The organism is Sphingobium sp. MP9-4 (assembly GCF_005281675.1).
GTDB classification, from domain to species: domain Bacteria; phylum Pseudomonadota; class Alphaproteobacteria; order Sphingomonadales; family Sphingomonadaceae; genus Sphingobium; species Sphingobium yanoikuyae.
The window spans coordinates 113,148-166,761 of the sequence record NZ_LUFI01000027.1 but is presented as its reverse complement, the minus strand read 5'-3'; the positions used below and the strand labels follow the sequence as shown (position 1 = coordinate 166,761).

Here is a 53,614-nt window from a genome sequence, read left to right as displayed (position 1 = left end):
CGCTGGGCGACGACGCATCGGGACGGTTATTGCTCTTTGCTGCACCGCTGAGCGCCGACAATGGCAAGAGCGAGGATATCGACATCAATGGCCCCGACGACGCCCGCATCTTCGTGGCGGGCCGCGATATCACCAGTTTCGGGTCCGATCGCACGATCAGCATCGATGCCGGGGAAAGCGCCTTCCCCGAGGGGCTCGCGGCCCTGGCGCCCGGAGACTATCGGGTGCAGGACGTGCTCGATCGCGACGGCGACTATAATTATGGCGGGCGGGGGCCGGGCGACCTGGTCTCGAAGGTGGTGACGTTGCGTCTGCCGCTAGGCGCCAGGCCATCGATTGCGCTCGATCACAAATTGCCGCCGGCGCCCGCGCAGTTCGACGTCACCGGCCTGCCGCCGCGCGCCGCCGAGCAGATCACCGCGTCGCGCCCGCATCTGCACGACGAACAGGTCGTATCGAAAGTGCTGACCCGCTTTCGCGGCACGCCGCAGAGTGTCGCCGCCTGGGTGCTGACCCCGCCGGGCTATGATCCCCATGGCGGCGTCACCTATCCCACGGTCTATACGGCCGGTGCGTTCGGCACCAATCACCGGGTGGACGGGCAGCAATTGTCGCGCATCTGGCACCTGATGGAGACAAAGGCCATTCCGCCGATGATCTGGGTGACGCTGGACTTCGCCTCGCCCACCGGCACGACCGAATTTGCCGACAGCGTCAATAATGGTCCTTGGGGCGAAGCGCTGACGCGCGAGATCATCCCGGCGCTCGAAAGCCGCTATCGGATGGACGCCAGGCCCTCGGGCCGGTTCCTGACCGGCCATAGTTCGGGCGGCTGGTTCGCGCTCTGGGCGATGGTGCGCTATCCCGCCATCTTCGGTGGAAGCTGGGCCTCGTCACCCGATCCATTGGATTTCCGGCATTTCATCGGCGTCGACCTCTATCAGCCTGGCGCGAACATGTATCGCGATGCCCAGGGCACGGCCCGTCCGCTGGAGCGCGCCCATGGCGGGGTGAAGACGACGATCGCGCAGGCGGTGGGGATCGAGACGGTGCTGGGCCGGGACGGCGGCCAGTTGCGATCCTTCGACTGGACCTTCTCGCCGCGCCGTGCGGACGGGACGCCGGCGCCGCTCTTCGATCGGGTGACGGGCGCAGTCGATGCGCAGGTCGCGGCCTATTGGCGGGAAAATTATGATATCGGCCACCGGATCGAGACCCAATGGCCACGCCTGCGCCATGACCTGGAGGGCAAGGTCCATGTCGTGGTCGGGACCGCCGATTCCTATTATCTCGACGGCGCCGTCCATGATCTGGAGGCCGCGTTCCGCAAGGTGGGTGGACGGGCAGAGTTCATCTATGTCCCCGGCGCGTCGCACAGCATCAACGAAGTCTATGCACGGGACGGCGATCGCAACGCCTATTACCGGGAAATGGCGCAGGCCATGTATGCGGTGGCGCGGCCATCAGGGGCCACAGGCGGGCGCTGAAGCGAAATCCGCCGGCGGGCGGGAGGAGGAGGCGCGGTCCGGTTTGACGCCCGGACGAGGCGCGGCTACCGCGCGGGGCATGATCGTTCTGCTCTCTCCCGCCAAGACGCTCGACTTCGAGCGCGCGCTGCCGCCCCTTGCCGTCACCACGCCGCATTTCGCCGAGGAAGCGCGCGGGCTCGCCAAGTCGGCCGCCAATCTTTCGCAGAAGCGGCTGGCAGAACTGATGCATATCTCGCCGCGCCTGGCCAAGCTCAATGCCGACCGGTTCCGGGACTTTTCCGAGCTACCCGAGCGGCAGGCGCTCTATGCCTTTGCTGGCGACGTCTATTCCGGTTTCGAGGTGGACACGCTGGACGATGCGGCGGTGGCCTTTGCGCAGGATCATGTGCGGATGCTGTCGGGCCTTTACGGGCTGCTGCGCCCGCTGGATGCGATCCGCCCCTATCGAATGGAAATGGGCACGCGCTGGGCGCCGCGGCACAAGAAGCTGACCGACTGGTGGGGCGATCGCATCGCCGCGCTGCTGCGCGCACATGCCGCTGAAGAGGGATCCGGCGTCGTCCTCAATCTGGCCAGCCAGGAATATTTCGCGGCGGTGGAGAACAGGCTGGACGGCCTGCGCGTGATCCATGTCGATTTTCGCGAGCCGGGGCCGAATGGCCCGCGCTTCGTGAGCTTCAACGCGAAGCGGGCACGCGGCATGATGGCGCGCTGGATGTGCGAACATCATGTCGCCGATGTCGAGGCCATGCATGGCTTTGACACTGACGGATATCGCCTCGATCCGGCCGAGAGCGACGCCGACCATTGGCGCTTCATGCGCGCCTGACCGGCGCAGGGCATCTGCCGCGAGGCGGCGCGCATGATGCCGCTTGCATTCCCGACAAGGCCAAGGCACCCCGCCCGGATGCACATGGATACAGATCTGGAAACCGCTCTGCTGGGCCCTGTCATCCCTGACCGGTCCTGCGGCGATTGCACCATGTGCTGCACCATTCTGACCGTCGACACGCCCGACTTCAAGAAAGCGGCGGGCGCGCCCTGCGCGCATCTGGGCAAGCAGGGATGCAGCATCCATGCCGTGCGCCCGCATATCTGCCGGACATGGTTTTGCGCATGGCGCCGGGTCCAGGCCATGCCCGATGAAGCCCGTCCGGACCGGTCCGGCATCCTGGCGTCGATCGATTTCGTCCGCGAACCGCGCAACTGCTTCGAAGGCGTATCGATCATGGTTCGCATGCTGCCCGGCAGCGCTGCGATCGAGAATGGCATGGCCGGCGCGATCCTCGACAGTCTTTGCGATCAGCTGGTGCCCGTCTGGTTCAGCGACGGATCGCGGAAGATGTTGATGCATCCCGACAATGAGGTCGCGGCCCTCGTCCTGTCGGGGGATGCCGCCCCCGCCCACCTGCGCGCCGAAGTCGCCGCCTGGCGCGCGCGTTACATGAGCTTTTCATCCAGGGCGTGACACCGGCCCCGGCAAGCGCCGCTCGCCCGGCCGGTCATGTGGGGCGCGGATGGCCCCTACCGCCGGCACATCGCTTGTGCCATTGATCGATCCATGACGACGCTGCGCCTCTCCGCCGAACCACGTCCGCTCGGCAAGAGCGGCATTTCCGTCTTTCCGATCGCCTGGGGCATGTGGCGCCTGGCCGGCGAGGATATCGCCCAGGCCCGCGCCAGGGTGGAGGCGGCACTGGACGCCGGCATCACCCTGCTCGACACGGCGGACATCTATGGCTGCGACACACCCGCCGGTTTCGGATCGGCCGAAACGCTGTTCGGCCAGATATTGGCGGATGCCCCTGAACTGCGGCAGCGCATGATCATCGCCACCAAGGGCGGCATCCGGCCGGGCATCCCCTATAATAGCGGCGCAGCCTATCTGGCCGAGGCCATCGATGCGTCCTTGACTCGAATGGGCATCGACCGGGTCGATCTCTACCAGATCCATCGCCGCGATTTCCTGACCCATCCGCAGGAAGTCGCCGCCAGCCTGACCCGCATGGTTGAAGCCGGCAAGGTGCGCGCGATCGGCGTATCCAACTATGCGATTCATGAACTCGACGCGCTCCAGACCTTTCTCGACCTGCCGATCGTCAGCACCCAGCCCGAATTTTCCGCGCTGCGCACGGCGCCGCTCCATGACGGTACGCTCGATCAGGCGATGGCGCGCGACATGGCGGTTCTGGCCTGGTCGCCGCTGGGTGGTGGTCGCCTCGCCAAGGCGCTGCACCCGGCTGCTGTGATGCTTGCAGATCAGGGCGAGCGCTATGGCGTCGATATCACCGCCGCCGCCCTGTCCTGGATCATGGCGCATCCCGCGCGCCCGATTCCCATTGTCGGCAGCCAGTCCGCTGCCCGCATTGCCCGCAGCATCGATGCCTTCAAGGTCGAATGGACCCGCGCCGAATGGTATGCGGTACTCGAAGCGTCGATGGGAGAAAGGCTGCCCTGATCCGCCGGTGCAGGATCGCGATCTTGCCAAGCTGTCCGATGATCATGGGGTGCGCCGGCCAGTGGCGTCCGGTCCGCGCCGCCAATGCCACACGGCACAGGTTATTCATTTCGAAGGGAAATGGTGGAGCCTAGGGGGATCGAACCCCTGACCTCGTCATTGCGAACGACGCGCTCTCCCAGCTGAGCTAAGGCCCCAAAGGTGGGCTGCCTATAGGCGAGGGATTTTCGCCTTGCAACGGTCTTTTGCGCAAAAAATCACGGCCTTTCCTGATCTCGATCAAGAGCCCCGGAAATCGGCCCTTTCCGCCTTCGGCAGGGCGGTTGAAAGGCGCGACGTTACCCGCCCGTAACGCCCGGAACGATGGGCCGCGCCACCCATTGATGGCCTGTCGGTGCAACAAGCACGCACCACCGGAGGGCGCGATCCTCCGACAAGCACAAGGAGACGGACCATGGGTTATCAAGGCGGACGCCGCTATGGCGGCGATGATCGCTATTCGACCGACTGGGATCGCGGCAACGACCGTTACAATGATCGGTACAGGGCGCCACGCGACGAGCGCGCCTATCGATACGGCATGCGCGGCCAGTTCAGCGGGCCGGGTGCCCGCCCCTACCCCCAGGGCTATGACCCCGACGAGCGCGGCTTCTTCGACCGGGCCGGCGACGAGATTCGCAGCTGGTTCGGCGATGACGAGGCGGAGCGCCGCCGCGAATATGACGAATATTATAACCGCCCCTATGGCGACCCGCGCGACCAGTCGAGCCGGCTTGGCTATGCCTCGGCCGCACGCAGCGACTATCTGCCCGGCCGTGGCTTTGCCCCCTATACCGGCGAACGCAGCGGCTATGGCAGCGAGGACCATGGCTATCGCAACCGCGCCTTTGGGCCGCAGCAGGACTATGGCGCGCATCATGACAGCAACTATTATAGCTGGCGCCAGCAGCGGATCGACGAACTGGACCGCGACTATGCCGAATATCAGCGCGAACATCGCGATCGCTTCAACAGCGAGTTCGGTACATGGCGCACCCGTCGCGGCGAGCAGCGCCAGGCGGTGACGCAGGTGCGCGAGCATATGGAAGTGGTCGGCAGCGATGGCGAACATGTCGGCACCGTCGACAAGCTGCGCGGCGACCGCATCATCCTGACCAAGAGCGACAGCGATGCGGGTGGGGTCCACCATTCCATCCCGTCCTCCTGGATCAAGTCGGTCGATGCGACCAAGGTGACGCTGGAGAAGAGCGCGGATGAGGCCCAGCACGCCTGGCGCATCGAGCGTGAGCAGCAGGCGCTGTTCGGCGATCGCGACGATACCCGTGGCACCTATGGCGCCGGATCGTCGACCAATTATGAAAAGAGCCGTTACCGCTAAAGCGGGACGGTGAAATGAGAGGCCCGGCCGCGATGCCGGGCCTTTTTCATATGGCGGCCAGCACCCGCTGCGCCTGCACCAGATGCGGGCGATCGATCATCTTGCCGTCCAGCTTCAGCACCCCGGCACCCGGATTGGCGGCAAAGGCATCGACCACGGCGCGAGCATGATCGACCTCCGCCGGGGTCGGAGTAAAGCCGGCATTGATCGCCGCGACCTGGACCGGATGGATCGCCATCATGCCGGTAAAGCCGTCGCGCCGCGCCCGGCCGACATAGGCGGCCAGATCATCCATCGCGTCGATCCGCGGGAAGACCGTGTCGATCGCCGCGACACCGGCGGCATGGGCCGCGAACAGGGTCAGGCTGCGCGCCATCTCGATCGGCGCGGTATAACGGCCATCGGCCTCCCGCGCGCTGGTAGCGCCGATCGAGGCGGGCAGATCCTCCGCCCCCCAGGTGAGGCCGGCCAGCCGATCACGCACGCCGCGATAGCTGCCAAGCTCGAACAGGGCGGCGGGCGTTTCCGTGGCGATGGGCAGGATCGGCGGCAGCCGCCCTGCCCCGGCCAGTTCCTCCAGCGCCAGGATGCTGGCCGCCCCTTCCGCCTTGGGCAGCATGATGCCGTCGGGCGCCGCCGGCAGGATGATGGCCAGATCGTCGGCGGTCTGCCCGCCCTCCAGCGGATTGACCCGGACGAAGGCGGTGCAATTGCGCGCCTCCCCCAGCCATGCAGCGATCGCATCACGGGCATAGCCCTTGCGCTCGGGCGCGACCGAATCCTCCAGGTCGAGGATAATCGCATCCGCGCCGCTCGCCGCCGCCTTGTCGAACCGTTCGGGACGATCGCCCGGTACAAAGAGCAGCGAGCGGAGTTTCATGTAGACCTCTTCTTGAGCAACGCCATGCGCAGGCACTGGCAGACAATCTCGTCCCGCTGGTTGAGCAGGCGATGGGTGAAGGTGACGATGCCGGCCTCGGGGCGCGAGCGGCTTTCCTTGAGCTCTGTGACCTCGGTCTCGCAACGCAGCGTATCGCCGATGAACACCGGCTTGGGCATGACGAGCTTGTCATAGCCCAGGTTCGCGACCAGCGTGCCCATGGTGGTATCCCCCACCGACAGGCCGATCATCAGCGCGAAGCTGAAGGTGCCGTTGACCAGGATCTGGCCGAATTCCGAAGCCTTCGCCGCTTCGGCATCCAGATGCAGCGGCTGGGGATTATGGGTCATGGTGGTGAACAGCAGATTGTCGGTCTCGGTCACCGTGCGGCGCAATTCATGCACGATCCGGTCGCCCACCTGCCATTCGTCAAAATGCCTGCCCGCCATAGTTCGCCCTCTATATAAATATGCACTATAGTGCAATTATCATTCCATGCAGCCGGATCGGCTCAACCTTCGCCATGATCGATCTGGGCCAGCAATACGCCCTCGCTCACCTGCCCGCCCTCGGCCGCGTTCAGGTCTGCGACCACGCCGTCGAACGGCGCGACCAGGCTATGCTCCATCTTCATCGCTTCGAGCGTCAGCAGCTTCTGCCCCTTGGTCACCGCCTGCCCCGCCGTCACCGCCACGGCAATGATGCGGCCGGGCATGGGCGACAGGATCGCGCCGTCGGATGCGGCACCGCCCGCGCCACCGGCAACGCGCCAGGGTGTCATTTCCCAGACCTGCCCGCCCTCGGCAATCAGCACATCCTCCAGCGGCCGGGCGTCGCCCAGACGCGGATCATAGCGCACGGCATGGGGATGACCGTTCAGCAGGAAATTCGCCTCCGCCCGGACCGGCGCATTGAGGCGGAAGCCCGCCAGCGCCCCGCCAGGCGTCAGCGCCGCTGCCGCGTCGGCCAGTGCCGCGTCGGACGGATCAGCCGGCGGCAACAGCGCGTCGCCCTCCCGCGCGATCAGGCCGGTGTCGAGCCGGGCCGCCGCGAAATCCGCATTCTCCAGCGCCTTGACCAGAAAGCCCGCATTGGTGCGCAGCGGCCAAATCACCGTCTCGTCGAGCGCCCCCGCCAGCCGCAGCCGCGCCGCGTCGCGCGTGTCGCCATGGGCGATGACCTTGGCGATCATCGGATCATAATAGGGCGAAATGGTCGCGCCTTCCTCGACGCCGGTGTCGATGCGCGCACCGCCACCCAGCTCGAACGTGTCGAGCGTGCCGATCGAGGGCAGGAAGCCCTTGGCCGGATCCTCGGCATAGAGGCGCGCCTCCATCGCCCAGCCATTGATCGACAGTTGCTCCTGCGTCCGCGGCAACGGCTCGCCCGATGCGACCCGCAACTGCCATTCGACCAGATCCTGGCCGGTAATCTCCTCGGTCACGGGATGTTCGACCTGAAGCCGGGTGTTCATTTCCATGAACCAGATGCGGTCCGCGCGCAGGCCGTCAGACCCGTCGGCGATAAACTCGATCGTGCCGGCACCGACATAGTCGACCGCCTTGGCCGCATTGACCGCCGCCTGGCACACGGCCGCACGGGTCGCTTCATCCATGCCCGGTGCCGGCGCTTCCTCGATCACCTTCTGATGGCGACGCTGGAGCGAGCAGTCGCGCTCGAACAGATGGACGACATTGCCTTGGCTATCGCCGAACACCTGCACCTCGATATGGCGCGGATTGGTGATCCATTTTTCCAGCAGCACCTGATCGTTGCCGAAGCTGGACGCCGCCTCGCGCCGGCAGGACAATAGGGCATCGGCGAAGTCGGCCGCGGCATCGACCTTGCGCATGCCCTTGCCACCGCCACCGGCGACCGCCTTGATGAGGACAGGATAGCCGACCGCGTAGGCCTCCGCCGCCAGCCGCTCGGGTGACTGGTCTTCGCCCAGATAGCCCGGCGTGGTGGGCACGCCGGCATCCTGCATCAGCTTTTTGGCCGCGTCTTTCAGGCCCATGGCGGTGATGGAGGACGGGTTGGGGCCGACCCAGATCAGCCCCGCATCGATCACCGCCTGCGCAAATTCGGCATTTTCCGACAGGAAGCCATAGCCAGGGTGGATCGCCTGCGCCCCTGTCGCTTTCGCTGTCGCGATGATGCGGTCGCCGACCAGATAGGATTCGCGCACCGGCGACGGGCCGATATGCACCGCCTCGTCCGCCTCGCGCACATGCAGCGCGTCGGCGTCGGCATCGGAATAGACCGCGATCGTGCGGATACCCAGCCGCCGCGCGGTGCGGATGATGCGACAGGCAATCTCGCCCCGATTGGCGATGAGGAGGGATTGGATCATAGTGCATTCCTCCCCGGCACGGGGAGGGGGACCGTGCGAAGCACGGTGGAGGGGCAGGCGCCATGTTGACCGGACCAGGCCGAACGGTGAAGTGCGCGCGTGAATTGCGCCGCCAGATGACCCTGCCGGAAGGGCTGTTGTGGCAGGCGCTGCGCCAGCGCCCGAACGGCTTCAAATTCCGTCGCCAGCATCCAGCCGGCATCTATATCCTGGATTTCTACTGCGCGGTCGTTCGACTGGCCATCGAAGTGGACGGCAGCAGCCATGACGGGCCTGATGCCCTGCGCCATGATGCGGCCCGAACCCATTGGTTGACGGCGCAAGGCGTTACGGTGCTGCGCATAGCCGCCGCCGATATTCTGCGAGATTTGCCTGCTGTGGTCGATCATATCATCTCTCACTCTCAAAGGCTCCTGCCCCTCCACCACTCGCCTCCGGCGAGCGGTCCCCCTCCCCGTTCCGGGGAGGAATGATCACATCCGGAACACGCCAAATTGCGCGCGATCGTCCACCGGCGCGTTCAAGGCGGCGGCGAAGGCCAACCCCAGCACATCCCGTGTCTGGGCCGGGTCGATCACGCCATCGTCCCACAGGCGCGAGGTCGCGAAATAGGGATTGCCTTCATCCTCATATTTCTGGCGCACCGGCGCCTTGAAGGCTTCGGCCTCTTCCGGCGTCCATTTGGCGGCGTCGCGGTGAACGGTCGCCAGCACGCTCGCCGCCTGTTCGCCGCCCATCACGCTGATGCGGCTATTGGGCCAGGTGAAGAGGAAGCGCGGCTGATAGGCGCGGCCGCACATGCCATAATTGCCCGCGCCGAAGCTGCCGCCGATCAGCACGGTGACCTTAGGCACCTGTGCCGTGGCCACCGCCGTCACCAGCTTGGCGCCATGTTTGGCGATCCCTTCCGCCTCATATTTGCCGCCAACCATGAAGCCGGAGATATTCTGGAGGAACAGCAGCGGAATGCGGCGCTGGCAGGCCAGTTCGATGAAATGGGCGCCCTTCTGCGCGCTTTCGCTGAACAGCACGCCATTGTTCGCCAGGATCGCCACCGGCATGCCCCAGATATGGGCGAAGCCGCAGACGAGCGTGGTGCCGTAGAGCGGCTTGAACTCGTGAAATTCGCTGCCGTCGACGATCCGCGCGATCACTTCGCGCACATCATAGGGGGCGCGCACATCCTGGGGGATGATGCCATAGAGATCGGCCGGATCGAATTTCGGCGGACGCGGGTCGCGCAGGTTGAGGTCGCTCTGGCGGTCGGGCTGCAGGGTCGAGACGATGTCGCGCACGATGGACAGCGCATGTTCGTCATTGTCCGCGACATGATCGACCACGCCCGACTTGCGGCCATGCAGGTCGCCGCCGCCCAGATCCTCGGCACTGATGACCTCGCCCGTCGCCGCCTGCACCAGCGGCGGGCCGGCGAGGAAGATGGTGCCCTGGTTGCGGACGATCACCGTCTCGTCCGACATCGCCGGGACATAGGCGCCACCGGCAGTGCAACTGCCCATGACGCAGGCGATCTGCGGGATGCCGCGCGCCGACAGGTTCGCCTGATTGTAGAAGATGCGGCCGAAATGGTCGCGGTCGGGAAAGACCTCCGCCTGGTTGGGCAGGTTCGCGCCGCCGCTGTCGACCAGATAGACGCAGGGCAGCCGGTTTTCGAGCGCGATTTCCTGCGCGCGCAGATGCTTCTTCACCGTGACGGGATAGTAAGTGCCGCCCTTCACCGTGGCGTCGTTGCAGGCGATCATCACCTGGCGCCCCGACACCCGGCCGATGCCGGCAATCATGCCGGCGCCCGGCACCTCGTCGCCATATTGGCCATTGGCGGCGAGCTGGCCGATCTCAAGGAAAGGCGAGCCGGGATCGAGCAGCCGTTCGACGCGATCACGCGGCAGCAGCTTGCCGCGCCCGGTATGCTTGTCGCGCGCGGCCGGCGATCCGCCCAGCGCCGCGTCGGCAACCCTGGTGCGCAATTCTTCCGCCAGCGCGCGATTATGCGCAGCATTGGCGCGGAAGCCCTCGCCATCGGGCGACAGCTTGCTGTCCAGAACCGGTGCGCTCATGCCCTCGCCTTCCCGGCGTCCGCGTGCCACAGAGCAGATATGCCCACCATCATTCTCCTCATCCTCTCCAACCTGTTCATGACCACCGCCTGGTACTGGCACCTCAGGGGCGGCATGAACAAACCGCTGATGCTGGTCATCCTGATCAGCTGGGCGATTGCCTTCGTCGAATATTGCCTGGCGGTGCCCGCCAACCGCATCGGCTTTGCCCATGGCTGGTCCGCCGGACAACTCAAGATCGCGCAGGAAGCCATCGCCCTCGTGATCTTCGGCATCTTCATGGTGACGGTGCTGGGCGAACCGCTCCACTGGCGCCACGCGGCCGCCTTTGCCTGCATCATGGCGGCGGTCGGCTTCCTGTTCGTGGGGCGGACTTGATTTAAGGAAAAACGGTGCCGGCCCTTCAGACGAGGCACGGGACTCGTCTGAACCCCACCCGACCACCCAACCAGGATACTGTCGTGGGTGGCCGGGTGGGGGTGCGGGCCGGTGCGGCCAAATGCGCACTTCCGCGCATTTGCAGACAGACTCCTCACGCGCCGATCAGTTCGCGGCCGATCAGCATCCGGCGGATCTCGTTGGTGCCGGCACCAATATCGAGCAGCTTGGCGTCGCGCATATAGCGTTCGACCGGCCAGTCCTTCGTATAGCCCGCGCCGCCCAGCGCCTGCACCGCCTCCAGCGCGACCTTCATCGCATTCTCGCTGGCGAGCAGGATGGCGCCGGCCGCGTCGAAGCGGGTGGTCTTGCCCGCGTCACAGGCTTTGGCGACCGCATAGACATAGGCGCGCGCGCTGTTGAGCGCGACATACATGTCGGCGACCTTCGCCTGCATCAGCTGGAACGCGCCGATCGGCCTGCCGAACTGCCTGCGCTCGCGAACATAGGGCAGCACCGTGTCGAGACAGGCCTGCATGATGCCGAGCTGAATGCCGGCAAGCACGGTCCGCTCATAGTCGAGGCCCGACATCAGCACGCCCGCGCCGCCGTTCAGCGGCCCCATGATATTCTCTTCGGGCACTTCGCAATCGTCGAACACCAGTTCGGCGGTCGGGCTGCCGCGCATGCCAACCTTGTCGATCTTCTGGCCGATCGAGAAGCCGGCAAAGCCCTTCTCGATCAGGAAGGTCGTGATGCCCTTGGAGCCCTCGCCGGTCTTGGCATAGACGACCAGCGTGTCCGCCTCGGTCGCATTGGTGATCCAGAACTTCGTGCCGTTGAGGACGTAGCGATCGCCCTTCTTTTCGGCCTTCAGCTTCATCGACACGACATCGGACCCGGCGCCGGCCTCCGACATGGCAAGGCTGCCCACATGCTCGCCGGAAATCAGCTTGGGCAGATAGCGCGCCTTCTGCGCGTCATTGCCCCAGCGGCGGATCTGGTTGACGCAGAGATTGGAGTGCGCGCCATAGCTGAGACCTATGGAGGCGGAGACTCGTGCCACTTCCTCCTGCGCCACCACATGCTCCAGATAGCCCAGGCCCAGGCCGCCATCCGCCTCGTCCACGGTGATGCCGTGCAAGCCGAGCGCGCCCATGGCGGGCCACAGGTCGCGGGGGAACCAGTCCTTGGCGTCGATCTCAGCCGCCAGTGGGGCGATATGATCGGCGGCGAAACGGGCGGTGCTTTCGCGGATCATGTCCGCATGCTCGCCCAGAGCGAAATCGAAGTCGGTCATTGGCATCTCTCCTGCGCCGCACCCTAGTCCTGAACGCGGCAAGGGAAAAATTGAAACCACGGGCAGGAGTATATAGTTTCCATCTATGATCGAACGCTATCTGCTGCGCTATTTCCTGGCGGTCGTGGACCAGGGCAATTTCTCCCGTGCGGCGGCGCATTGCCTGGTGTCGCAACCGACCCTGTCGGTCGGCGTCGCCAAGCTGGAACAGGCGGTCGGCGCGCCACTGTTCCTGCGTAGCAACCAGCGGGTCGAACTGACCGAGGCCGGCAGTCGCCTGCTAAGCCACGCGCGGCGGATCGAGCGCGAGTTCAACCTGGCCGAACAGGCGGGCGCGCAGACGGCCGAAATCCAGACGCTGCGCATCGGCCTGCTGACCAGCATCGCCGGCGCGCCGGTGGCGGCGGCGGTTGCAGCCTGCCCGGCCGAGGCGCGCGGCCGGGTGGAATTCATTCCAGGATCGGAACGCGAACTGCTCGGGCGGCTGGATGCCGAGCGGATCGACGTGGCGCTGACCCTGGTGCGGCCGGGCGCCGAGGATCGCTATGTCGCACAGATATTGGCCGAGGAGGGCTATGGCCTGGCCCTGCCCGCCGACCATCGCCTCGCCGGACGCGAAACGATCGCGGCGGAGGAACTGGCGGGCGAGACGATGATCGTGCGCCGCCATTGCGAGGCGCTGTCGGCGACCAGCCGCTATTTCGTCGATCGCGGCATCCGCCCGCATTTCGCCTATCGGTCGACCCATGACGAGCGGGTGATGCAGATGGTGGCGGCCGGCCTGGGCGTCACGGTGATGCCGCTGGGCTATCAATGGCCCGGCATGGCGCGCGCCAAATTACGCGATTTTGGCGAACGGCGGACGATCGGCCTGCTCCATGGCCCGCGCGCCGCCACCCTGCGCGAGACGCCACCGCCGATGCTGCGCGCGTTGGCAATGGCGTTTGGCAACATCTAAGAGAGTGGTTGAGACATCGCGAAAGCGCGATTTCCGATACGGTGCCAGCCCGCTCCCCCTCCCGGCCACCCAACGGCAGTATTCTATGGGTGGCCGGGTGGGGGAGCGGGCTGGTGCCGGAATGCGCCGGATGGCGCATTCTCAAACAGACTCTAAGGCGCTGGCGCCACGACCGGCTTGCGCCAGATGTCGAAGGTGCCGGGCGGCTGCTGCTTCAGCGTCTCGCGCAGTTCGATCATCGGCCCCTGGCTTTCGACGATATTGCCGCCCGCCGGCCGGTCGATGTCGATGATCAGCATGTAGGACATGGTGAAGAGCAGGAACAATATGCCCGCCAGCATCCGCCCCTGCGTTTCCGACCGGGCATAGCCCAGCATCCCCGCAGTCACCGCGATATAGACCCATAGCGCCAGGAACACCTCGCCCGGCACCCGCACCTTGCGCGCCGCCTTGCGCGCGCTGTCCATGTCGATCACTTCGTTGACGGTCGAATGGAGCGAGGAGGCCAGCGCGGAATTGCCGATCGTGTCGGTCGCCGCCAGCGTGCCGGCCTATAGCTCGACCAGCAGTCGATCGCTGGCGACGATCAAGGGCGCCATCTTGTCGGGGCTGGCCGTGCTGAGTTCGACGCGATTATTGGTGTAGTTGACCAATATCTGCGACATCCGCGTGCGATGCGGTTCGGGCAGGCCCTGGACCCGCAAATAGCTGGTGCCGATGGCGTTGGCTTCCTGCAGCACCAGCGCCCGGCGCGTTTCGAACCGGCCGACCGCCAGCGCAAAGGTGAAGCCCAGCAACAGCGCAACCAGACCGATCACGGCAGAGACGATATAGCCTTCCGCCCCACCTTCTTCCGTGGCGCCCTTGTGCGTCAACAGCCGGCGCACCCGCTGCCGCAGGACATAGCCGGCCGTCGCCGTCAGCGTCATGGTCGCCAGCATCAGCAGCCCGACCAGCAGGATGGGTAGCTTGTCCAGAAATTCCGCCAGATTGGCCATATGACCCCCTCAGTCTATCGGAGGCAGCATGTCCCGTTTCCGGGGCCGGGAGCCATCGGGCGAAACACCGGCATGGCTCAGGGATTACCCCTAGTGGTGACCGGTCGACGCCGGGTTTCCATGACGATAGCCCGACGCGCGAGCAAGGCGCCCCACGCGCAAGGGCGTCGCCCTTTCAACCGCTTGCGCCTGCCCTGCTCCGCAGCCCGACCGGGCATAGTCCCCCGAACATCATGGCGCATCTGGACGGCCGCGCCATCGAGCCGCGCAGGGGCGCCCGCCACGCTTCAGTGTTTGTCCCGATGGTTCCCCCGTCGCCGATGGGGGATGGAGAGAATATGGCCATCCGCCCCGCCCTTTTTGCTGGCCCACGCATGATCCGGCGCCATCGTCTCGGGTGGCTGGCGCTCGTGTCCTTCCCCTGCCTGTCATCGGGCATGGCGACAGCCCAGAGCGAGACCGACGCGAACAGCCTCTCACGCGCCCTGCCCGCCGAAGGCAGGACCGCAGCCTCCCCTACCCGCAAGCCTCAGATCCTCTTCGCGCCCGTGCCGCTGTCCAATCCGGCAACCGGCACAGGCCTCGCCGCAGGTGCCATCGCCTTCTACAATCCCAATGCCGCGCCCCAGCAGTGGATCAGTGCCGGCGGCGTCATCTACACCTCGCGCGGGACCAGGGGCGTCGGCGCCTTTCATTCCATGTCGTTCGACAAGGATCGGCTGCGCTTCAGCGCCAGCCTCTCCTATATCGACGATCGCAACGACTATTATGGGATCGGCGCGGCTGCGGGCGATGACGGTATCCATCGCGAGATCGACAGCAAGCAGTTGAACATCGACCTCCAGGCGTTGATGCGCGTCTTCCCGCGCGGCCATGCCGGCATCCGCTATCGCCTGCGCACCACCGACGCGCGGCTGAAAGAGGCGGAGGCAGAATCCTTGCCGGCGCCGCCGCTCGACGCCATGAACAGCAACCTGTCCGCGATCGGCCCCAGCTTTGCCTATGATACGCGCGACAGCGCGACCCAACCGCATCGCGGCATGATGTTGAGCGCCAATTGGCTGTTCGGTCTGCGCGCCCTGGGCGACAGCTATAGCCATGACAAGTTGCAGATGGCCGCCAACAGCTATCTGCCGATCGGCTCTAGCACGGTGATCGCACTGCGGGGCGCGCTATGTGCCGCCGGGGGCAACGCCCCTTATTATGATCTGTGCCTGTTCGGCGCGAACAACGATCTGCGCGGCTATGTCACCGGTCGCTATCGCGACAAGGCCAGTTGGGCGGCGCAGGCCGAATGGCGCCAGCATGTCAGCGGCCGCTGGGGCGCAACCGCCTTTGTCGGGCTGGGCGGCATCGCGCCATCGGCCGGCACGATCATCGACAAGGGCAAGCTGCTGCCGGCCGGCGGCATAGGCCTGCGCTATCGTCCTTTCCGCAGCAATGACGTGCAGTTGCGCGTCGATCTTGCGGCAGGAAAAGACGATCATGCCGTCTATGTCGGGATTGCGGAGGCCTTCTAGCCGCCAGGTTCAGCCGTCACGGCAGCAGCAGCGAGGAATCCCCATAGCTGTAGAAGCGATAGCGCCACGCGACCAATGTGCGGCTTTCCTCGGCGAAAGGGCGGATCACATCAGCCTCGCTGGCCGCGACACCGCACCCAATCACGAAGCCCGCCTTCACTTATCCATATATTAACCATGGCAAATCACTGTCCTCGCAATTCATCCAAGGATCCGATCTTGCCCGAGACTCCCGCCGCGCGCCGGTTGCCCGCGACACCGATCATCCTGCTGACCGGCAGTTTCTTCCTCCTTGGCGCCCTCTATCTGGTCGGCATGCGTTTAAGCTTGGCGGACACGACCCCATTGTGGCTCGATGAAACCTGGAGCGGGATGATCGCGACGCGGCCGGACTGGTCGTCCTTCTGGCGCGAGGCCTGGCTCGATTGCAATCCGCCACTCTATTATCTGCTGCTGACAGGCTGGGTGACGTTGTTCGGCGACAGCAATCTGATGCTGCGCCTCCCGTCCATCCTGTTCGTCCTCGCCGCCGCCCTGTTGCCGCTGCTCTGGCGCCCGCGCACGCTCGGTCGCACCGGCGCCTGGACATGGGCCGCCCTCCTCTTTCTGTGGCCGCCCAATCTGGGCATCATGGTGGACGCACGCGGCTATGGCCTGATGATGCTGCTGTCGACCGCATCCTGCCTGACCGTCGCGCACCTGCTTGAGCGATTGACGCTACGCTGGGCGATGCTATGGGTCGGGCTTGGAACACTGATGTTCCTCACCCATTATTATGCCGCCGTCCTGATCCTGGGCCAGATACTGGTGCTGCTGTACCGACATCGCCTGAACCTGGCGCGGATGTGGCCCGCGATGATCGTGGCGACACCGGGCCTTGGCTGGTTCGCCTATCATCTGCCCCGGCTGGCAGACTATGCGCGCGACGATGTCGCCTGGTATGATCCCACCAGCCTGTCCCGAGCGATGCTCAACCTCGCCTTCGTCCTGGGCGCGCAGAATATCGGCGCCCTGTTCGCGGTCATCGCGCTTGTCATCGTCGCGACGATCCATATGCGGCGCCAGCAATCCGATATCCTATCGAGCGGCAGCGACCCGTTGCCGCTGACGGCACTGACGGCGGTGATCGGCTTTGCCATTGCGATCCTGGTCAGCCTGTTCCAGCCGTCCCTGACCGACCGTTATCTGGTGCCACTGGTGCCAAGCGCGATGCTGGGCCTGACCCTGTTGATCCAGCGCACGCCGCGCCCCGATCATGCCGCACTGGGCATGGCTTTCGCCTTCATGGCGCCGGTCCTCAACCCCGCGCTGATGCGAACCGAACTGGGCGACCGAACGATCTACGGCTATGAACAGGGCAGCGACTTCATCCGCGCGGAACGGCCCGACCGTGTCCTGTTCCTATGGGATTCCCCCTCGGCAAAGATCATGGACCGCGCATCGCTTGCGGCCATCGGCGGCTATTTCCTGGCACGGCCCGGAATGGACGTGCCCGTGGAACCGCTGGTCGTGGACCGCAAGGCCGACCCGAACGCAATATTGCGCGCCCATGCCATAAGCGGCCGCCCCGCGCTGATCTGGCTATATAATGCCCATTATCGTTCGGCCGCAAAGGACCATCCGCCGACATTGCAGGATGACCCGTCCTGGCACTGCAACCGCGGCACCCGTACCGACATCGTCGGCAGCATCGCCTGCATCAAACGAGTGCAGTAATGACCGATCGCCGTCACGGCAGCAGCAGCGAAGAGTCCCCATAGCTGTAGAAGCGATAACCGGTGGCGATCGCATGGGCGTAGACCTGTTGCATCCGATCGCGGCCCATCAAGGCGCTTACCAGCATGAACAGGGTCGATTTGGGCAGGTGAAAATTGGTCATCAGCCCGTCGATCGCGCGGAAGCGGTAGCCGGGCGTGATGAAGATGCGGGTTTCGTCGGCGAAGGGACGGATCACGCCATCCTCCCCCGTCGCGCTTTCGAGCAGGCGAAGCGAGGTGGTGCCGACCGCGATGATCCGGCCGCCGGCCGCGCGCGCGGCATTCAGGCGATCGGCCGTGTCCTGATCGATCCGCCCCCATTCGGCATGCATGCGATGGTCGTCGGTATCGTCCGCCTTGACCGGCAGGAAGGTGCCCGCGCCGACATGCAGGGTCAGCGTTTCAGTCAGCACGCCGGCCTGCGCCAGTGCAGCGGTGAGGTCGGGCGTGAAGTGCAGCGCGGCGGTGGGGGCGGCGACCGCGCCATCCTCGCGCGCGAACATGGTCTGGTAATCGCTGCGGTCACGCTCGTCGGTGGCGCGTTTGCTGGCGATATAGGGCGGCAGCGGCATGCGCCCGGCCCGTTCCAGCAGGATCTCGACTGGTTCCTCGCCCTCGAAATCGAGGGTGACGCCGCCATCCTCGTCGCGCGGGCCGGCGATCGCAGTGACACCGGCGCCGAAATCGATCCGGTCGCCATCACGCACCCGCTTGGCATTGCGCAGGAAGGCCTGCCACTGGCGCAGGCCGAGCCGCTTGTGCAGGGTCGCGCCGATCCGCGCCTCGCCCCGCATCCCTTCCAGCTGGGCGGGAATGACGCGGGTGTCGTTGAAGACCAGCACATCGCCCGCGCGCAGCAGCGATGGCAGGTCGCGCACGATGCGATCCTCCATCGCGCCGTCACCGGGCACGAGCAAGAGGCGCGCCGAATCGCGCGGGCTGGCCGGACGGAGGGCGATATTCTCCGCCGGCAGATCGAAATCGAACAGGTCTACACGCATGACGATGGCCCTTCCGGGCGCAAACTCACTTCTTCTTGGGGGCCGGCTTCTTGGCCGGGGCAGCCGGCTTCTTCGACGGCAGCGCTGCGGGTTCGGGCGCCGGCGGCGGGGGCGGCGGTGCCAGCACCGGCGGCTTGCCGTCGCTCTCGATCGAGGCCTGCAGGATCACGGTCGGGTCGGCCGGCGGCTCGCCCTCATGGATCGCGTCGACATATTGCATGCCTTCGATCACGCGGCCGAAAACGGTATATTTCTTGTCGAGCTGCATGCGCGGCAGCAGCACGATGAAGAACTGGCTGTTGGCGCTGTCCTCGCTCTGGGCGCGGGCCATGGACAGGGTGCCGCGCAGATGCGGCATCGGGTTGAACTCGGCCTTGAGGTCGGGCAGCGTCGAACCGCCGGTGCCGTCCCCCTTGGGATCGCCGCCCTGGGCCATGAAGCCGGGGATGACGCGGTGGAACTTCAGACCATTGTAGAAGCCCTGGCGGGTCAGTTCCTTGATCCGCTCGACATGATTGGGGGCGATATCCGGGCGCAGCTGAATGCGCACGCGGCCGCCGCTCGACAGGTCGAGATCCCAGATATTCTGCGGGTCGGCCGGAATGGTCGCCGGCGGCAGCTGCGGCGTCAGCTGGGCGCCCAGTGACTTGGCATTCTGCTCCGCCTTCGCAGCGGTCTCCGCCTTCTTCATTTCCTCGGCACCGCCGCCGCCGCCACCGCCGCCCTGGGCGAAGGCCACGCTGGACGCGGTGAGGGCGAAACCGATCGCCACGGTCTTGAGCGCGGAAGTGAAACGCATGCGAATAAGCTTTCCTTAGATCTTGCCCGGGAAGGTCAAGCCGTCCTGATAGCGCCCTGATCGGGATTGGCAACTGAACGCGGGCTGAAACGAGACGGCAACAATGAAGGCAACCCGTTCCTAGCCCTGCCCCTTGAGGCCCAGCGCGGCAACCCGCGCCTCCACCTCCTCGCGCACGGCGGGGCTGACGAACTTGTGGATCGGCCCGCCATAGAGGGCGATTTCCTTGACCAGACGCGACGCGATCGGCTGCAACGAGACGTCGGCCATCAGGAAGACGGTTTCGACCCGGCTGTTGATCTGCTGGTTCATGCCCGCCATCTGATATTCATATTCGAAATCGGCGACGGCGCGCAGGCCCCGGATGATGACGCTGGCCCCCTGCGATTCGGCAAAGTCCATCAACAGCGAATTGAAGCCGGTGACGACGATTTCGGTGTCGATGTCCGCACATTCGCGGCGAACCATGTCCAGCCGTTCCTCATCGGAAAACATCGGCGACTTGCTGATGTTGGTGGTGACGCCGATCACCAGCTTGTCGACCAGCTTCGCGCCGCGGCGGATGATGTCCATATGGCCAAGGGTGATGGGGTCGAAGGTGCCGGGATAGACACCGATACGCGACTTGCTCATGATCTAGCGGTCCCTCTCCACAATATAGTCGGCAATCGCGCGCAGCAGGTCCGCCTCCGCGCCATGGCCGTGCAGGTGCGCCTTGGCCTGTTCAACGAGCAGACGCCCCTGTTCCCGCGCCCGGTCTACCCCCAGGAGCGAGACGAAGGTTTCCTTGCCGGCGGCGGCATCCTTGCCCAGCGCCTTGCCGGCCACGGCCGCGTCGCCCTCCACATCGAGCAGGTCGTCGGCAATCTGGAAGGCGAGGCCGATGTCGCGGGCATAGCCATGCAGGCCGGTGCGCGCATCGACCGGGATGCGCGCCATGATGGCAGCGGCATCGACGCAGAAGCCGATCAGCGCGCCGGTCTTGAGATTTTGCAGCCGGGTGACGGTGGCGAGATCGAAACGGGTCTTTTCCGCCTCCAGGTCCATCATCTGCCCGCCCGCCATCCCGGCCGGGCCGCTGGCGACGGCGAGCGCCTTTACGAGGTCGATGCGCACGAAGGCATCGGGATGGGTCTGTTCGTCGGCGAGGATTTCGAAAGCAAGGTCATGGAGGCAATCGCCGGCCAGGATCGCGGTTGCTTCATCGAACGCCTTGTGGACGGTCGGCTTGCCGCGCCGCATATCGTCATCGTCCATCGCCGGCAGATCGTCATGCACCAGCGAATAGACATGGATGCATTCGATCGCGAGACCGACGCGCAGCGCGGATTCGCGGGAAATGTTGAACAGGTCGCAGGTCGCCTGCACCAGCAGCGGCCGCAGCCGCTTGCCGCCCCCGATCGCGGCATGGCGCATCGCTTCATAGAGGCGATGGCGTGGATCGTCGGGGATCGCCAGCAGCGCGTCGAACGCCCGGTCGATATCGGCCGCGACCGTTGCCGCACGGGCGGCGACCAGCGCTCCTGCCGCGCTCCGTTCCATGCAGTGGGTCAATCCGCGCCGAACGGCTGGGCGCCGGTGATGGCGCCGCCGGCATCGACGGTCAGCTTGCTGATGCGCGCCTCGGCCGCCTGCAACCGCTCGGTGCAGCGCTTGCGCAGTTCTTCACCCTGGGCATAGAGCGAGATCGACTCATCGAGCGGGACATCGCCGCTTTCCAGCCGGCGAACGATCGATTCGAGCGCGCGCAGCGCATCCTCGAACGACAATTGGGACAGATCCTTTTGCGGGGTATTTTCCTCAGCCATGCGCCTGCATTGACCGCCCCTGTCCACGGGGTCAAGCGCGGATGACATGGCAGCAGACCCAAGGCCGCCCAATAGTGGGTCAATAGCGCCGCTGTCACGCAAACGTCATGACGTCGCTGCACAGGCGTGGCGGAATTCGGGCAGTTTTGCGTTGACGCACAATGTTGCAAGCGCACATAAAAGGATCGCTATGAAATATTATCTCCCCCTCATCGCCGTTGCCGGCCTGACCATGCTGTCGGCCTGCAACAAGAGTGACGAACCCGAAGTCGTCGGCGGCCCCGCCGATCCGATGGCTGCCCAGCTTGCCAACGCCGCGCCGGTCGAGCTGCCGCCGTCGGTCAAGGCCAACAAGCAGTTCCGCTGCAAGGACAACAGCCTGTTCTTCGTCGACTATATGAGCGACGACAAGAGCGCGATCCTGCGCACCGAAAAGAATGGCGCACCCACCATGCTGAAGGCTGCCGAAGCCGGCCAGCCCTTCACCGCCGAAGGTGGTTATGAGGTCAAGGGCTCGGGCAATGACGTGACGATCACCGTCCCCGGCAAGTCGGCGCAGGCCTGCCACGTCTGATCGCAGCATTGCCTGAGTCTTTTTTCTGACAGGGGCCGGTTCTTCCCTAGGAACCGGCCCTTTTTTCATGCCCGGCGCTTTTCCTGAACGACAGATAACGTGCCGGTTCAGGATGTTGCCAGCCAGCCGGTGGCAGAACAGCCTCGTACCAGAGATAAACAGGTCGAGGAGATGACCCATGAACTTCAAGAAGAGCCTGATCGCCATGGCCCTGGCGACCGCAACCGTCGCTACCGCCGTTCCGGCGACCTCCTTCGCCCGTGGCCATGACCGTGGCTGGCACCGTGGCGACCGCCATTATGACCATGGTCGCTATTCCGACCGTCGCGGCTATCGCGGTGATTATCGCTGCCGCAAGTCGGGCGGCACCACCGGCCTGCTGCTGGGCGGCGTTGCCGGTGCCCTGCTGGGCCGCGCGGTCGACACCCGCGGCGATCGCACCACCGGCACCGTCGTCGGCGCTGGCGCCGGCGCCCTGGCTGGCCGCGCGATCGACCGCAACAGCAGCTGCTAAGCGACTTAAGGGCGGTGGCCATGACTTGGCCGCCGCCTCCCCATTGTGAATCCCGCGCCACGCGTCTAAAGGCGCGCTCATGTCCAGCAGCGCCCCCCAGATCACCCCGCAGATCGTTGCCGAGCACGGTCTGTCCCCCGAAGAATATGATCGCGTCCTGAAGGCGATCGGCCGCGAGCCGAACCTGACGGAACTCGGGATCTTTTCGGTCATGTGGTCGGAGCACTGCTCTTACAAATCCTCCAAGATCCACCTGATGAAGCTGCCCACCAAGGGCCCGCAGGTGATCTGTGGCCCCGGCGAAAATGCCGGCGTGGTCGACATCGGTGATGGCCAGGCCGCCATCTTCAAGATGGAAAGCCATAACCACCCTAGCTACATCGAACCCTATCAGGGCGCCGCGACCGGCGTCGGCGGCATCCTGCGCGACGTGTTCACCATGGGCGCCCGCCCGGTGGCCAACATGAACGCGCTCCGCTTCGGCCGCCCCGACCACCCCAAGATGAAGCATCTCATCAGCGGCGTGGTCCATGGCATTGGCGGCTACGGCAATTGCGTCGGCGTGCCGACCGTGGGCGGCGAGGTGAACTTCCACCCCGCCTATGACGGCAATATCCTGGTCAATGCGATGACCGTGGGCATCGCCGACACCGACAAGATCTTCTATTCGGCCGCCAGCGGCGTCGGCAACCCGATCGTCTATGTCGGATCCAAGACCGGCCGCGACGGCATCCATGGCGCGACCATGGCGTCGGCCGATTTCGGTGAGGACAGCGAAGAGAAGCGCCCCACCGTCCAGGTCGGCGACCCCTTCACCGAAAAGCTGCTGATCGAGGCGTGCCTGGAACTGATGGCATCGGACGCGATCGTCGCCATTCAGGACATGGGCGCCGCCGGCCTCACCTCCTCGAGCGTCGAAATGGCGTCGAAGGGCGGCGTCGGCCTGCACCTCAAGATGGATGACGTGCCGCAGCGCGAAACCGGCATGACCACCTATGAGATGATGCTGTCGGAAAGCCAGGAGCGCATGCTCATGGTGCTCAAGCCCGGCCGCGAAGCCTTTGCCGAGGCGATCTTCCGGAAGTGGGAACTCGACTTCGCCGTCATCGGCCATGTTACCGACACCGGCCGCATGGTGCTGGAGCATAAGGGCGAGATCGTCTGCGACATTCCGCTCGCGCCGCTGGCCGACGATGCGCCGCTCTATGACCGTCCCTCGATGCCGAAGGATGAGTATAAGATCTGGTCGAAGGTCGAACCGCTGGGCGAGATCGCCGAGAGCGCCGATATCGGCGCGGACCTCGTCACGCTGATGGGCAGCCCCGACATCGCCAGCCGTCGCTGGATCTGGGAGCAATATGATCACATGGTCGGCGCCGACACGGTGCAGCGTCCCGGCGGCGACGCCGCGGTGGTGCGCGTCCATGGCAGCAGCAAGGGCATCGCCATCAGCACCGACTGCACCCCGCGCTATTGCTATGCCGACCCCTATGAAGGCGGCAAGCAGGCGATCGCGGAATGCTATCGCAACCTGAGCGCGGTCGGCTCGACCCCGCTGGCGGTCACCAACTGCCTCAACTTCGCCAATCCGCAGCGCCCCGAGATCATGGCGCAGCTGACCGGCTGCCTGGAGGGCATGGGCGACGCCTGCCGCGCGTTCGACTTCCCGATCGTGTCGGGCAATGTCAGCCTCTACAATGAATCCAAGGCGACCGGCGGTGGCTCGGCGATCCTGCCGACCCCGGCGATCGGCGGCATCGGCCTGCTGGCCGATATCGATGCGATGGCGACCGTGGCGTTCAAGAATGCAGGCGACGCGATCTGGCTGGTCGGTGGCGAAGGCACGCATCTGGGCCAGTCGATCTGGCTGCGCGAGATTGCCGGTCGCGAGGCGGGTGATGCGCCCAAGGTTGACCTGGTGGTCGAGCGCGCCAATGGCGACGCTGTCCGCGCGCTGGTGGTGGCCGGCACGGTCAATGCCGTGCATGATATTTCCGACGGCGGCCTGATCGTCACGATCGCGGAAATGGCGCTGGCCGGCAAGATCGGCGCGACGCTGGACGTGGCGCTGACCACCGCTTCGGCGTTCGGCGAAGACCAGAGCCGCTATGTCGTAACGGCGCCGGCCGGCGTCGAGATTGCTGGCGCGGTCAAGATCGGCACCGTCGGCGGCGACAGCGTGGCGGGCGTGTCGATCGACGCGCTGTGCACCGCGCATGAGGGCTTCTTCCCCGCGCTGATGGACAGCGAACTCTAAATCTTTCCGTCCCGCCGGGTGCAGCGCATCCGGCGGGACAAGTTCATCGCAATCTGTCATGATCCGCCCCGAGAAAATGGGGAGCGCACGATGCGCGAGAGGATCATCCGGGCAACCTTGGTTGCCGGCACACTCGACATATTTTCCGCCTTCGTCTTTGCCGGCATGGCAGGCACGGCGCCGCATGCGGTGCTGCAATTTGTCGCGAGCGGCCCGCTGGGCGATCGTGCGCGGGGCGATCCCGTTTGGCTATGGGCAATCATCGGCCTGGCCGTCCATTTCGCGATCATGGCCTGCATGGCGGGCGCCTATATGCTGATCGCGGAGCGGCGCCCTGCCCTGCGCCGCCATCCGGTCGTCGCCGGCCTGCTCTATGGCCTGCTGCTCTGGGCGATCATGTACTGGATCGTGCGGCCGTGGCGCTGGCCCGCCATGTGGCTGCCCGCCGCCTATGGCGCGCTGCCGATCGGGCGGATCGCCTGGAACATCGGCAACCAGCTTTTCTCCCACTGCATCCTGGTCGGCCTGCCGATCGCCTTCATCGCCGCCGGGCGCCGACGATAGATAGTGACAGCGAAATTGACATATCCAGGCCGGTTTGCATGCACCGTACCGGATTTTTGATAGCGCTATCAATTTCTCTCTCCTATGCTCGGCAAAAATGGGAGGAGAGGATATGCGCAAGACCCGTCGTGCCGCCTTGCTGTTGCTGGCCGCCATTGCCGGCCCGGCCCTGGCAGGCCCCGCCCGCTTCAGCGATTTCCGCTATGACGGCCGCGCCCAGGAACAGGTGACGCCCGGCCCGGACGACTATCGCAACCCGATCCTGTCGGGCTATTATCCCGACCCATCGATCACGCGGGTCGGCGACACCTATTATCTCGTCAACTCCTCCTTCGCCCATTATCCGGGGCTGCCGGTCTTCCGGTCGAGCGACATGGTCCATTGGCGCCAGATCGGCAATGCGATCGACCGGCCCGACCAGTTTGATTTCAGCGGCCTGCGCAGTTCGCGCGGCATGTTCGCGCCCGACATCTCCTTCCATGACGAGCTCTTCTACCTGGTCGGCACCTGCGTCGATTGCGGCGGCAATTTCGTGATGACGGCAAAGGACGCGGCCGGGCCGTGGTCCAAACCGCACTGGCTGCCATTCGAGGGGATCGACCCGTCGATCTACTGGGAAGGCGAGCGCGCCTTCATCGTCAATAATCGCGCGCCGGCCGAGCCGCCCCGCTATGAGGGGCATCGGGCGATCTGGGTGCAGGAATTTGACTGGCGCACGCTCACAATGACCGGCGGGTCCACGCAGATCGTCAATGGCGGCGTCGACATCCGCCAGAAGCCCGCCTGGATCGAGGGACCGCATCTGCTGAAGCGCGAGGGTTTCTATTATCTGATCGCGGCCGAGGGCGGCACCGGCGACCAGCATAGCGAAGTGGTGTTCCGCGCCCGCGACCTGCGCGGCCCCTTCACTCCCTATGCCGGCAATCCGATCCTGAGCCAGCGCAGCCTGGACCCGGCCCGCCCCCATCCGGTGACATCGGCCGGCCATGCCAAGCTGGTGCAGACGCAGGCGGGCGACTGGTGGGCGACCTTCCTCGCCACCCGTCCCTATGGCCCCGATCTCTACAATATCGGGCGCGAAACCTTCCTGCTGCCGGTCGCATGGCGAGATGGCTGGCCGCATATATTGGAGGCCGGCAAGACCATTCCCTATGCGGCGAAACGCCCGCCCCTGCCCGTGTGCGATATCGATGCGCCGCCGACCAGCGGCGATTTTGCCTATCGCGACCGGTTCGACGGACCGCGCCTTAGCATGGACTGGATCGGACTGCGGACGCCCAAGGCGCCGCTTTACCGACTGGAGGCGGGCGCGCTGGTGCTGGACGGCACGACGGAGCTGGGTGACCTCAGCGGCGCCCCGGCCTTTGTCGGGCGGCGCCAACAGCATCATGTCGCGACCATCAGCACCGACCTGACCTATCGGCCGGAGACGGAGGGGGATCGTGCGGGGCTGGCGGCGGTGCAGTCCGACCGATCCTTCCTGTTCTTCGGCGTGACGCGGAAGGACGGGAAACCGCAGCTCGCCCTGATGGTGCGCGAGGACAGCGATCATGACAGGCTGGTCGCGGCCGCGCCGATCGATCCGGCCAAGCCCCTCCGCCTGACCATCGCCCTTGATGGCGGCACGGCGCGCTTCGCTTATGGCGTCGATGGGCGAGAGACAGTGCTGGCGCGCGATGTCGATATCCGCTTCCTCAGCACCCATGAGGCTGGCGGCTTCGTCGGTACGGTGGTCGGCCCCTATGCCTGGTCCGCGCGCGTTACCCGGCCGATCAGCAACTGATAGACGTCGCGGCCGCCTGCCTCGTCATAGGCGGTCATGACCCGGCGCAGCGCAGCAGGGGAGAGCGGCCGGCGCCCTTCGTCCGGCACCACCGCGCCGATGCCCTTGAGATGGCCGATCAGCGCACGGGCGCCCTGCCCTTCGAGCAGGACGGTCTCGTCAAAGGCGAAGGCGTCGCCATAGGCCGCCAGCATTGCGCGCAGCGCGTCGAGCGAGGGGTAAGCGGGGACGCCCGGCATCAGGTCGCAGGCCGCATGGGCAGTGCGCCACTGGGCAAAGCTGCCCTGCCCCATGGTCGAGAAGATGAGGCTGCCACCGGGGCGGAGCAGCGCCACCAGCCGCGCGATCGCGGCGGGCAGGTCGTCAAACCATTGGAAGGCGAGGCTGGAGAGGATGAGGTCGAACCATTCGCCTTCGAACGAGGGCGCCTCCCCATCCATCGCGAGGAAGGTGCCGGCGACCAGCCCGGCCGATGCCGCCCGGTCGAGCATCTTTGGCGAGATGTCCGTGGCGACCAGTTCCGCACCGGGCCAGCGGGCCTGGATATCGCGCGTGAGCAGGCCGGTGCCGCAACCGATTTCCAGGATGCGCGCGACGCCGTCCGGGCTTTGCCGCTGGGCAATGTCGGCGACCAAGGCTGCGGCCGTCCGCTGCGGCCCGGCATGTTCGTCATACCGGTCGGCCGCCGCGCCGAAGGAGTCGCTTATCCGTTGCTTGCGGCCATCATTCATGGCTAGGCGCATGGCAGAGCCATGGCCGCTTGGCCAGCATCTTCAAGGATTGCCCGCATGACCGCCGCATCGACCCGTATCCCCGCCATGGACGTGCTGCGCGGCTGCGCGGTGATGGGCATATTGTGGATGAACATCACCGCCTTCGCGCTGCCGCAGAACGCCTATTTCAATCCGGTCGCGGCCGGGCCGATGTCGGCGGGTGATATCGCCTTCTGGGCGAGCAGCCTGATCCTGGTCGATGGCAAGATGCGGGGCCTGTTCTCGCTGCTGTTCGGCGCCTCGATGCTGCTGCTGATCGACCGGGAGGAAATGGCCGGGCGCGACGGCACACGGGCGCAACTGGTGCGCGGCGGCTGGCTGCTGGCGATCGGCCTGCTGCATCACATATTGCTGTGGTGGGGCGACATATTGGTGACCTATGCTGTGGTCGGCACCATCGCCCTGCTCTTTGCCCAGAAGGAGCCGCTGGCGCTGGTCAAATGGGCGTTCCTTGCCTTCCTCATTCATTTCCTGATCTGTGGCGCCTTCATCGCCAGCCTCTATGGCTGGGCCCATGCCGCCGCCGCGCCCGGCGCCACCGCCGCGACGCGCGAGGGGCTGGACAGCTTCCTCGCTGGCCTGACCGACCCCAGCAGCCCGATCATCCAGCAGGATATTGCCATCTACACCGGCAGCTTTAGCGGGATCGTGCGCCATCATCTCACCGGCTTTGTCGGCGACTGGCTGTGGACCTTCCTTTTCACCGGGCTCGACACGCTGGGCTTCATGCTGCTGGGCATGGCGATGCTGAAGGGCGGCTTCCTGATCGGCCGCTGGCCCGCCGAGCAATATCGGCAGACCGCGCGCCATTGCTTCCTGATCGGACTGGTGCCGATGATCGGCCTGACCATCTGGGTGGAGGCGAGCGGCTTTGCGCCGCTGACCGCCTTTTCCACCGCGCTGCTCTGGTCCTTCCCCTTCCGCATCCCGCTGGCGGTCGGCTGGGCGGCGCTGATCCTGTGGCTGCTGGCGCGGCATCGCGATCACTGGCTGGTCGGTCGGATCGCGGCAGCGGGGCGAGTCGCGCTGAGCAATTATCTCGGCACCAGCCTCATCATGACGGCGATCTTCTATGGCTGGGGCCTGGGGCTGTTCGGGCAGGTGCGCCCAGCGGCCTTTCCCCTCTTCATTCTGGGCGCCTGGGCGGTCATGCTGCTATGGTCCAAGCCCTGGCTCGACCGATTCGCGATGGGCCCGGCCGAATGGCTCTGGCGCAGCCTGCAGCGCGGAAAAGTGCAAAAGATTCGCAAAAGCACACAGTGATCTATTGCGACCTATTAGCATCTAGGCTATCTGAAGGGCTCAGGAGAGCCCGATGGTCGTCTGTGTTTGTAATGCCATTCGTGAAAAAGATCTGCGCGAAGCCGCGCGTGACGGTGCCGATACGCCTTGCAGTGCCTATGCCCGTTTCGGCCGCCGGCCCAAGTGCGGCCAGTGCGTCGGCTTTGCCCGCACGATCATCGCGGCGGAGCGCGCGACGGTCTGATATCATTGCGAAGCAGGCGCAGTAAAATGCCCCTGACAATCGCGAACACCACGCAATAGCTGCCTGAAAAACGGCGGTTTTCTGCGTCTTTCCGGCTTAACAACCGGATGCGAAACCTTTATATGTCCGGCATTCCCAATAACAGCCGGAGCATAGCGCCATGAAGGGCGACCAGAAGGTTATCGATTATCTGAACGAGGTCCTCAAGAACGAGCTGACCGCGATCAACCAATATTTCCTCCACTATCGCATCCTCAATCACTGGGGCATCGAGAAGCTCGCCAAGTTCGAATATGAGGAATCGATCGACGAGATGAAGCACGCCGACAAGGTGGCGGAGCGCATCCTGTTCCTCGACGGCCTGCCCAATTTCCAGCTGCTCGGTCGCCTGAAGATCGGCGAGACGGTCGAGGAAATCCTCAAGGCGGATCTGGAGCTGGAATATGAGGCGCTGCCGGTGCTGCGCGATGCCATCGCCTATTGCGAGTCGATCAAGGACTTCGTCAGCCGCGACCTTTTCCAGTACATCCTCGAAAGCGAGGAAGAGCATGTCGACACGCTGGAGACCCAGTTCGAGATGATCGAGCGCATGGGCATCCAGAATTATGTCCAGCTGCAGAGCAAGGCCAAGGAAGACTGAGACTGACGCGCGGGGCCGGCTGTCCGGCGGTCGCCCCCATCCTTACAGGCTGCAGGGGAAGGTGCGCATCGCCCTTCCCCTGCCCTTTGTGGCCTGCCCCTGCACCATCGGTGCAGAGCCGGATTTCCCATCAGATGAGCGCGTCGAGAATGCCGATCAGCGGCAGGTCGGCCGGTGGCATGTCGAGCGCATACATTTGCGCGGGCCGCACCCATTGCAGCGCGGTGGCATGGCGCGCTTCAGGCCCCCCTTCCCATTTGCGGCAGACATAGAGCAACAACAGCAGATGCTTGTTCTCCAGCGGCGCGCTGGCGAAAGTCGCGGGCGCGAGGCAGCTTTCATGGGTGCGGATCCCCAGTTCCTCCTCCAGTTCGCGCACAAGCGCCGCCTCGGGCGTTTCGCCCGGCTCCACCTTGCCACCAGGAAATTCCCACAGGTCCGCCATCGGCTTTCCAGGCGGCCGTTGCTGCACCAAAACGCGCCCATCGGCATCGATCAGGGCGACGGCCACGACCAGAAACGGGGTAAAACTCTGCATAACGCTCCCTTGCAAGGGCTTTGTTAACCGTGGCTGCTTTACACCCAGATCGTGGAGTGTCTGTAGCCAAGCGGGGTCATATGCGCGCGATCATCGAATTCGTCACGAAATCCGCGCTTTCGCGATGTGAGCGGGGGGCAACCGCGGTCGAATATGGCCTGATCATCGCGATGATCGTGCTGGCCATGATCGCGGCACTGAACAACGTCGCGACACGAACCACCGGCATGTGGAACAACGTCGCCGAAGAAGTTACCAAGCATTAACCAACAAATTCTGACACGCCACTTTCCGCATTAAACTTTTCTCAACCGAGCCAAACTAGACAGGTCTTCGCTGACCTAATCCAAAGCGGGGCGGCCGGGTAGTTTAACGTAACGTTTGTCAAGGAGACATCACATGCAGTTCATTCGCAAGATGCTGAAGAACGAAAAGGGCGCGACCGCCATCGAATACGGCCTGATCGCCGCTCTGATCGCCGTGGCCGCCATCGGCGCCATGACCAGCCTGGGCTCGAAGCTGGGCAGCACCTTCAACAACGTTTCGGGCAACCTGAAGTAAGCTCGAAACCGATGTTAGAAAAGGGCGGCGGAAGCAATTCCGCCGCCCTTTTTCTTTGCCTGGAATCTGCCGAATCTTACCAGGTGACGATCTTCACCCGATCACCTGGCTTCAACACGGAGCGTTCGTTGAGGGCGTTCAGCACCAGGAAGCGCTCCAGCGGATAATCGCTATAGGCCATGCGGCGGCCAAGCGACTGGACGGTGTCGCCCGCCTTGACGGTCACCAGATTGACCCGGCGCGGCTTGATCGCCGCCGCCTCCTGCGCCGACAGGCGCTGGACCGAACGGACCATCGAGTCGAATGGACCGATACCCTTGCCCGCCGGGGTCAGCAGCAGGAAATGATAGGCCTTTCCGCCGCCGAAATCATAGGCAAAGACGGTCGCGTCGATCTGACCCGACTTGGTGTTGGCGCGCACCGTGCGCCAAGCGGCCGGCAGGCCGTTGATCGTCGTGCGCTGCACCTCGCCTGCAGGCGGGGCGCCGGCATTGCCCGCGAGTCGCTTGAGCACCGAATCGATATAAGTCGACAGATTGCCATTATAGGCCATGCCGCCGAACTGCGCCTGACCGCCCGAACCGGTGATGCTAACCGCGTCCGCGCCATTTTCCATGCCGAAGCCCGAGGGCGCAGTGAAGGACAGGCGCAGGTCGGGATGGCGGAAACGGCTGCCGTCGATCACGCCCTGTTTGGGATCGTCGCCATAGAGGACGCCATTGAGCGCGGTCAGGAAGGCATCGCGGTTGCGCAACGTGCTGGTCGCGCCGGTGCGTGACGCCATCTGCGCCGCCCGATCGACGCGCTCACCCGGATCGGGATGGGTGCTGGCCCATTCGGGCATGGAGCGCGCGTCGCCCGACACACGCTGGTCCAGGCTGGTCTGCGCCGCCAGCGAGGCGAGCATGTCCGACAGCGCACGGGGATCATAGCCGGCCGAGGCGAGGTAGCGGATGCCGAGGTCATCCGCCTCATATTCCTGGCTGCGCGAGAATTTGAGGGTCAGAAGCTGGCTGCCGGTGCCGATCCCCTGCTGCAACACGCCGCCCAGCGCCGAATCGCCCAGCAAGGCGCCGGTCAGCACCTGCAGCAGCGCGCCGCCGATCGCGTTGCGCTGCGCCGCCTGCTGGCGCCGCTGACCATGCTGGGCGGCGACATGGCCGACTTCATGGCCCAGCACGCCGGCCAGTTGCGCCTCGTCATTCATCAGCGCCATCAACTGGCGCGTGACATAGACATAGCCGCCGGGGATGGCGAAAGCGTTGTTGACGGGAGAATTGAGCAGGGTGACGGTGAAATCACCCTGCGCATTGGAGAGGCCAGACTGGACCGCGATGCGGCGTCCGACCGTTTCCACATAGCGCGCCTGCGGCCCGACATAGGCGCCGCCAAATTCCTTGAGCAGTTCGGGATGCTGCTTGGCGCCCGATGCCTTGTCCTGCGCGCTGATCGAGGAGACGGTGCGAATCGCCCGCTGCTGCCCCAGCACCGCCGGCGCCACGCCCGCGACGATCAGGCCGACGCCAAGGCCGGCCGACAACCATGTCCGATTCATTCCATTCCCATCCTTGACACCCTGCCCCCTGTTACCGTGCCGTAACGAGCGAGGACAGGATGCTGTTCCGGGAAATTGACGTCAGATACCGATGGCCAGGAACTTGTCGGCGCGATCGGTGCGCAGCGCCTGCGGTTCGAGGCCGGACAGCGCGTCCAGTTCCTCGCCAATGGCTGCGCCCAGGTTGGCGATCGCCTGCACCGGCTCGCGATGGGCCCCGCCCACCGGCTCTGCCACGATGCGGTCGATCACGCCAAGGCCCTTGAGATGCTGCGCCGTGACCTGCATCGCGGTCGCCGCATCGCTGGCCTTGTCGGCGGTGCGCCACAGGATCGAGGCGCAGCCTTCGGGCGAGATCACCGAATAGACGGCATGTTCGAACATCAGCACGCGATTGGCCGCGGCCAGCGCCACTGCGCCGCCCGAGCCACCCTCACCCACCACGGCCGCGACCATGGGGACGCCAAGCGCCAGACAGGCTTCGGTCGAACGGGCAATGGCTTCGGCCTGGCCGCGTTCTTCGGCCTGGACGCCGGGAAAGGCGCCCGAGGTGTCGACCAGCGTGACGACCGGCAGGCCGAAACGATCAGCCAGTTCCATCAGGCGGATCGCCTTGCGATAGCCTTCGGGCTTGGCCATGCCGAAATTGTGGCGGACGCGGCTGGCGGTGTCGTCGCCCTTTTCATGGCCGATGACCATGACCTTGCGCTCGCCCAGCGTCGCGAAACCGCCGATGATCGCCTGATCGTCGGCAAAGGCGCGGTCGCCGGCCAGCGGCATGAAATTGTCGAACATGCCCGCGACATAATCCTTGAAGTGCGGGCGTTCCGGGTGGCGGGCCACCTGCGTCTTCTGCCAGGGCGTCAGCTTGGCATAGATGTCCGACAGCATCTTGTCGGCACGCTGTTCCAGCGTGTTGATCTCGCCACTGATGTCGATGTCGCCGACGGAGGCCGTCTGGCGCAGTTCGATGATGCGGGCTTCCAGCTCTGCGACCGGCTTTTCAAATTCGAGAAAGCTTACCATGGCGGATGGCGTTAAGGCGCGGACGCGTCGCCGTCAACGCGGGGATGCGCGATCCTGGCTTGCATGCCGGCCAGCGGGTGCCGACTGTTGACCAGTTCGACCAGCCGGCGGCTGTCGACATGGGTGTAGATTTGCGTCGTGCCGATATCGGCATGGCCCAGCATCGATTGCAGCGCGCGCAGATCCGCCCCGCCCTCCAGCAAATGGGTGGCAAAGGCGTGGCGCAGCACATGGGGGCTGACCCGTTCGGGCGCGATGCCGGCCGCCGCGGCTAGTTGCTTCACCAGCTGATAGAGGCGGATGCGGCTGACATGGCTCTTGCCCGAGGGGAAAAGCCAGGGGCTGTCCGCCGGCACATGGGTGAGCCAGGTCGCGACGGCGGCACGGGCGCGGTCGGAGATCGGCACCAGCCGTTCGCGCGCACCCTTGCCCCTGATGATGAGGAAGGGGCGATCGACGGCCAGTGCCTTGCGCGGCAGCGAGACCAGTTCGGTCGCGCGCAGGCCCGAACCATAGAGAAGTTCGATCAGCGCCGAGAGCCGCAGGTCGAGCGGCGCGGGATGGTCCGTCTCCACCCGCTGCGCGATCAGGGCAAAGAGCGAATCGACCTCCTGCGACGACAAGATCTTGGGCAGTGGCCTTCGCGTGACCGGACGCGGCAGCACCGCACCGGGATTGTCGGCGCGCAGCCCCTCCTCCTCCAGAAAGGCGTAGAAGGCACGCATCGCGGATGCCTTGCGCGCCACGGTGGAGGCTGCGAGCGGCGCCCATTCGCCAGCAAGACGGCCAAGCGCATCCTGGCTGGCGGCGGCAAGCCCGCCGACAATCTCGCCCGCGCCCTGAAGGTCGGTGCGATAGGCGAGCAGCGTGTTGCGCGACGCGCCCCGTTCCGCCGCCATCATTTCGAGGAAGCGGTCGATCAGGACGGCATCATCATTCATCGCCCCGGACCGGGTCAGGACAGCCGGGTCAGGGCCTCGGCCGCGATCATCCGCGCCTCCGGGTCCAGCCCGACGCGATGCAGCGCCGCCACCACATGATAGAGATGGCCGGCCGGCAGGCGATGCCAGTCGCGCCCCTGCATGCCGACGGCAGCGAGCAGCGCCACGGTCGCCTTCTCGCCCCGCTGCGACGCGGCGTCGATCGCCCGCGCCCAGCGGCTGTTGGCGGCCAGGGTGAAGCCATTATCCTGCGCCAGCGCGGCCGCATCATTGGCCGACAGACGCGACAGGCCCGCCAGTGCGGCGATCAGCATCCGTCCCTTCTCAGGGCCGGCATCGCCGACATAGCTGGAGATGCGGCTGCTGCCGCTGTCGACCACCGTGCTGGGGGCACCGACCGCGAGCAAGGCCCAGAAATCCTGCGCGCCATCGCCATCGATCTGGCCGATGGCCTGCGCCCAGCGGGCCGCATTGCGATCATAGCCGGCTGTCAGCATCGCCGCGACCAGATTGGCGGCATCGCGCGCATCGGCCTGCGACACGGGCAGCGCAGCGGCAGCGCGGGCCGTGGCGATCAGGCCGACATAGTCGGGCGCGCCATTGTCGCGCCACAGCGTCTGCATCGCCTGGATGCGGGCACCCGCAGTCGGGCCGGAATAGGCATTGCGCAGCGCATCGACGCGATCGGCCAGATCGGACGCAAGATCGCCTTCGCTACCCAGCTCGGCATAGAAATTGACCAGCGCCTCGCTGGAGAAGACGCCCAGTCGCGCCGCGACTTCGCTGCCCGGCAGGCGACGCACGGCGGTCAGGGCCGGCGCGCGGGCTTCCCAGGCGCGGACGTGCGGGCCGACGCTACCGAACATGTCGTCGGGGATCGGCACGTTGAGCGCCGTCGCCAGGCCATAGCGCCAAGCGGTGAGGCCATCGACGCCGTCCCATTCGATCTTGACCGAACGACGCGCATTGAAGCCCGCGCCGACCATCTTTTCGGCCAAGCGATAATCGATGCCGCGCACCACGCCCTTGCGCTGGGCCTGATTGAGTGCAGCGCTGGCCGAACCCTGATCCCCCGACAGCGCAGGGCAGATCGCCCGCGTCATGTCCCAGCCCGGTTCCTTGCTGGTGCGCAGCGCGCCCGCCGACAGCGGGCACAGGCCCGCCGGATCGGCAGTCGCCAGATAGGTCTGCATCGCGATCGCGTAGAGACGCGGCGTATATTTGTCGGGATCGACGCTCTGCACCAGCAGCCGGGCGCTGTCCGCCTCGCCCATGCGCAGCAGCAGCCAGGCGCGCTCGGCCGCCCAGTCGGCGCCATTGATGCCGCGCGGCGTGTCGGTGGCGCTAAGCAGCGCGCGCCGCAGCAGGATGGAGGCCCAGCGCGACAGGATCGGCGCATGGGTCTGCTTCATCAGCGTGGCGAGATAGGGGCCATATTCCGCGCCGAAGGCGTCGGGTTCCATGCCGCGCGTGGCCGGCGTCAGCGGGCCGATGCGGTCGAGTGAGCGGCGGGCGCTCTGCGGCAGGTCATATTTGGCCTTTTCGGCGGCCAGTTCGTCCGCGCTCATCGCCTCGGCGGCATTGTCCACCGCATTGGCGACCGACAGGTCGAGCGGCTGGACGATTTCGCCAGACGGCGACGGCGTGACCGGCACGGTCGGGACGACCGGTGCGGGCGATGCCGGACGGGCCGGCTGCGCGGGCGTGGGGGTCGGCGCCGGGGCCGGATCACCAAAGCCGGGCGGCAGCAGCGATTCGGGCGCCTGCTGCGCGACGACCGGCAGCGCCAGGGCGAGCGCAAAGCTGCCCAGCGCCCATTTCGCATTCCCCCGCAGGCGGCTCATGCGGCTTACTGACCCAGTTTCTCGGCCGGGATGACCTTCTCGACGGGCTGTTGCGGCTGTTCGCCACCGCGCGACCAGAGCACGCCGATCAGCAGGACAAGAACCAACACCGCCGCGATCGGAAGGATCGGCAGACGGGTGCGACGGCGCGAACCGCCTTCGAAACTGCTCAGGGAACGATTATTCTTCATGGTCTCTTCTGCGGCTGGCCCGGCGATGTTTGCCGGACGACAGGGGAAAGTTGCGTTTGCCTCAGCGACGGCTGGCTGTATAGCCCCCCTCGCCATGCAGCGAAACAGCAAATTCCCGGAGAGCAACGCCAAGCGCGGCCCGATCGTGCTGATCGGCATGATGGGCGTGGGCAAATCCACCGTCGGCCGGCGCCTTGCCGCGCGCCTGGGCCTGAGCTTCGTCGATGCCGATGAAGAGATTGAGCGGGCTGCGGGCATGAGCGTGAGCGAGATATTCGCCCGCTATGGCGAGGCCCATTTCCGCGATGGCGAGCGCCGGGTGATCGCCCGGCTGATGGACGGCGTGCCCAAGGTGATCGCGACCGGCGGCGGCGCCTTCATGCAGGACGAGACCCGTGCGCTGATCCTGGACCATGCCACCACCATCTGGCTGGATGCCGATATCGAGGTGCTGGTCGATCGCGTGTCGCGCCGTGAAGGGCGCCCGCTACTGAAGGATCGCGACCCGCGCATCGTGCTGACCGAGCTGGCGGCGGTCCGCAACCCCATCTACGCGCTGGCGCCGATCCATGTGAAGAGCATCGCCGCGCCGCACGAGGTCGCCGTCGACCGCATCCTGGAGCAGCTATCCGCATGGCACTAGTCCCCGTCGCGCTGGGCACACGCAGCTATGACATCGTCATCGAACAGGGCGCGCTCGACCGTGCGGCCGACCATCTGGCGCGCTATGCCCGTGGCGGGCGGCTGGTCGTGGTCACCGACACCCATGTCGCCGCGGCACAACTCCCCCGGCTCGACGCCAGCCTGCGCCGGGCCAATATCGTCATCGAACCGATCATCCTGCCGGCGGGCGAACAGACCAAGAGCTGGCGCCATCTGGAGGAACTGCTCGACGCGCTGCTGGCGCTGGAGATCGAGCGCGGCGACCATGTGATCGCGCTGGGCGGCGGCGTGATCGGCGACCTGGTCGGCTTTGCCTCGTCCATCCTGAAGCGCGGCTGCCATTTCGTGCAGCTGCCCACCACCCTGCTGGCGCAGGTCGACAGCTCGGTCGGCGGCAAGACCGCGATCAACGCGCGCGCCGGCAAGAATCTGATCGGCAGCTTCTACCAGCCCAGCCTGGTGCTGATCGACCCGTCGGTGCTCGACAGCCTGCCGCTGCGCGAAACCCGCGCCGGCTATGCCGAGGTGGTCAAATATGGCCTGATCGACGATTCCGACTTCTTTACCTGGTGCGAGGCCAATGCCGACCGGCTGCTGGCCGGCGACGCGGAAGCCCGCACCTATGCGATCGAGCGCAGCGTGCGCGCAAAGGCGGCGATCGTGGCCGATGACGAGCGCGAGACGACCGGCCGCCGGGCACTGCTGAACCTTGGCCATACTTTCGGCCACGCACTGGAGGCCGATACCGGCTTTTCCGACACGCTGCTCCATGGTGAGGGTGTGGCCGCCGGCATGGCGCTCGCCTTCCGCTATTCGGCGCGCCTTGGCCTGTGCAGTGCGCAGGATGCGGAACGGGTGACCGCGCATCTGAAGGCGATCGGCCTGCCCCATGACCTGGCCAGCGCCCATGTAAAGGCCGACGGCGCGGCGCTGGTGGCGCATATGCTGCACGACAAGAAGATGGCGGCGGGCACCCTGCCCTTCCTGCTGGCGCGCGGCATCGGCCAGACCTTCCTGTCGAAGGATGTGGTGCTGGACGATGTGGCGGCGTTCCTCGACGCGGACCGCGCCGGCGCCTGACGAGGGCCTATTACACAGCAGGCAATTACCGCCCCGCCCTCCCAGGGAGGGGAGAAATATAGCCTTGCCCCGACATTTCAGCACCGATCGGCCTCGGTAATAATTGGGACATTCGCCCGCAGCATTTGCGGGCTAGATCATTCCTTGTCAGCGGCATCCCCTTGCAGATCCCCCTCTGTCGCCGCTGATCCTCCCCTGAACCTCGGCCTCCAGCTTTTAGCTGGAGGCCCTTTTTTTGTGCCGTGCGCATCGCGTCCAGGCACAAAAAAAGGGCGCCCGGTGGGGCGCCCTTTCGATATCGTGCCTGTGAAAGGCCGATTACTTCTTCAGCGTCAGGCCGCCAAAGCGCTTGTTGAAGCGCGCAACCTGGCCACCGGTGTCCAGCTGGCGGTTGCCACCGGTCCAGGCCGGGTGCGACTTGGGGTCGATGTCGAGCGCCATCGTGTCGCCTTCCTTGCCCCAGGTCGAGCGGGTCTGGAAGGTGGTGCCGTCGGTCATCTGGACGGTGATGAAGTGGTAATCGGGGTGGGTATCGGCCTTCATGGCGTCTTGCTCCGTGTGTGTGCCGGTTCCGACCGGCTATGGATGCGATAAAATGCGAAGGCGCGCCGTTAGCGTTTTCGGCGCGCCAAAGCAAGGAAAAGGATGTGCCTTCGCTCAGTCCTTGGGCGGATCGGCGATCATCGCGACGAAATTGGCTTCCGCCGCCAGCTTGCCGTCGATCAGCGCACGGCCGGCGAACTTGCAGACCGCGCCGCGCATCTGCGTCACTTCGACATGCAGGTCGAGCAGGCAGCCCGGCTCCACAGGGGTCCGGAACTTCGCGCCGTCGATGCTCATGAAATAGACGAGCTTGCCCGAATCCGCGAGCCCCAGCGAATCGACCACCAGCACGCCGGCCGCCTGGGCCATGGCCTCGACGATCAGCACGCCCGGCATGATCGGCCGGCCGGGGAAATGCCCCTGGAAGAAGGGCTCGTTCATCGACACCGCCTTGATCGCGTGGATCGACTGGCTCGGCACCAGCGACGCCACGCGGTCAACCAGCAGCATCGGGTAGCGATGCGGCAGGGCAGCCATGACCCGACGGATATCCATCGGGCCACGGGCTTCCTTGTTATCAACCTCTCCGGTCATCTTATCAGCGCGACTTGGGCGCCTGCGCCGGGTTGGCGGGGGCCGGAGCGGCAGCGGCCGGGGCCGCAGCCTGGCCCTGACGACCGCCCGGCTGCCAGCCGGCGGGCGGGGTGATGCCGACGCTGGGCACCAGCGTGTTGAGTTCGGTCACGACCGCGGCCGTGATGTCGACGGTCGGCTGATAGGACACGGTCGCGTCGGGCGACAGGACCAGGTCGACCTTCGCCTTGGTCATGGCGGCCTTCAGCGCGTCCGACAGCTTCGCGGTGATCTGTTCCTCGACATAGGCGTTGGCGAGCGCGATCGGCTGACCCAGGCGCTGCAGTTCGGCCTGCGCGGTCTGCTGCGACTGCTGGAACTGCTGATACTGGGTTTCGATCGCCGGGGTCGGCTTGCCGCCGGCCGCCTTCAACGCGGCCTGCAGGGCGTCGCCCTTGGTCTTGAGATCGGTGTCGATCGCGGTCTTGCGCGCGGTGAAGCTGTCGATCTGCGCCTTGTAGGTCGTCTGGATCTGGGTGCGGGCGGTCGAATAGGCCGCGCTGGTGGCAACCGCGCGCTGCAGATCGACGACGGCGATGCCCTGCTTCGACTGGGCAGCGGCCGGCGCGGCGGTCAGAGCGATGGCGGTGACAGGCGCGATACCGAGCGCCAGAGCCTTGATAAACGTCTTCATCAGAATTGAGTCCCTACGTTGAAGGTGATGAGTTTGTTGTCGTCCCCTGGTTCCTTGAGCAGGGCCTTGGCGATGTCGATGCGGAACGGCCCGAAGGGCGAGTTCCAGTTGACACCGAAGCCCACGGACAGACGCGGTTTCAGCGTGTCGCCCAGATAATCTTCCTCGAACATGCCGCTCTTGGTGTCATAGCCAACAGGGCAGACCGGGCTGGCCGCCGTGCCGGTCGCACGGACGGTGCTCAGCGAACCGGTGGAGTCGGAGCAATAGCCCGCAAAGTTGATGGTGCCCGGATTCTTCAGGCCGGCAACGGCGCCGACATCCGCGAAGATCGACGGACGCAGGCCCATTTCACGGGCACCCGAACCCAGCGGAATCTCCATTTCGGCGCGGGCCATATAATAGACGCGGCCACCCAGCGCGTCATCCGACACATTATTGTTGCCGGTCTGGCGGACATAGCTGGTGGAACCGTCATCATTGGTCTGCGAAACCAGATAATAGCGCTTCACGCGCGGACCAACGCCGCGAATGTCGAAGCCGCGCATCTGCGGTTCGCCCAGGAAGAAGCGGTCGGTCAGGCGGATCGGGTCGACTTCGGCGCCGGTGGCGTCATAGCGCGTGCCCTGGAGGCTGTGGATATAGCCGCCTTCGCCCGACAGCGAGAAGATGAAGCCGCCGCCCAGGCCCCAATATTTGGCGGCATTGGCGCGGGTGCGGATGTAGCGGACGTCGCCGCCCAGGCCGGCAAAGTCCTGGCTGAGCGTGACGGTCTGGCCACGGGTCGGACGGATGCGGTTGTCACGGGTATCATAGATCAGCGAGTAGCCGATCGACGAGGTCGTGCGCTTGCCGATGGCATCGCAGAGATAGCGGCCGGCCAGCAGCGGGTCGCAGACGCCGTCGGTATAATAGGTGTCCTTGTCCAGCGTCACGTCGTCGAAGTTCAGCGTGTAGCGCAGCGCCAGCGACACATATTCGGTGATCGGCACGCCGGCCCGCAGCTGGAAGCCGGTCGTGGTCTGTTCATAGGTGGTGTCGCGGTCGTTATTGCTGAGATAACGGAAGCTGTTGAGGTCGCGGCGATAGATGTCGCCGCCCAGCGCGATATTCTTGTCCATGAAGTAAGGCTCGGTGAAGCCCACTTCGACCGACTTGGAATAAGCCGAATAATTGACCGAGGTGCGCAGTTCCTGGCCCTTGCCGCGGAAGTTGCGCTGGGTGATCGACGCCGAGATGATGAAGCGTTCGAGCGAGGAGTAGCCGGCCGAGAGCGAGAGTTCGCCGGTCGACTTTTCCTGGACGTTGGTTTCCAGCACGATGCGGTCGGGCGCCGAGCCGGGCTTCTGCTCGATGTCCAGCTTCTCCTGGAAGAAGCCGAGCGAGTTGATACGGTCCTTCGAGCGCTTGACGAGGAAGCCGTTGAAGGCGTCGCCTTCGGCCAGGCGGAACTCGCGGCGGACGACCTTGTCCTGGGTCAGCGTGTTGCCGTTGATGTCGACGCGCTCGACATAGACGCGCGGGGCGTTGGCGATGCGGAAATTGATCCCCATCGTCAGGTCGTCCTTCGACCGGTTGAAGTCGGGTTCGACCTGGGCGAAGGCATAGCCGAACAGGCCGGCGGTTTCGCTCAGCGTGTCGACCGTGTCCTCGACCTGCTTGGCGTTGTACCAGTCGCCCTTCTTCATCGGCAGGCGGCGGGTCAGCGCATCGCCCGACAGGTCGCGAATGTCGCTCTCGACCTTCACGTCGCCGAACTTGTAGCGATCCCCTTCCTCGACCACATAAGTGATGATGAAGTCCTGCTTGTCAGGCGTCAGTTCCGCGACGGCCGAGATCACGCGGAAATCGGCATAGCCTTCGGTCAGGTAGAATTGGCGCAGCTTCTGCTGGTCATAGGCCAGGCGATCCGGGTCATAGCTGGTGCCCGACGAGAAGATGCGGAACCAACGCGACTGCTTGGTCACCATCTGGCCGCGCAGTTCGCCGTCCTTGAACTTCTCGTTGCCGATGATGTTGATCTGGCGGACCTTGGACTTGGGCCCTTCCGAGATTTCGAACACGATGTCGACGCGGTTCTGGTCCAGCTGGACCATCTTGGGCTCGATCGTCGCGGCAAAGCGGCCCTGGCGGCGATACAGCTCGACGATGCGGGCGACGTCGGCGCGGACCTTGGAGCGGGTATAGATTTGGCGCGGCGCCAGTTTTATTTCGGGACGGATCTTGTCGTCCTTCAGGCGCTTATTACCTTCAAGGACGATACGGTTGATGACGGGGTTTTCCTTCACCTCGACGGTCAGCGCGCCGCCATCGATGCGGATCTGGACGTCGGCGAAGAGTTCGGTCTCATACAGGTCGCGCAGCGCCTGATCGAGCGATTCCTGGCTGAAGGCCTGGCCCACGCGCAGCTTGGTGTAGGACATGACCGTGTCCTGCTCCAGACGCTGGGTGCCGGTCACGGTGATGCTGCGGATCGTGCCTTCGGACGTATTGGCCGTGGACGCCGCGATCGGCGCAGCCGCCGGTGCTGCCGGGGCCGCATTCTGGGCCATCGCCGGCACGGCCGACAGGCCCGCAATCATCGTCGTGGCCAACAGGGCCGCGATGATCGGACGCTGGCCCTTGCTGCTGTTCATCGCTGTCACCCGCTCACCTCAAAAAAGTAAAAAACTGTTTCGCCAGAAATAGACGGCGCCGAACCGCGCCTTCCCTGCCCGATGCGGCTCAGCCGATCAAGCCGGACAGCCGCTCCCACAATCCGAAAGACGACAAATCGTTGAAGGTCACCAGCAACATGACCGTCATCAGCAGCGCCAGACCCGACCGATAGGCCCAATCCTGCACCTGCGGGCTCACCGGCCGCCGCTGCACTGCCTCCACCCCATAGAAAAGCAGATGACCGCCATCCAGTATGGGAATTGGCAAGAGGTTGATGAACCCCAAGTTAATCGAGATGAGGGCGATGAAGAAGATGAAGCTCTCCAGCCCCAGCGTCGCCGCCTGCCCCGATACCTGCGCGATCTTGAGCGGCCCGCCCAGTTCCTTGACCGAACGATCGCCGCCGATCACCTGGCCCAGCGTCTCCACCATGGTGCGGATGATCTGGCCGGTGCGCTCGATCGCCACCACGGGGGCGCGCAGCAGGCTGACCGGTTCGATCACCGGTTCGCCCGGCGCGATGCCCAGACGTCCGATGCGGAACTTGTTGCCAAAGCCGTCATCTTCGCTGACCGCGCCGACATGGCCCTGCTTCTCGATCACCTGCCCCTTGCGGTCGAGCAGGATCGTCACCGGTTCGCCGGGACGGATCTGGGCATAAAGGCGGATATCGTCGAAGGTGCTCATCGCCCGGCCGTTGAGCGAGACAATGCGATCGCCCGGCTGGATGCCGGCCATGGCAGCGGCGCTGCCGGGCTGGACCATGCCGGCGACCGCCGGGGTCCGGCTTTCACCGTGCAGGAAGGCGAAGGCGGCCAGGATCAGGATGGCGAAGAGGAAATTGATCGCCGGGCCGGCGGCGACGATCGCCGCGCGTTGCCACAACGGCTTGGCCGGGAAGCTTTCGGCGCGATCCTGCGCCGACATTTCCAGCCATTTGGGATCGATCTGGCTGGCCGCGTTCATGTCGCCCTTGAAGCGGACATAGCCACCCAGCGGCAGCGCCGCGAGCCGCCAGCGCGTGCCGCGCCTGTCCACCCAGGCGGCGATTTCCGGGCCGAAGCCGATCGAGAAGGCCTCCGCCTTCACCCCGCACCAGCGTCCGACCAGATAATGACCCAGTTCATGCACGAAGACGAGCGGCCCGATGACCGCCACGAAAGCCAAGATGGTCAACAGGAAACCGGGATTGTGGATCAAACCGTCAATCTTTCCATCACATCACCCGCCATAACCCGTGCCGTTGCGTCGGCGTGCAGGACATCATCCATGCAGGCTGGCATCGGCGCGCTATAGCGGTTGAGAACATCCTCCACAATCATGGCGATATCAAGGAAGCCGATGCGGCCGGCCAGAAAGGCCGCCACGGCGACCTCGTTGGCGGCGTTGAGGATGGCGGCCGATGCGTCGCCGGCCTGCGCCGCCGCGCGCGCCAGGCGCAGCGCGGGGAAACGCCGGTCGTCGGGCGCTTCAAAGTCCAGACGGCCGATCCGGGCCAGATCAAGTGGCTGGCAAGGCGTGGCGATCCGCGCCGGCCAGGCCAATGCATGGGCGATCGGGATGCGCATGTCGGGCGAGCCGAGCTGTGCCAAAGTGGACCGGTCGCGATATTCGACCATCGAATGGATGACCGATTGCGGGTGGACCAATATCTCGATCCGGTCGAGCCCGACCGGGAAGAGATGGGCCGCCTCGATCAGTTCCAGCCCCTTGTTCATCATCGTCGCGCTGTCGACGCTGATCTTCGCGCCCATCGACCAGTTGGGATGCGCCACGGCCTGCGCCGGCGTGATGGCGCGCATATCCTCATAACCCAGGGCGCGGAACGGCCCGCCGCTCGCGGTCAGGATGATGCGGGCGACATCGCCCAGGCTGCTGCCGGCCAGGCACTGGAAAATCGCATTATGCTCGCTGTCCACCGGCAGCAGCGTCGCGCCCGAAGCGGTCGCCGCCTGCATCATCAGCGCGCCGGCCGACACCAGCGACTCCTTGTTGGCCAGCGCCACCGTGCCGCCAGCCTGCAGCGCAGCGATGGTGGGCTTGAGGCCCGCGCAGCCGACGATCGCGGCCATGGTCCAGTCGGCACCCGCCGCCGCGGCATCGACCAGCGCGCCCTCACCCGCCGCCGCCTCGACACCCGATCCGGCGAGCGCATCCTTGAGCGCGCCATATTGGGCTTCGTCCGCGACCACGGCGATCTTCGCACCGACCGCGCGCGCGGCGGCGGCGAGGCCAGCGACATCGCGATTGGCGGTCAGGGCAATGGCCTCATAGGCATCGGGCTCGCGCTGGATCAGGTCCAGCGTCGACATGCCGACCGATCCGGTGGCGCCGAAGACGGAAACGCTCCGCATCAGGCGCCCGCCAGGACCAGATAGAGCAAGGCGGCAAGCGGCGCGGCCGCCACCACGCCATCGAGCCGGTCCATCACCCCGCCATGACCGGGCAGAAGATTGCTGCTGTCCTTGACGCCGGCGCGGCGCTTCATCGCGCTTTCGAGCAGATCGCCAAGCTGTGCCGCAACCGCGAGCAGGCCGCTTGCCGCCGCCAGCTGGATCGGCAGGTCGGCAAAACGATAGAGAAGGAAGCCGGTGAGCAGGGCCGCCAGCACGCCGCCACCCAAGCCCGACCAGGTCTTGGACGGGCTGACCCGCGGCGCCAGCTTGGGCCCGCCGATCGAACGGCCGGCAAAATAGGCGCCGATATCGGTGGCCCAGACAAGGCCCAGCGCCCAGAAGGCGAGCAGCAGGCCATGGCTGTCGGGCGCCTGCCCGCGCAGGAACAGCAGCGCCATCACCGGCAGGCAGATATAGAGAATGCCGAGCGCCAGCTTGATCGCGCGGCTGGTGATCAGCACGAAGAAGAAGGAGGCCATCATCAGGCCGAAGCCGAGCCAGGACACGCCCGCCGCCACCGGGCAAAGGATCGCCAGCGGCACCGAGACGGCATACATCGCCATCTTGCGCTGATCGGACGAGGCGCCGGTCAGCATGCTCCATTCGCCCATCATCAGCACACCGGCGATCGACAGCAGCATCCAGAAGACGAAGCCGCCAAAGACCAGCGCGCCCACAGCCATGGCGATCAGGCCAAGGCCAACGATCGTGCGGGTCCGCAATTCACTCGACATGTTACTCACAGTCCGCCGAAACGGCGGTCCCTCATGCGGAAGGCGTCGAGCGCCTGCGCCAATGCCCGGCCATCGAAATCGGGCCAGAGCATATCGGTAAAATAGAGTTCGGCATAAGCCGCCTGCCACAGCATGAAATTGCTGAGCCGCTGTTCGCCCGAGGTGCGGATCAGCAGGTCGAGCGGCGGCAGATCGGCGGTGTAGAGTTCGGCATCGATCGCCTCGATGCCGATATTCTCGGCCGACAATTCACCGCTCGCCACCCGCTGCGCCAGACGCTGCGCCGCGCGCACCATCTCGTCCTGCGCGCCATAGTTGAGCGCGATCGCGATCACCGGGCCAGTATTGGCGGCGGTGCGCGCCATCGCGCTTTCGATCAGTTCGACCAGGCCAGGCTCCAGCGCCTTGTAGTTGCCGATCACCCGCAGCCGCACGCCATTGGCATGAAACTCGTCGATATCCGACTGGATGAAATGGCGCAGCAGGCCCATCAGGTCGGACACCTCGGTCGCCGGACGCTTCCAGTTCTCCGAGGAGAAAGCGTAGAGCGTCAGGCATTCAAGGCCCATATCCTGCGCCGCGCGGGCGACGCGGCGCACCGCCTCCACCCCGGCGCGATGGCCGGCGATGCGCGGCAACAGCCGCTTCTTCGCCCAGCGGCCATTGCCGTCCATGATGATGGCGACATGACGCGCACCATGGGCAGGCGCAGCGCTGGTAAGATCGGGCTTGGCTTGTGTGGCCATCAGATAGGAATGCGTGCTTTGGCCGCGAAAGAAAAGCCCCGGCTTACTGGCCGAGGATTTCCTTTTCCTTGGCCGAAGCGGCCGCGTCGATATCCACGATGGTGGCGTCGGTCAGCTTCTGGACTTCGGTTTCCAGACGCTTGCGCTCGTCTTCGCTGATCTCGCCCTTCTTCTCGTCGGTCTTCAGGCTGTCCATACCGTCGCGACGGACGTTGCGGACGGCGACGCGCGCGCCTTCGGCATATTTGCTGGCGAGCTTGGCCAGTTCCTTGCGGCGTTCCTCGGTCAGGTCCGGGATCGGCAGGCGCAGCGTCTGGCCGTCGACGATCGGGTTGAGGCCGAGGCCCGCCGAGCGGATCGCCTTGTCGCAGGGGCCGACATTGGCCTTGTCCCACACCTGGACCGACAGCATGCGCGGCTCGGGCGCCGACACGGTGGCGACCTGGTTCAGTGGCATGTTGGCGCCATAGACGGTGACCATGACGGGATCGAGCAGTTGCACATTGGCGCGGCCGGTGCGCAGACCGGTGAGATCGCCCTTCAACGCTTCGATTGCGCCGGCCATGCGGCGTTCGAGGTCGGACTTGTTATACTGGGCCATTATTAGCGCTCCTGATTTTGCACGATCGTCGCGGTGCCTTCACCCGCCAGCACCTTGGCCAGGTTGCCTTCCTCGCGGATGTTGAAGACGACGATGGGAATATGATTTTCACGGCACAGCGCGATCGCGCTGGCGTCCATGACCTTGAGATTGTCGGTCAGCACCTGGTCGAAGCTGATCGCCTCATAGCGGGTGGCATCCGCCACCTTCTTGGGATCGGCATCATAGATGCCATCGACACTGGTGCCCTTGAACAGCGCGTCGCAGTTCATTTCCGCTGCGCGCAGGGCCGCCGTGGTATCAGTGGTGAAGAAGGGATTGCCGGTGCCCGCCGCGAAGATCACGATCCGGCCCTTCTCCATATGGCGCACGGCCTTGCGACGGATATAGGGTTCGCACACCGACGCCATCGGAATGGCCGACTGGACGCGGGTGTCGCAGCCGATCTTTTCCAGCGCATTCTGCACCGCCAGCGCGTTCATCACGGTCGCCAGCATGCCCATATAGTCGGCGCTGGTGCGGTCGAAGCCCTTGGCCGCGCCGGCAAGGCCGCGGAAAATGTTGCCGCCACCCACGACCACGCACAGTTCGAAGCCCGCATCCTTCGCGGCGGCGATTTCGCCAGCAACGCGATCGACGGTCTCGGGATCGATGCCGAACTGGCCGGACCCCATCAGCACCTCGCCCGACAATTTCAGCAGGATGCGTTTGAAGGCTGGCCGGGTCATGTGGGGCAAGAATCCTTGATGGTTGGCAGGGGAAGCGGCCGGGACATTAGAGGCGGTAAAGCGCGATGCCAAGGGGCGTTTGTCGTGCGCTCCAGCCTCTTCATGGAGAAAGCGGCACCGATGGCGCCCGGCCCGACCGGCGCCGACCGACAAACGCACCACGCTCTCATAGAAAAAGGGCGCCCCGCAGGACGCCCTCTTCCCTTTGCTTGTCGCTCGATCGGCGATCAGGCGCCGGCGGCAGCAGCCACTTCGGCGGCGAAGTCGCTGACTTCCTTCTCGATGCCTTCGCCCAGCTGGAAGCGGACATAGGACTTGAGCGAGATCGACTTGCCGGCATCCTTGGCCGCCTTGGCGACGACGTCGGCGATCGGGGTCTTGTTGTCCATCACGAACAGCTGCGAGAGCAGGGCCTGCTCCTTGGCGAACTTGGCGACCGCGCCGTCGACCATCTTGGCGACGATTTCGGCGGGCTTGCCCGATTCGGCAGCCTTTTCAGCGGCGATCGCGCGCTCACGCTCCAGCAGGGCCGGATCGATGTCGTCGGCCGACAGGGCCAGCGGGAAGGCAGCGGCGATGTGCATGGCCAGCTGCTTGCCCAGCGGCTCCAGAACGTCGGCGGGGGCATCGCCTTCGAGCGCGACGAGCACGCCGATCTTGCCGAGGCCCGGCGCAGCAGCGTTGTGCACGTAGGGCACGACGACGCCTTCGGTCACTTCGACATGGGCGACGCGACGCAGATTCTGGTTTTCACCGATGGTGGCGATGTTGGCGACCAGCTTTTCGGCGATGGTGCCGCCGGCGGGGTGCGGCTGGGCCGACAGGGCTTCGGCGTCAGCCGCGCCCGATTCCAGCGCAACGGTCGACACGGTGCGAACGAAGTCCTGGAACTGGTCGTTCTTGGCAACGAAGTCGGTTTCGCTGTTCACTTCGACGGCAACACCCTTGGTGCCGGCGACGGCAACGCCGACCAGACCTTCAGCAGCGGTGCGGCTCGACTTCTTCTGGGCAGCAGCCAGACCCTTGGCGCGCAGCCAGTCGGTCGCCGCTTCGATGTCGCCATTGGCTTCGGTGAGGGCCTTCTTGCAATCCATCATGCCCGCGCCCGAACGGTCGCGCAGTTCCTTGACGGCGGCAGCGGTAATCTCGGCCATGTTGAGGCTCCTAAATCAAAAGGGGTTTAATCAGATAAGCACTAGGGCGCGTTCCGTAATGGACCGCGCCCTAGCCTGTCATTCTTGCAGTTCGAAGACCGCGGATCAGGCCTGCGCGACGACCTCTTCGGCCTCGGGCTCATCCAGAGCGCCCAGGTCGATGCCCGAAGCCTGCTGCGCACCACGGTTGCCCTTGGTGGCGGCGGCGGCAACGGCGTCGCAGTAGAGGCGGATGGCGCGGCTGGCGTCATCGTTCGCCGGAACCGGGAAGGCGATGCCGTCGGGCGAGACGTTCGAGTCGAGGATGGCGACAACCGGGATACCCAGGGTGTTGGCTTCCTTGATCGCCAGCTCTTCCTTGTTGGCGTCGATCACGAACATGACATCGGGGATGCCGTTCATGTCGCGAATGCCGCCCAGCGACAGTTCCAGCTTCTCGCGCTCGCGGGTCATCTGGAGGACTTCCTTCTTGGTGAAGCCGTGGGTATCGCCCGACAGCTTCTCTTCGAGGGTCTTCAGGCGCTTGATCGAGCCCGAGATGGTCTTCCAGTTGGTGAGCATGCCGCCCAGCCAGCGATGGTTGACGAAGTGCTGACCCGACTTGCGGGCGGCTTCGGCGATCGGATCCTGGGCCTGGCGCTTGGTGCCGACGAACAGAACCTTGCCGCCGCCGGCGACGGTGGCCGACACGAAGTCGAGGGCGCGCGCGAAGAGCGGCACGGTCTGCGACAGGTCAAGGATGTGGATGCCGTTGCGGTCGCCGAAGATGTACGGCTTCATCCGCGGGTTCCAGCGGTGGGTCTGGTGGCCGAAGTGGGCGCCAGCCTCGATCAATTGCTGCATGGTGACGACGGGGGTCGCCATAATCATTTCTCCTTCCGGTTGCTACCTCTGGGAATCAGGAACCTTGGATGGTCTCAAAGACCCGTCCGGCACCGGATATGTCGATTCCCATGTGGAATGGGCGCGCCTTTAACGCCCAAAACCCCGTTGCGCAAGGGGTTGACTCGCTCTCAATATGAGAACATAAAGTGAACAGATGGAACAAACAGTCTAAACGCCCGTTTGCACCGACATAGTGAGCCTAAGCGTGCAAATGGCAAGATAGAAAGTCAGCGGCCATGTTCACCATTGTTGCAGCGACCATTTTCTCCGCCGCCTTCCTGCTGGCGATCGGCACCATTGCCTGGATGTTTGCGCTCTATCATCAGAAGATGGCGGCAGCTTTGCTGTTCGAGCCGATTCCCCAGAACCCGCCCGTCTATCATATCCGCATCACGCGGAACCGCGTTCGCCAGCCGGGCCGCACCACTACCCTGTCCGCCCCCGCCTTGCCCGGCAGCGCGCTCGCTGCCTGAACAGGACATCCGGCTCAGCCGACAGGCTGCTTGCGCACTTTGGCGTAGGACAGGATGCCGAACGGGATCAGCAGCACATAGACGCCGCAGATCAGCAGCAGAGTGAACCAGGGTTGGGTCGCCAGCGCCGCCGCCAGCAGGCCGACAAAGGCGATGAGTTCCAGCCGAATGCGCTTGCGCAACCGCAGCGCCGACCAGCTATAGGTGGCGATGCTGGAGATCATCAGGAAGGCCACGAACGCGGTCCAGGGCGCGACTACATACCAGGCGCGGAAAATCTCTTCGCCCGTCACCAGCCACAGATAGAGCGGCACGAAGGTGAGGCCAGCACCCGCGGGCGCCGGCACGCCGGTCAGGAAGCCGGCCGATTTGTGCGGCTGCTCCTCGACATCGATATTGGCGTTGAAGCGCGCCAGGCGCAGTGCGCAGGAGAGCGCATGGGCAAGCGCGAAGATCCAGCCGAATTTCGGCATGGCATGCAGCGACCAGAGATAGAGGATCAGCGCCGGCGCGACGCCGAATGCAATCGAATCGGAAAGCGAATCCAGTTCGGCGCCAAAACGGCTCTCGCCCCGCAGCATCCGGGCGATCCGGCCGTCCAGTCCGTCGAGCACGCCGGCGAACAGGATGGACAATACCGCCCGCTCCCACTCGCCCGAAATGCCGTAGCGCACGCCGGTGAGGCCGAAGCACAGCGCCATCGCCGTCACCGCATTGGGCGCCAACATGCGCAGCGTGATGCCGCGCCGCAGCCCGCGCGGAACGGCGCGACGCCGCCTCACTGCTGGATGCCCGCAATCACGCGGCGATCGCCGATCTGGCCCAGGATCGTCTCGCCCGCGACGGTGCGCTGGCCCAGGATCACGCGCGGCGCGGTGCCGGCGGGCAGATAGACGTCGACACGGCTGCCAAAGCGGATGAGGCCGATGCGCTGGCCGGCGGCGACCATGTCGCCCGGCTTGACGAAGGGCACGATGCGGCGCGCGACAAGGCCGGCAATCTGGGTGAAGCCGACGCGCAGGCCGTCATGACGCTCGACCAGGATATGCTGGCGCTCATTATCCTCGCTCGCCTTGTCGAGATCGGCGTTGAGGAACTTGCCCGAAATATAGGTGACGGCCTTCACCGTGCCGCCGATCGGGGTGCGGTTGATATGGACGTCGAACACGCTCATGAAGATCGACACGCGGATCAGCGGCTGATCGCCCAGGCCATCGGGCCCAGCCATCTCGCGCGGCGGCGGCACGCGCTGGATCAGGGTCACCAGGCCATCCGCCGGGGCGATGATCGCGCCCTCATCCTGCGGCACGGCGCGGATCGGATCGCGGAAGAAGGCCAGCACCCAGATGGTGACCATCAGCATCAGCCAGCCGATGATTTCCCAGCCCATCACGAAGAACAGGCCGGTGATCGCAGCCGCGATCGCGCCGAACTTCACCCCTTCGGGATGGACCGAGGGGAAGCGCCATTTGACATTGCCGCCTGCGGCAATCGTGATCTCGTCATTTTCCATGGGCATGTCTTTAGGGGGAGACATTGATCCTGACAACGACGATCCCCGTCCTTGGCTGCCGGCATGAACGCGCATCGCACAACAGTCTTGCGCATGCATCGCATGATCGGCCGGAAATCCGGCGCTGGACGGTTGAACATTGGCGGCGCAGGCCGTAGGGCGTCCCCATAATTCCACCCAAGAGAAGAAGGCGAATAGGCGCTATGGCGAAGATCAAGGTGAAAAACCCCGTCGTGGAAATCGACGGCGACGAAATGACCCGCATCATCTGGGAATGGATCCGTGAGCGCCTCATTCTCCCCTATCTCGACGTCGACCTGAAATATTATGACCTGTCGGTCGAGAAGCGCGACGAGACCAGCGACCAGATCACGATCGACGCGGCCAACGCGATCAAGGAATATGGCGTCGGCGTGAAGTGCGCCACCATCACCCCCGACGAAGCGCGCGTCGAGGAATTCGGCCTCAAGAAGATGTGGAAGTCGCCCAACGGCACCATCCGCAACATCCTGGGCGGCGTCGTGTTCCGCGAACCGATCGTCATCAAGAATGTCCCCCGCCTGGTTCCGGGCTGGACCGACCCGATCGTCGTCGGCCGTCACGCCTTTGGCGACCAGTATAAGGCCACCGATTTCAAGGTGCCCGGCGCCGGCACGCTGACCATGAAGTGGGTCGGCACCAATGGCGAGGAACTCGAATATGAAGTGTTCGAATTCCCCAGCGCCGGCGTTGCCATGGGCATGTACAATCTCGACGAATCGATCCGCGATTTCGCCAAGGCCAGCTTCAACTATGGCCTGAACCGCGGCTGGCCCGTCTATCTGTCGACCAAGAACACCATCCTCAAGGCCTATGACGGCCGCTTCAAGGATCTGTTCCAGGAAGTGTTCGACGCCGAATTCGCCGACAAGTTCAAGGCGGCCGGCATCGTCTACGAACATCGCCTGATCGACGACATGGTCGCTTCGGCGCTGAAGTGGAGCGGCAAGTTCGTCTGGGCCTGCAAGAATTATGACGGCGACGTCCAGTCGGACACCGTGGCCCAGGGCTTCGGCTCGCTCGGCCTGATGACCTCCGTCCTGCTGTCGCCCGACGGCAAGACCGTGGAAGCCGAAGCCGCGCACGGCACTGTCACCCGCCACTATCGCCAGCACCAGCAGGGCAAGGCGACCTCGACCAACCCGATCGCCTCGATCTTCGCCTGGACCCAGGGCCTGTCGTTCCGCGGCAAGTTCGACGACACGCCGGACGTCGTGAAGTTCGCCGAGACGCTGGAGCGGGTCTGCATCAAGACCGTCGAAGGCGGCGCGATGACCAAGGATCTGGCCCTGCTGATCGGCCCGGATCAGGCCTGGATGACCACGGAGCAGTTCTTCGAGGCGATCCGCGTCAATCTGGAAGCCGAAATGGCCAAGTGGGCCTGATAAAGGCTTTTTACCGGAACTGATCGCTTCCTGAAGCTTTCAATACGGAAACGGAACGAGGCGGCGCCGCATCCCGGCGCCGCCTTTTCCTTTTCGGATTGATGCGACGGGAGCAAAGAATGACCACGACAGCCAAGAAGCGCCTGGAAGTCCGGGCGGCGGTGCCCGGCGATGTGCGCGGCATCCAGCGGCTGATCGCCCGCGCCTATCCCGGCATGCCCAATTATTCGCTGGCCACCATCCGCGGCCAGATCAACAACTTCCCCAATGGCTGCTTCGTCGCCCTCTATGACAGCAAGGTGGTGGGCTATTGCGCCACCATGCGCGTCAGCAAGGCGATGGCCTTTTC

General features: G+C 65.2%; 59 protein-coding genes and 1 tRNA gene (2 of these 60 only partly in view). 25 read left to right on the top strand and 35 right to left on the bottom strand.

The features are described from left to right. The 4 genes from A0U87_RS08545 to A0U87_RS08530 all read left to right on the top strand — a co-directional run. Positions 1-1,487, top strand: partial view of an alpha/beta hydrolase-fold protein gene (locus A0U87_RS08545; RefSeq protein ID WP_137405439.1) — the 3' portion only. It extends 103 nt beyond the left edge of the window; only the last 1,487 of its 1,590 coding nucleotides appear in the window; the start codon falls outside the window, past its left edge; it ends in the stop codon at positions 1,485-1,487. A 79-nt stretch (positions 1,488-1,566) separates the two neighbouring features. Beyond that, positions 1,567-2,319: a peroxide stress protein YaaA gene (yaaA, locus tag A0U87_RS08540; protein ID WP_137405438.1), complete on the top strand. Its 753-nt coding sequence runs from the start codon at positions 1,567-1,569 to the stop codon at positions 2,317-2,319. 84 nt (positions 2,320-2,403) lie between these two features. Next, the gene (locus tag A0U87_RS08535; protein WP_080993587.1) at positions 2,404-2,958 is read left to right on the top strand and encodes a zinc/iron-chelating domain-containing protein; all 555 of its coding nucleotides are present in this window, start codon (positions 2,404-2,406) and stop codon (positions 2,956-2,958) included. Between the two features lie 93 nt (positions 2,959-3,051). Next, positions 3,052-3,948 (top strand): aldo/keto reductase, encoded by an 897-nt coding sequence (locus A0U87_RS08530; protein ID WP_048937869.1) that lies wholly within the window; start codon positions 3,052-3,054, stop codon positions 3,946-3,948. Positions 3,949-4,069: 121 nt separating this feature from the next. Here the strand turns inward: A0U87_RS08530 and A0U87_RS08525 are convergent. Further along, positions 4,070-4,145 (bottom strand) — tRNA-Ala (locus A0U87_RS08525). Between the two features lie 257 nt (positions 4,146-4,402). Between A0U87_RS08525 and A0U87_RS08520 the strand changes: the two genes are divergently transcribed. After that, positions 4,403-5,326: a DUF2171 domain-containing protein gene (locus A0U87_RS08520; RefSeq protein WP_037517711.1), complete on the top strand. Its 924-nt coding sequence runs from the start codon at positions 4,403-4,405 to the stop codon at positions 5,324-5,326. A gap of 46 nt (positions 5,327-5,372) precedes the next feature. Here the strand turns inward: A0U87_RS08520 and A0U87_RS08515 are convergent, their stop codons facing one another. The 3 genes from A0U87_RS08515 to A0U87_RS08505 form a co-directional block, all read right to left on the bottom strand. Next, the gene (locus A0U87_RS08515; protein WP_048937867.1) at positions 5,373-6,206 is read right to left on the bottom strand and encodes a CoA ester lyase; all 834 of its coding nucleotides are present in this window, start codon (positions 6,204-6,206) and stop codon (positions 5,373-5,375) included. Further along, the gene (locus tag A0U87_RS08510; protein WP_048937866.1) at positions 6,203-6,655 is read right to left on the bottom strand and encodes a MaoC family dehydratase; all 453 of its coding nucleotides are present in this window, start codon (positions 6,653-6,655) and stop codon (positions 6,203-6,205) included. The genes A0U87_RS08515 and A0U87_RS08510 overlap by 4 nt, the downstream gene beginning before the upstream one ends. 62 nt (positions 6,656-6,717) lie before the next feature. After that, a complete protein-coding gene (locus tag A0U87_RS08505; RefSeq protein WP_048937865.1) occupies positions 6,718-8,559 on the bottom strand; it encodes an acetyl/propionyl/methylcrotonyl-CoA carboxylase subunit alpha in 1,842 nt (613 codons plus the stop codon). Positions 8,560-8,621: 62 nt separating this feature from the next. Here A0U87_RS08505 and A0U87_RS08500 point away from each other — a divergent pair, with 62 nt between their 5' ends. Continuing rightward, the gene (locus A0U87_RS08500; protein ID WP_080993586.1) at positions 8,622-9,032 is read left to right on the top strand and encodes an endonuclease domain-containing protein; all 411 of its coding nucleotides are present in this window, start codon (positions 8,622-8,624) and stop codon (positions 9,030-9,032) included. Here the strand turns inward: A0U87_RS08500 and A0U87_RS08495 are convergent, their stop codons facing one another. Further along, positions 9,033-10,634 (bottom strand): carboxyl transferase domain-containing protein, encoded by a 1,602-nt coding sequence (locus A0U87_RS08495; protein ID WP_048937893.1) that lies wholly within the window; start codon positions 10,632-10,634, stop codon positions 9,033-9,035. Positions 10,635-10,673: 39 nt separating this feature from the next. Between A0U87_RS08495 and A0U87_RS08490 the strand changes: the two genes are divergently transcribed. After that, positions 10,674-11,012 carry a DMT family protein gene (locus A0U87_RS08490; RefSeq protein ID WP_048937863.1) on the top strand — a complete coding sequence of 113 codons (339 nt, stop codon included), beginning with the start codon at positions 10,674-10,676 and terminating at the stop codon, positions 11,010-11,012. Positions 11,013-11,166: 154 nt separating this feature from the next. Here the strand turns inward: A0U87_RS08490 and A0U87_RS08485 are convergent, their stop codons facing one another. Then, complete coding sequence (locus A0U87_RS08485; protein ID WP_048937862.1) at positions 11,167-12,312, bottom strand: isovaleryl-CoA dehydrogenase; 1,146 nt, start codon at positions 12,310-12,312, stop codon at positions 11,167-11,169. 85 nt (positions 12,313-12,397) lie between these two features. Here A0U87_RS08485 and A0U87_RS08480 point away from each other — a divergent pair, with 85 nt between their 5' ends. Further along, positions 12,398-13,270: a LysR family transcriptional regulator gene (locus A0U87_RS08480; RefSeq protein WP_048937861.1), complete on the top strand. Its 873-nt coding sequence runs from the start codon at positions 12,398-12,400 to the stop codon at positions 13,268-13,270. A 152-nt stretch (positions 13,271-13,422) separates the two neighbouring features. Here the strand turns inward: A0U87_RS08480 and A0U87_RS26705 are convergent, their stop codons facing one another. Both A0U87_RS26705 and A0U87_RS26700 read right to left on the bottom strand, forming a co-directional pair. Then, a complete protein-coding gene (locus A0U87_RS26705; RefSeq protein WP_240700534.1) occupies positions 13,423-13,737 on the bottom strand; it encodes a hypothetical protein in 315 nt (104 codons plus the stop codon). A gap of 84 nt (positions 13,738-13,821) precedes the next feature. Continuing rightward, on the bottom strand, positions 13,822-14,268 hold the full coding sequence (locus tag A0U87_RS26700; RefSeq protein WP_240700533.1) for a hypothetical protein: 447 nt from the start codon (positions 14,266-14,268) through the stop codon (positions 13,822-13,824). Positions 14,269-14,606: 338 nt separating this feature from the next. On the opposite strand from A0U87_RS26700, the gene A0U87_RS08470 reads away from it, so the two are divergent. Further along, on the top strand, positions 14,607-15,788 hold the full coding sequence (locus A0U87_RS08470; protein WP_240700532.1) for a BamA/TamA family outer membrane protein: 1,182 nt from the start codon (positions 14,607-14,609) through the stop codon (positions 15,786-15,788). A 16-nt stretch (positions 15,789-15,804) separates the two neighbouring features. Here the strand turns inward: A0U87_RS08470 and A0U87_RS27005 are convergent, their stop codons facing one another. Further along, positions 15,805-15,933 carry a hypothetical protein gene (locus tag A0U87_RS27005; RefSeq protein WP_276609691.1) on the bottom strand — a complete coding sequence of 43 codons (129 nt, stop codon included), beginning with the start codon at positions 15,931-15,933 and terminating at the stop codon, positions 15,805-15,807. A 74-nt stretch (positions 15,934-16,007) separates the two neighbouring features. On the opposite strand from A0U87_RS27005, the gene A0U87_RS08465 reads away from it, so the two are divergent. Then, positions 16,008-17,504 carry a glycosyltransferase family 39 protein gene (locus A0U87_RS08465; protein ID WP_170978377.1) on the top strand — a complete coding sequence of 499 codons (1,497 nt, stop codon included), beginning with the start codon at positions 16,008-16,010 and terminating at the stop codon, positions 17,502-17,504. A gap of 13 nt (positions 17,505-17,517) precedes the next feature. On the opposite strand, the gene queA is transcribed toward A0U87_RS08465, so the two are convergent. The 5 genes from queA to A0U87_RS08440 form a co-directional block, all read right to left on the bottom strand. After that, positions 17,518-18,546 carry a tRNA preQ1(34) S-adenosylmethionine ribosyltransferase-isomerase QueA gene (gene queA / locus A0U87_RS08460; protein WP_004211220.1) on the bottom strand — a complete coding sequence of 343 codons (1,029 nt, stop codon included), beginning with the start codon at positions 18,544-18,546 and terminating at the stop codon, positions 17,518-17,520. A 25-nt stretch (positions 18,547-18,571) separates the two neighbouring features. Then, on the bottom strand, positions 18,572-19,345 hold the full coding sequence (locus A0U87_RS08455; RefSeq protein WP_004211219.1) for a peptidylprolyl isomerase: 774 nt from the start codon (positions 19,343-19,345) through the stop codon (positions 18,572-18,574). A gap of 120 nt (positions 19,346-19,465) precedes the next feature. Further along, positions 19,466-19,978 carry a pantetheine-phosphate adenylyltransferase gene (gene coaD / locus A0U87_RS08450; RefSeq protein ID WP_010337450.1) on the bottom strand — a complete coding sequence of 171 codons (513 nt, stop codon included), beginning with the start codon at positions 19,976-19,978 and terminating at the stop codon, positions 19,466-19,468. Between the two features lie 3 nt (positions 19,979-19,981). Further along, positions 19,982-20,887 (bottom strand): farnesyl diphosphate synthase, encoded by a 906-nt coding sequence (locus tag A0U87_RS08445; protein ID WP_048937857.1) that lies wholly within the window; start codon positions 20,885-20,887, stop codon positions 19,982-19,984. 8 nt (positions 20,888-20,895) lie between these two features. After that, the gene (locus A0U87_RS08440) at positions 20,896-21,153 is read right to left on the bottom strand and encodes an exodeoxyribonuclease VII small subunit (RefSeq protein ID WP_004211214.1); all 258 of its coding nucleotides are present in this window, start codon (positions 21,151-21,153) and stop codon (positions 20,896-20,898) included. 190 nt (positions 21,154-21,343) lie between these two features. On the opposite strand from A0U87_RS08440, the gene A0U87_RS08435 reads away from it, so the two are divergent. The 5 genes from A0U87_RS08435 to A0U87_RS08415 all read left to right on the top strand — a co-directional run bounded on the left by A0U87_RS08435 (position 21,344) and on the right by A0U87_RS08415 (position 26,845). Further along, a complete protein-coding gene (locus A0U87_RS08435; protein ID WP_004211213.1) occupies positions 21,344-21,727 on the top strand; it encodes a hypothetical protein in 384 nt (127 codons plus the stop codon). A gap of 178 nt (positions 21,728-21,905) precedes the next feature. Then, on the top strand, positions 21,906-22,241 hold the full coding sequence (locus A0U87_RS08430) for a glycine zipper 2TM domain-containing protein (protein WP_004211212.1): 336 nt from the start codon (positions 21,906-21,908) through the stop codon (positions 22,239-22,241). A 79-nt stretch (positions 22,242-22,320) separates the two neighbouring features. Then, positions 22,321-24,498, top strand: a complete 2,178-nt coding sequence (gene purL, locus A0U87_RS08425) for a phosphoribosylformylglycinamidine synthase subunit PurL (RefSeq protein WP_048937855.1) — start codon at positions 22,321-22,323, stop codon at positions 24,496-24,498. Positions 24,499-24,588: 90 nt separating this feature from the next. After that, entirely contained in the window at positions 24,589-25,062 is a 474-nt protein-coding gene (locus tag A0U87_RS08420) for a hypothetical protein (RefSeq protein WP_048937854.1), read from the top strand. Between the two features lie 112 nt (positions 25,063-25,174). Continuing rightward, positions 25,175-26,845 carry a glycoside hydrolase family 43 protein gene (locus tag A0U87_RS08415; RefSeq protein WP_137405436.1) on the top strand — a complete coding sequence of 557 codons (1,671 nt, stop codon included), beginning with the start codon at positions 25,175-25,177 and terminating at the stop codon, positions 26,843-26,845. On the opposite strand, the gene A0U87_RS08410 is transcribed toward A0U87_RS08415, so the two are convergent. After that, the gene (locus tag A0U87_RS08410; protein ID WP_048937852.1) at positions 26,803-27,576 is read right to left on the bottom strand and encodes a methyltransferase domain-containing protein; all 774 of its coding nucleotides are present in this window, start codon (positions 27,574-27,576) and stop codon (positions 26,803-26,805) included. The genes A0U87_RS08415 and A0U87_RS08410 overlap by 43 nt on opposite strands. A 57-nt stretch (positions 27,577-27,633) precedes the next feature. Between A0U87_RS08410 and A0U87_RS08405 the strand changes: the two genes are divergently transcribed. The 3 genes from A0U87_RS08405 to bfr all read left to right on the top strand — a co-directional run bounded on the left by A0U87_RS08405 (position 27,634) and on the right by bfr (position 29,744). Next, positions 27,634-28,881, top strand: coding sequence for a DUF418 domain-containing protein (locus A0U87_RS08405; protein ID WP_137405435.1), 1,248 nt, complete (start codon positions 27,634-27,636; stop codon positions 28,879-28,881). Between the two features lie 52 nt (positions 28,882-28,933). Beyond that, positions 28,934-29,104, top strand: coding sequence for a (2Fe-2S)-binding protein (locus A0U87_RS08400; RefSeq protein WP_048937850.1), 171 nt, complete (start codon positions 28,934-28,936; stop codon positions 29,102-29,104). Positions 29,105-29,264: 160 nt separating this feature from the next. Continuing rightward, positions 29,265-29,744: a bacterioferritin gene (bfr, locus tag A0U87_RS08395; protein ID WP_004211204.1), complete on the top strand. Its 480-nt coding sequence runs from the start codon at positions 29,265-29,267 to the stop codon at positions 29,742-29,744. 130 nt (positions 29,745-29,874) lie between these two features. Here the strand turns inward: bfr and A0U87_RS08390 are convergent, their stop codons facing one another. Further along, complete coding sequence (locus A0U87_RS08390) at positions 29,875-30,282, bottom strand: (deoxy)nucleoside triphosphate pyrophosphohydrolase (RefSeq protein ID WP_048937849.1); 408 nt, start codon at positions 30,280-30,282, stop codon at positions 29,875-29,877. 80 nt (positions 30,283-30,362) lie between these two features. Between A0U87_RS08390 and A0U87_RS08385 the strand changes: the two genes are divergently transcribed. Together A0U87_RS08385 and A0U87_RS08380 are read left to right on the top strand one after the other, a co-directional pair. Continuing rightward, entirely contained in the window at positions 30,363-30,548 is a 186-nt protein-coding gene (locus tag A0U87_RS08385; protein WP_048937848.1) for a Flp family type IVb pilin, read from the top strand. A gap of 133 nt (positions 30,549-30,681) precedes the next feature. Further along, positions 30,682-30,843, top strand: coding sequence for a Flp family type IVb pilin (locus A0U87_RS08380; RefSeq protein WP_004211201.1), 162 nt, complete (start codon positions 30,682-30,684; stop codon positions 30,841-30,843). A gap of 76 nt (positions 30,844-30,919) precedes the next feature. Here the strand turns inward: A0U87_RS08380 and A0U87_RS08375 are convergent, their stop codons facing one another. The 5 genes from A0U87_RS08375 to A0U87_RS08355 form a co-directional block, all read right to left on the bottom strand. Continuing rightward, entirely contained in the window at positions 30,920-32,398 is a 1,479-nt protein-coding gene (locus A0U87_RS08375; RefSeq protein WP_037510136.1) for a M48 family metalloprotease, read from the bottom strand. Positions 32,399-32,479: 81 nt separating this feature from the next. After that, on the bottom strand, positions 32,480-33,424 hold the full coding sequence (locus A0U87_RS08370) for an acetyl-CoA carboxylase carboxyltransferase subunit alpha (protein ID WP_010337461.1): 945 nt from the start codon (positions 33,422-33,424) through the stop codon (positions 32,480-32,482). 11 nt (positions 33,425-33,435) lie between these two features. Then, positions 33,436-34,365, bottom strand: coding sequence for a tyrosine recombinase (locus A0U87_RS08365; RefSeq protein WP_048937847.1), 930 nt, complete (start codon positions 34,363-34,365; stop codon positions 33,436-33,438). 14 nt (positions 34,366-34,379) lie between these two features. Then, entirely contained in the window at positions 34,380-36,209 is a 1,830-nt protein-coding gene (locus A0U87_RS08360; protein WP_048937846.1) for a hypothetical protein, read from the bottom strand. Between the two features lie 5 nt (positions 36,210-36,214). Further along, positions 36,215-36,400 carry a hypothetical protein gene (locus A0U87_RS08355; RefSeq protein WP_004211192.1) on the bottom strand — a complete coding sequence of 62 codons (186 nt, stop codon included), beginning with the start codon at positions 36,398-36,400 and terminating at the stop codon, positions 36,215-36,217. A 94-nt stretch (positions 36,401-36,494) separates the two neighbouring features. Between A0U87_RS08355 and A0U87_RS08350 the strand changes: the two genes are divergently transcribed. Then, a complete protein-coding gene (locus tag A0U87_RS08350) occupies positions 36,495-37,043 on the top strand; it encodes a shikimate kinase (protein WP_048937845.1) in 549 nt (182 codons plus the stop codon). Next, entirely contained in the window at positions 37,034-38,143 is a 1,110-nt protein-coding gene (aroB, locus tag A0U87_RS08345; RefSeq protein ID WP_048937844.1) for a 3-dehydroquinate synthase, read from the top strand. The genes A0U87_RS08350 and aroB overlap by 10 nt, the downstream gene beginning before the upstream one ends. A 318-nt stretch (positions 38,144-38,461) precedes the next feature. Here the strand turns inward: aroB and rpmE are convergent, their stop codons facing one another. From rpmE to rpsB, 12 genes are all read right to left on the bottom strand, one after another. Next, positions 38,462-38,686, bottom strand: a complete 225-nt coding sequence (gene rpmE / locus A0U87_RS08340) for a 50S ribosomal protein L31 (RefSeq protein ID WP_004211187.1) — start codon at positions 38,684-38,686, stop codon at positions 38,462-38,464. Between the two features lie 114 nt (positions 38,687-38,800). Beyond that, the gene (gene fabZ / locus A0U87_RS08335; RefSeq protein ID WP_004211185.1) at positions 38,801-39,280 is read right to left on the bottom strand and encodes a 3-hydroxyacyl-ACP dehydratase FabZ; all 480 of its coding nucleotides are present in this window, start codon (positions 39,278-39,280) and stop codon (positions 38,801-38,803) included. Between the two features lie 4 nt (positions 39,281-39,284). Beyond that, on the bottom strand, positions 39,285-39,953 hold the full coding sequence (locus tag A0U87_RS08330) for an OmpH family outer membrane protein (RefSeq protein ID WP_004211184.1): 669 nt from the start codon (positions 39,951-39,953) through the stop codon (positions 39,285-39,287). Beyond that, positions 39,953-42,589 (bottom strand): outer membrane protein assembly factor BamA, encoded by a 2,637-nt coding sequence (bamA, locus tag A0U87_RS08325; protein WP_137405434.1) that lies wholly within the window; start codon positions 42,587-42,589, stop codon positions 39,953-39,955. Before bamA ends, A0U87_RS08330 begins: the two co-directional genes overlap by 1 nt. A gap of 88 nt (positions 42,590-42,677) precedes the next feature. Continuing rightward, a complete protein-coding gene (gene rseP / locus A0U87_RS08320) occupies positions 42,678-43,811 on the bottom strand; it encodes an RIP metalloprotease RseP (RefSeq protein WP_048937842.1) in 1,134 nt (377 codons plus the stop codon). After that, positions 43,808-44,965: a 1-deoxy-D-xylulose-5-phosphate reductoisomerase gene (locus A0U87_RS08315; protein ID WP_048937841.1), complete on the bottom strand. Its 1,158-nt coding sequence runs from the start codon at positions 44,963-44,965 to the stop codon at positions 43,808-43,810. The genes rseP and A0U87_RS08315 overlap by 4 nt, the downstream gene beginning before the upstream one ends. Continuing rightward, complete coding sequence (locus A0U87_RS08310; RefSeq protein WP_137405433.1) at positions 44,965-45,741, bottom strand: phosphatidate cytidylyltransferase; 777 nt, start codon at positions 45,739-45,741, stop codon at positions 44,965-44,967. Before A0U87_RS08310 ends, A0U87_RS08315 begins: the two co-directional genes overlap by 1 nt. A gap of 5 nt (positions 45,742-45,746) precedes the next feature. After that, on the bottom strand, positions 45,747-46,487 hold the full coding sequence (locus A0U87_RS08305) for an isoprenyl transferase (protein ID WP_010337468.1): 741 nt from the start codon (positions 46,485-46,487) through the stop codon (positions 45,747-45,749). 43 nt (positions 46,488-46,530) lie between these two features. Next, the gene (frr, locus tag A0U87_RS08300) at positions 46,531-47,088 is read right to left on the bottom strand and encodes a ribosome recycling factor (protein WP_004211176.1); all 558 of its coding nucleotides are present in this window, start codon (positions 47,086-47,088) and stop codon (positions 46,531-46,533) included. 2 nt (positions 47,089-47,090) lie between these two features. After that, entirely contained in the window at positions 47,091-47,816 is a 726-nt protein-coding gene (pyrH, locus tag A0U87_RS08295) for a UMP kinase (protein ID WP_004211175.1), read from the bottom strand. A gap of 227 nt (positions 47,817-48,043) precedes the next feature. After that, positions 48,044-48,970 (bottom strand): translation elongation factor Ts, encoded by a 927-nt coding sequence (gene tsf, locus A0U87_RS08290; protein WP_010337470.1) that lies wholly within the window; start codon positions 48,968-48,970, stop codon positions 48,044-48,046. Between the two features lie 105 nt (positions 48,971-49,075). Then, a complete protein-coding gene (gene rpsB, locus A0U87_RS08285; RefSeq protein ID WP_010337471.1) occupies positions 49,076-49,834 on the bottom strand; it encodes a 30S ribosomal protein S2 in 759 nt (252 codons plus the stop codon). 257 nt (positions 49,835-50,091) lie between these two features. Between rpsB and A0U87_RS08280 the strand changes: the two genes are divergently transcribed. Next, a complete protein-coding gene (locus A0U87_RS08280) occupies positions 50,092-50,328 on the top strand; it encodes a hypothetical protein (RefSeq protein ID WP_048937839.1) in 237 nt (78 codons plus the stop codon). Between the two features lie 14 nt (positions 50,329-50,342). On the opposite strand, the gene A0U87_RS08275 is transcribed toward A0U87_RS08280, so the two are convergent. Next, positions 50,343-51,056, bottom strand: coding sequence for a phosphatidylcholine/phosphatidylserine synthase (locus tag A0U87_RS08275; RefSeq protein ID WP_048937892.1), 714 nt, complete (start codon positions 51,054-51,056; stop codon positions 50,343-50,345). A gap of 50 nt (positions 51,057-51,106) precedes the next feature. Beyond that, positions 51,107-51,841: a phosphatidylserine decarboxylase gene (locus tag A0U87_RS08270; RefSeq protein ID WP_029547694.1), complete on the bottom strand. Its 735-nt coding sequence runs from the start codon at positions 51,839-51,841 to the stop codon at positions 51,107-51,109. 203 nt (positions 51,842-52,044) lie between these two features. On the opposite strand from A0U87_RS08270, the gene A0U87_RS08265 reads away from it, so the two are divergent. Both A0U87_RS08265 and A0U87_RS08260 read left to right on the top strand, forming a co-directional pair. Continuing rightward, positions 52,045-53,265, top strand: a complete 1,221-nt coding sequence (locus A0U87_RS08265) for an NADP-dependent isocitrate dehydrogenase (protein ID WP_048937838.1) — start codon at positions 52,045-52,047, stop codon at positions 53,263-53,265. Between the two features lie 119 nt (positions 53,266-53,384). Beyond that, positions 53,385-53,614, top strand: the 5' end (the start) of a protein-coding gene (locus A0U87_RS08260; RefSeq protein WP_048937837.1) for a bifunctional GNAT family N-acetyltransferase/carbon-nitrogen hydrolase family protein. It continues 1,384 nt past the right edge of the window; the window shows 230 of its 1,614 coding nt (coding positions 1-230); its start codon is at positions 53,385-53,387; the stop codon falls past the right edge of the window.

Excerpts from the sequence above, each read along its gene's own strand:
- A0U87_RS08510 (WP_048937866.1), bottom strand. The coding sequence starts at position 6,655 with ATGGCGGGCAGGCATTTTGACGAATGGCAGGTGGGCGACCGGATCGTG.
- frr (WP_004211176.1), bottom strand. The coding sequence starts at position 47,088 with ATGGCCCAGTATAACAAGTCCGACCTCGAACGCCGCATGGCCGGCGCA.
- aroB (WP_048937844.1), top strand. The coding sequence starts at position 37,034 with ATGGCACTAGTCCCCGTCGCGCTGGGCACACGCAGCTATGACATCGTC.
- A0U87_RS08440 (WP_004211214.1), bottom strand. The coding sequence starts at position 21,153 with ATGGCTGAGGAAAATACCCCGCAAAAGGATCTGTCCCAATTGTCGTTC.
- A0U87_RS08310 (WP_137405433.1), bottom strand. The coding sequence starts at position 45,741 with ATGTCGAGTGAATTGCGGACCCGCACGATCGTTGGCCTTGGCCTGATC.
- tsf (WP_010337470.1), bottom strand. The coding sequence starts at position 48,970 with ATGGCCGAGATTACCGCTGCCGCCGTCAAGGAACTGCGCGACCGTTCG.
- A0U87_RS08535 (WP_080993587.1), top strand. The coding sequence starts at position 2,404 with ATGGATACAGATCTGGAAACCGCTCTGCTGGGCCCTGTCATCCCTGAC.
- A0U87_RS08515 (WP_048937867.1), bottom strand. The coding sequence starts at position 6,206 with ATGAAACTCCGCTCGCTGCTCTTTGTACCGGGCGATCGTCCCGAACGG.
- A0U87_RS08455 (WP_004211219.1), bottom strand. The coding sequence starts at position 19,345 with ATGCGTTTCACTTCCGCGCTCAAGACCGTGGCGATCGGTTTCGCCCTC.
- A0U87_RS08385 (WP_048937848.1), top strand. The coding sequence starts at position 30,363 with ATGCGCGCGATCATCGAATTCGTCACGAAATCCGCGCTTTCGCGATGT.
- A0U87_RS08530 (WP_048937869.1), top strand. The coding sequence starts at position 3,052 with ATGACGACGCTGCGCCTCTCCGCCGAACCACGTCCGCTCGGCAAGAGC.
- A0U87_RS26705 (WP_240700534.1), bottom strand. The coding sequence starts at position 13,737 with ATGGACAGCGCGCGCAAGGCGGCGCGCAAGGTGCGGGTGCCGGGCGAG.
- A0U87_RS08270 (WP_029547694.1), bottom strand. The coding sequence starts at position 51,841 with ATGGAAAATGACGAGATCACGATTGCCGCAGGCGGCAATGTCAAATGG.
- bamA (WP_137405434.1), bottom strand. The coding sequence starts at position 42,589 with ATGAACAGCAGCAAGGGCCAGCGTCCGATCATCGCGGCCCTGTTGGCC.
- A0U87_RS08500 (WP_080993586.1), top strand. The coding sequence starts at position 8,622 with ATGTTGACCGGACCAGGCCGAACGGTGAAGTGCGCGCGTGAATTGCGC.
- A0U87_RS08415 (WP_137405436.1), top strand. The coding sequence starts at position 25,175 with ATGCGCAAGACCCGTCGTGCCGCCTTGCTGTTGCTGGCCGCCATTGCC.
- A0U87_RS08360 (WP_048937846.1), bottom strand. The coding sequence starts at position 36,209 with ATGAGCCGCCTGCGGGGGAATGCGAAATGGGCGCTGGGCAGCTTTGCG.
- A0U87_RS08405 (WP_137405435.1), top strand. The coding sequence starts at position 27,634 with ATGACCGCCGCATCGACCCGTATCCCCGCCATGGACGTGCTGCGCGGC.
- A0U87_RS08495 (WP_048937893.1), bottom strand. The coding sequence starts at position 10,634 with ATGAGCGCACCGGTTCTGGACAGCAAGCTGTCGCCCGATGGCGAGGGC.
- yaaA (WP_137405438.1), top strand. The coding sequence starts at position 1,567 with ATGATCGTTCTGCTCTCTCCCGCCAAGACGCTCGACTTCGAGCGCGCG.
- A0U87_RS08420 (WP_048937854.1), top strand. The coding sequence starts at position 24,589 with ATGCGCGAGAGGATCATCCGGGCAACCTTGGTTGCCGGCACACTCGAC.
- A0U87_RS08430 (WP_004211212.1), top strand. The coding sequence starts at position 21,906 with ATGAACTTCAAGAAGAGCCTGATCGCCATGGCCCTGGCGACCGCAACC.
- A0U87_RS08355 (WP_004211192.1), bottom strand. The coding sequence starts at position 36,400 with ATGAAGAATAATCGTTCCCTGAGCAGTTTCGAAGGCGGTTCGCGCCGT.
- A0U87_RS08485 (WP_048937862.1), bottom strand. The coding sequence starts at position 12,312 with ATGACCGACTTCGATTTCGCTCTGGGCGAGCATGCGGACATGATCCGC.
- A0U87_RS08445 (WP_048937857.1), bottom strand. The coding sequence starts at position 20,887 with ATGGAACGGAGCGCGGCAGGAGCGCTGGTCGCCGCCCGTGCGGCAACG.
- A0U87_RS26700 (WP_240700533.1), bottom strand. The coding sequence starts at position 14,268 with ATGGCCAATCTGGCGGAATTTCTGGACAAGCTACCCATCCTGCTGGTC.
- A0U87_RS08410 (WP_048937852.1), bottom strand. The coding sequence starts at position 27,576 with ATGAATGATGGCCGCAAGCAACGGATAAGCGACTCCTTCGGCGCGGCG.
- A0U87_RS08275 (WP_048937892.1), bottom strand. The coding sequence starts at position 51,056 with ATGTTGGCGCCCAATGCGGTGACGGCGATGGCGCTGTGCTTCGGCCTC.
- A0U87_RS08490 (WP_048937863.1), top strand. The coding sequence starts at position 10,674 with ATGCCCACCATCATTCTCCTCATCCTCTCCAACCTGTTCATGACCACC.
- bfr (WP_004211204.1), top strand. The coding sequence starts at position 29,265 with ATGAAGGGCGACCAGAAGGTTATCGATTATCTGAACGAGGTCCTCAAG.
- A0U87_RS08365 (WP_048937847.1), bottom strand. The coding sequence starts at position 34,365 with ATGAATGATGATGCCGTCCTGATCGACCGCTTCCTCGAAATGATGGCG.
- A0U87_RS08305 (WP_010337468.1), bottom strand. The coding sequence starts at position 46,487 with ATGGCCACACAAGCCAAGCCCGATCTTACCAGCGCTGCGCCTGCCCAT.
- A0U87_RS08505 (WP_048937865.1), bottom strand. The coding sequence starts at position 8,559 with ATGATCCAATCCCTCCTCATCGCCAATCGGGGCGAGATTGCCTGTCGC.
- fabZ (WP_004211185.1), bottom strand. The coding sequence starts at position 39,280 with ATGACCGGAGAGGTTGATAACAAGGAAGCCCGTGGCCCGATGGATATC.
- A0U87_RS08470 (WP_240700532.1), top strand. The coding sequence starts at position 14,607 with ATGGCCATCCGCCCCGCCCTTTTTGCTGGCCCACGCATGATCCGGCGC.
- A0U87_RS08330 (WP_004211184.1), bottom strand. The coding sequence starts at position 39,953 with ATGAAGACGTTTATCAAGGCTCTGGCGCTCGGTATCGCGCCTGTCACC.
- A0U87_RS08280 (WP_048937839.1), top strand. The coding sequence starts at position 50,092 with ATGTTCACCATTGTTGCAGCGACCATTTTCTCCGCCGCCTTCCTGCTG.
- rpsB (WP_010337471.1), bottom strand. The coding sequence starts at position 49,834 with ATGGCGACCCCCGTCGTCACCATGCAGCAATTGATCGAGGCTGGCGCC.
- A0U87_RS08520 (WP_037517711.1), top strand. The coding sequence starts at position 4,403 with ATGGGTTATCAAGGCGGACGCCGCTATGGCGGCGATGATCGCTATTCG.
- A0U87_RS08480 (WP_048937861.1), top strand. The coding sequence starts at position 12,398 with ATGATCGAACGCTATCTGCTGCGCTATTTCCTGGCGGTCGTGGACCAG.
- A0U87_RS08435 (WP_004211213.1), top strand. The coding sequence starts at position 21,344 with ATGAAATATTATCTCCCCCTCATCGCCGTTGCCGGCCTGACCATGCTG.
- A0U87_RS08390 (WP_048937849.1), bottom strand. The coding sequence starts at position 30,282 with ATGCAGAGTTTTACCCCGTTTCTGGTCGTGGCCGTCGCCCTGATCGAT.
- purL (WP_048937855.1), top strand. The coding sequence starts at position 22,321 with ATGTCCAGCAGCGCCCCCCAGATCACCCCGCAGATCGTTGCCGAGCAC.
- A0U87_RS08265 (WP_048937838.1), top strand. The coding sequence starts at position 52,045 with ATGGCGAAGATCAAGGTGAAAAACCCCGTCGTGGAAATCGACGGCGAC.
- rpmE (WP_004211187.1), bottom strand. The coding sequence starts at position 38,686 with ATGAAGGCCGATACCCACCCCGATTACCACTTCATCACCGTCCAGATG.
- A0U87_RS08315 (WP_048937841.1), bottom strand. The coding sequence starts at position 44,965 with ATGCGGAGCGTTTCCGTCTTCGGCGCCACCGGATCGGTCGGCATGTCG.
- coaD (WP_010337450.1), bottom strand. The coding sequence starts at position 19,978 with ATGAGCAAGTCGCGTATCGGTGTCTATCCCGGCACCTTCGACCCCATC.
- queA (WP_004211220.1), bottom strand. The coding sequence starts at position 18,546 with ATGCGTGTAGACCTGTTCGATTTCGATCTGCCGGCGGAGAATATCGCC.
- A0U87_RS08380 (WP_004211201.1), top strand. The coding sequence starts at position 30,682 with ATGCAGTTCATTCGCAAGATGCTGAAGAACGAAAAGGGCGCGACCGCC.
- A0U87_RS08400 (WP_048937850.1), top strand. The coding sequence starts at position 28,934 with ATGGTCGTCTGTGTTTGTAATGCCATTCGTGAAAAAGATCTGCGCGAA.
- A0U87_RS08350 (WP_048937845.1), top strand. The coding sequence starts at position 36,495 with ATGCAGCGAAACAGCAAATTCCCGGAGAGCAACGCCAAGCGCGGCCCG.
- pyrH (WP_004211175.1), bottom strand. The coding sequence starts at position 47,816 with ATGACCCGGCCAGCCTTCAAACGCATCCTGCTGAAATTGTCGGGCGAG.
- A0U87_RS08370 (WP_010337461.1), bottom strand. The coding sequence starts at position 33,424 with ATGGTAAGCTTTCTCGAATTTGAAAAGCCGGTCGCAGAGCTGGAAGCC.
- A0U87_RS08375 (WP_037510136.1), bottom strand. The coding sequence starts at position 32,398 with ATGAATCGGACATGGTTGTCGGCCGGCCTTGGCGTCGGCCTGATCGTC.